Annotated in this window: 38 protein-coding genes; 19 read left to right on the top strand and 19 right to left on the bottom strand. The window is 41.5% G+C overall.

Annotated features, from left to right (window positions below; translation table 11 throughout):
* Positions 1–219 (top strand): hypothetical protein (locus VF06_RS41580; protein ID WP_371411633.1); only part of this gene is annotated, 219 nt, incomplete at its 5' end.
* A gap of 12 nt (positions 220–231) precedes the next feature.
* Here VF06_RS41580 and modB read toward each other — a convergent pair.
* Positions 232–2,037, bottom strand: a complete 1,806-nt coding sequence (modB, locus tag VF06_RS32345) for a molybdate ABC transporter permease subunit (protein ID WP_099070127.1) — start codon at positions 2,035–2,037, stop codon at positions 232–234.
* Between the two features lie 270 nt (positions 2,038–2,307).
* On the opposite strand from modB, the gene VF06_RS32340 reads away from it, so the two are divergent.
* A complete protein-coding gene (locus VF06_RS32340) occupies positions 2,308–3,405 on the top strand; it encodes a calcium-binding protein (RefSeq protein WP_099070128.1) in 1,098 nt (365 codons plus the stop codon).
* A 126-nt stretch (positions 3,406–3,531) separates the two neighbouring features.
* Here VF06_RS32340 and VF06_RS32335 read toward each other — a convergent pair whose 3' ends face one another.
* A complete protein-coding gene (locus VF06_RS32335) occupies positions 3,532–4,434 on the bottom strand; it encodes a class I SAM-dependent methyltransferase (protein WP_099070129.1) in 903 nt (300 codons plus the stop codon).
* 235 nt (positions 4,435–4,669) lie between these two features.
* On the opposite strand from VF06_RS32335, the gene VF06_RS32330 reads away from it, so the two are divergent.
* Together VF06_RS32330 and VF06_RS32325 are read left to right on the top strand one after the other, a co-directional pair.
* Positions 4,670–6,181: a hydroxysqualene dehydroxylase gene (locus tag VF06_RS32330; protein ID WP_099070130.1), complete on the top strand. Its 1,512-nt coding sequence runs from the start codon at positions 4,670–4,672 to the stop codon at positions 6,179–6,181.
* A 236-nt stretch (positions 6,182–6,417) separates the two neighbouring features.
* Complete coding sequence (locus VF06_RS32325) at positions 6,418–6,780, top strand: DUF6464 family protein (RefSeq protein WP_099070131.1); 363 nt, start codon at positions 6,418–6,420, stop codon at positions 6,778–6,780.
* Positions 6,781–6,851: 71 nt separating this feature from the next.
* Here the strand turns inward: VF06_RS32325 and fmt are convergent, their stop codons facing one another.
* On the bottom strand, positions 6,852–7,856 hold the full coding sequence (gene fmt / locus VF06_RS32320) for a methionyl-tRNA formyltransferase (RefSeq protein WP_099070132.1): 1,005 nt from the start codon (positions 7,854–7,856) through the stop codon (positions 6,852–6,854).
* Positions 7,857–8,742: 886 nt separating this feature from the next.
* Here fmt and VF06_RS32315 point away from each other — a divergent pair.
* Positions 8,743–10,074 carry a hypothetical protein gene (locus VF06_RS32315; RefSeq protein ID WP_099070133.1) on the top strand — a complete coding sequence of 444 codons (1,332 nt, stop codon included), beginning with the start codon at positions 8,743–8,745 and terminating at the stop codon, positions 10,072–10,074.
* Between the two features lie 167 nt (positions 10,075–10,241).
* Positions 10,242–10,523 carry a hypothetical protein gene (locus VF06_RS32310; RefSeq protein WP_244918211.1) on the top strand — a complete coding sequence of 94 codons (282 nt, stop codon included), beginning with the start codon at positions 10,242–10,244 and terminating at the stop codon, positions 10,521–10,523.
* A 3-nt stretch (positions 10,524–10,526) separates the two neighbouring features.
* On the opposite strand, the gene VF06_RS32305 is transcribed toward VF06_RS32310, so the two are convergent.
* From VF06_RS32305 to VF06_RS32295, 3 genes are all read right to left on the bottom strand, one after another.
* The gene (locus tag VF06_RS32305; protein WP_143861775.1) at positions 10,527–10,709 is read right to left on the bottom strand and encodes a hypothetical protein; all 183 of its coding nucleotides are present in this window, start codon (positions 10,707–10,709) and stop codon (positions 10,527–10,529) included.
* Positions 10,710–10,776: 67 nt separating this feature from the next.
* Entirely contained in the window at positions 10,777–11,853 is a 1,077-nt protein-coding gene (locus tag VF06_RS32300) for an isopenicillin N synthase family dioxygenase (protein WP_099070136.1), read from the bottom strand.
* An 80-nt stretch (positions 11,854–11,933) separates the two neighbouring features.
* Entirely contained in the window at positions 11,934–12,158 is a 225-nt protein-coding gene (locus VF06_RS32295; protein WP_099070137.1) for a nitroreductase family protein, read from the bottom strand.
* Positions 12,159–12,340: 182 nt separating this feature from the next.
* Here VF06_RS32295 and VF06_RS32290 point away from each other — a divergent pair, with 182 nt between their 5' ends.
* Both VF06_RS32290 and VF06_RS32285 read left to right on the top strand, forming a co-directional pair.
* Complete coding sequence (locus VF06_RS32290; protein WP_099070138.1) at positions 12,341–12,997, top strand: class I SAM-dependent methyltransferase family protein; 657 nt, start codon at positions 12,341–12,343, stop codon at positions 12,995–12,997.
* Between the two features lie 3 nt (positions 12,998–13,000).
* Positions 13,001–14,221 carry a glutathione S-transferase family protein gene (locus VF06_RS32285; protein ID WP_099070139.1) on the top strand — a complete coding sequence of 407 codons (1,221 nt, stop codon included), beginning with the start codon at positions 13,001–13,003 and terminating at the stop codon, positions 14,219–14,221.
* Positions 14,222–14,686: 465 nt separating this feature from the next.
* Here VF06_RS32285 and minE read toward each other — a convergent pair whose 3' ends face one another.
* The 6 genes from minE to VF06_RS32255 form a co-directional block, all read right to left on the bottom strand.
* Positions 14,687–14,977 (bottom strand): cell division topological specificity factor MinE, encoded by a 291-nt coding sequence (minE, locus tag VF06_RS32280; RefSeq protein WP_099070140.1) that lies wholly within the window; start codon positions 14,975–14,977, stop codon positions 14,687–14,689.
* A 36-nt stretch (positions 14,978–15,013) separates the two neighbouring features.
* Positions 15,014–15,820 (bottom strand): septum site-determining protein MinD, encoded by an 807-nt coding sequence (gene minD / locus VF06_RS32275; protein ID WP_096537093.1) that lies wholly within the window; start codon positions 15,818–15,820, stop codon positions 15,014–15,016.
* A 259-nt stretch (positions 15,821–16,079) separates the two neighbouring features.
* Positions 16,080–17,111: a septum site-determining protein MinC gene (minC, locus tag VF06_RS32270; protein WP_099070141.1), complete on the bottom strand. Its 1,032-nt coding sequence runs from the start codon at positions 17,109–17,111 to the stop codon at positions 16,080–16,082.
* Between the two features lie 265 nt (positions 17,112–17,376).
* Positions 17,377–18,723, bottom strand: a complete 1,347-nt coding sequence (locus tag VF06_RS32265) for a four-carbon acid sugar kinase family protein (protein ID WP_099070142.1) — start codon at positions 18,721–18,723, stop codon at positions 17,377–17,379.
* A gap of 198 nt (positions 18,724–18,921) precedes the next feature.
* Positions 18,922–19,584, bottom strand: coding sequence for a hypothetical protein (locus tag VF06_RS32260; protein WP_099070143.1), 663 nt, complete (start codon positions 19,582–19,584; stop codon positions 18,922–18,924).
* Between the two features lie 174 nt (positions 19,585–19,758).
* The gene (locus VF06_RS32255; protein WP_099070144.1) at positions 19,759–20,331 is read right to left on the bottom strand and encodes a transposase; all 573 of its coding nucleotides are present in this window, start codon (positions 20,329–20,331) and stop codon (positions 19,759–19,761) included.
* 395 nt (positions 20,332–20,726) lie between these two features.
* Here VF06_RS32255 and VF06_RS32250 point away from each other — a divergent pair, with 395 nt between their 5' ends.
* Positions 20,727–21,848 (top strand): Gfo/Idh/MocA family protein, encoded by a 1,122-nt coding sequence (locus tag VF06_RS32250; protein ID WP_099070145.1) that lies wholly within the window; start codon positions 20,727–20,729, stop codon positions 21,846–21,848.
* 62 nt (positions 21,849–21,910) lie between these two features.
* Here VF06_RS32250 and VF06_RS32245 read toward each other — a convergent pair whose 3' ends face one another.
* The 5 genes from VF06_RS32245 to VF06_RS32225 form a co-directional block, all read right to left on the bottom strand.
* Complete coding sequence (locus VF06_RS32245) at positions 21,911–22,381, bottom strand: DUF29 domain-containing protein (protein ID WP_099070146.1); 471 nt, start codon at positions 22,379–22,381, stop codon at positions 21,911–21,913.
* A gap of 190 nt (positions 22,382–22,571) precedes the next feature.
* Positions 22,572–23,861, bottom strand: a complete 1,290-nt coding sequence (locus tag VF06_RS32240; protein ID WP_099070147.1) for a Glu/Leu/Phe/Val family dehydrogenase — start codon at positions 23,859–23,861, stop codon at positions 22,572–22,574.
* 218 nt (positions 23,862–24,079) lie between these two features.
* Complete coding sequence (locus tag VF06_RS32235; RefSeq protein ID WP_099070148.1) at positions 24,080–25,345, bottom strand: beta-ketoacyl-ACP synthase; 1,266 nt, start codon at positions 25,343–25,345, stop codon at positions 24,080–24,082.
* A gap of 133 nt (positions 25,346–25,478) precedes the next feature.
* Positions 25,479–26,291, bottom strand: coding sequence for a peptidylprolyl isomerase (locus VF06_RS32230; protein WP_099070149.1), 813 nt, complete (start codon positions 26,289–26,291; stop codon positions 25,479–25,481).
* Between the two features lie 179 nt (positions 26,292–26,470).
* On the bottom strand, positions 26,471–27,040 hold the full coding sequence (locus VF06_RS32225; RefSeq protein WP_099070150.1) for a photosystem I assembly protein Ycf4: 570 nt from the start codon (positions 27,038–27,040) through the stop codon (positions 26,471–26,473).
* Positions 27,041–27,606: 566 nt separating this feature from the next.
* Here VF06_RS32225 and psbD point away from each other — a divergent pair.
* From psbD to VF06_RS32210, 3 genes are all read left to right on the top strand, one after another.
* Positions 27,607–28,665 (top strand): photosystem II D2 protein (photosystem q(a) protein), encoded by a 1,059-nt coding sequence (gene psbD / locus VF06_RS32220; RefSeq protein ID WP_099070151.1) that lies wholly within the window; start codon positions 27,607–27,609, stop codon positions 28,663–28,665.
* The gene (psbC, locus tag VF06_RS32215; RefSeq protein WP_099070152.1) at positions 28,649–30,040 is read left to right on the top strand and encodes a photosystem II reaction center protein CP43; all 1,392 of its coding nucleotides are present in this window, start codon (positions 28,649–28,651) and stop codon (positions 30,038–30,040) included. Before psbD ends, psbC begins: the two co-directional genes overlap by 17 nt.
* A gap of 111 nt (positions 30,041–30,151) precedes the next feature.
* A complete protein-coding gene (locus VF06_RS32210) occupies positions 30,152–30,337 on the top strand; it encodes a PCP reductase family protein (RefSeq protein ID WP_099070153.1) in 186 nt (61 codons plus the stop codon).
* 86 nt (positions 30,338–30,423) lie between these two features.
* On the opposite strand, the gene VF06_RS32205 is transcribed toward VF06_RS32210, so the two are convergent.
* Together VF06_RS32205 and VF06_RS32200 are read right to left on the bottom strand one after the other, a co-directional pair.
* A complete protein-coding gene (locus VF06_RS32205; protein ID WP_099070154.1) occupies positions 30,424–31,260 on the bottom strand; it encodes an SWIM zinc finger family protein in 837 nt (278 codons plus the stop codon).
* 186 nt (positions 31,261–31,446) lie between these two features.
* On the bottom strand, positions 31,447–36,138 hold the full coding sequence (locus tag VF06_RS32200; RefSeq protein WP_099070155.1) for a sll1366 family intein-prone helicase: 4,692 nt from the start codon (positions 36,136–36,138) through the stop codon (positions 31,447–31,449).
* Positions 36,139–36,293: 155 nt separating this feature from the next.
* On the opposite strand from VF06_RS32200, the gene VF06_RS32195 reads away from it, so the two are divergent.
* From VF06_RS32195 to VF06_RS32165, 7 genes are all read left to right on the top strand, one after another.
* Entirely contained in the window at positions 36,294–36,857 is a 564-nt protein-coding gene (locus VF06_RS32195) for a GNAT family N-acetyltransferase (RefSeq protein ID WP_099070156.1), read from the top strand.
* 215 nt (positions 36,858–37,072) lie between these two features.
* The gene (locus VF06_RS32190; protein WP_099070157.1) at positions 37,073–39,229 is read left to right on the top strand and encodes a polyribonucleotide nucleotidyltransferase; all 2,157 of its coding nucleotides are present in this window, start codon (positions 37,073–37,075) and stop codon (positions 39,227–39,229) included.
* A gap of 950 nt (positions 39,230–40,179) precedes the next feature.
* Complete coding sequence (gene egtD, locus VF06_RS32185; RefSeq protein ID WP_099070158.1) at positions 40,180–41,154, top strand: L-histidine N(alpha)-methyltransferase; 975 nt, start codon at positions 40,180–40,182, stop codon at positions 41,152–41,154.
* A gap of 323 nt (positions 41,155–41,477) precedes the next feature.
* On the top strand, positions 41,478–42,608 hold the full coding sequence (locus VF06_RS32180; protein ID WP_257207540.1) for a mechanosensitive ion channel family protein: 1,131 nt from the start codon (positions 41,478–41,480) through the stop codon (positions 42,606–42,608).
* Between the two features lie 76 nt (positions 42,609–42,684).
* On the top strand, positions 42,685–44,019 hold the full coding sequence (ovoA, locus tag VF06_RS32175) for a 5-histidylcysteine sulfoxide synthase (protein WP_099070160.1): 1,335 nt from the start codon (positions 42,685–42,687) through the stop codon (positions 44,017–44,019).
* Positions 44,020–44,156: 137 nt separating this feature from the next.
* Entirely contained in the window at positions 44,157–45,704 is a 1,548-nt protein-coding gene (locus VF06_RS32170; RefSeq protein ID WP_099070161.1) for a radical SAM protein, read from the top strand.
* A 357-nt stretch (positions 45,705–46,061) separates the two neighbouring features.
* Complete coding sequence (locus VF06_RS32165) at positions 46,062–46,556, top strand: DUF427 domain-containing protein (RefSeq protein ID WP_099070162.1); 495 nt, start codon at positions 46,062–46,064, stop codon at positions 46,554–46,556.
* Positions 46,557–46,615 lie beyond the last annotated feature (59 nt).

The raw sequence follows: 46,615 nt of genomic DNA, 5'->3' as shown, positions 1-46,615 counted from the left end.
ACTGATATTAAAGTTTCCCAGGCTCGGTATGAAGGGAAGAAAGAAATGGCAGAATACTACATCAATGATTTGTATTATCAAATCCATCATAAATTCTACCGAGCTTGGGATGAGATAAAGGAAATTCAATCTTTCTTACAAAAAGATGGTTTTATTGTCCGTACCAAACCGAAAGAAGTACCACCTCCACCTAAGAAAGTCAGAATTGAGGAGATTTAACTCACTGGGGATTCATTTCATCAAAATCAAACGCAAAGGATCTAAACGCACATACCAAGGAAAAGGTTGGTCTTTGACCGTCACCCATTTTTCTTTGAAGACTTCAGCTTGCAAATGATAATCTTGAGAATTATTAGCAGGAGAATGCAGCTTCAAAAATAATGTCATTCGATGGGGCGTTTCGCTCGTCCGTGCTAGCCAACAAGGAAAGGTATTTTCAGCTGATGAGTCGTTGGTTAAGACAATTTGATGGGCACGAATGCCGATGTGAGACAGTTGACTGTTGCTTGCTTCCACAACATGGAGAGTACAACCCCAATCAGTTGCTTCCACCTGTTGCGGTGAGTGAAGAATAATCTGGGAAAAGTTTTTGCATCCGGTGATTTGGGCAACGCCTACAGTGGTGGGACGCTCGAAAATATCGTATTTGCTACCGTGATGGACGGCTCGACCATGCTCTAATACCAACAGATTTGGGCAAAGCCGATAAGCTTCTTCCATATTATGGGTGACAAATAAAGTCACGCCTTGGTAGTCAGCCAGGGTTGCTGTCATTTGCTGCTCTAATTGACTACGCAGATGGGTATCGAGTGCTGAAAAAGGTTCATCTAAAAGCAATGCTTCCGGTTGACTGGCCAATGCTCTTGCTAAGGCTACCCGTTGTTGTTGACCTCCTGAAAGTTGGTGTGGATAGCGATCGCCTAATCCCTGCAACTGCATATTTAATAATAGTTCTTCTATCTGTACTCTAATACTCCCTGCCGACAATCCTTTAGGCAAACCAAAAGCGATGTTTTGCCCCACAGTCATGTTGGGGAACAAAGCATAATTCTGTACTAAAAAACCAATGCGGCGATCGCGGCTAGGTACGTTAATTCCTTTTTCGGAGTCAAACAACACTCTGCCATTTAAAACTATCCGCCCTCTTGTGGGCGTTTCTATCCCCGCAATGCATCGCAAAATCATGCTCTTACCTGCACCAGAACCTCCTAATAACCCCAAAGGTTGCTCATCGCTGTTAAAAGCCACTTTTAAATGAAAACTAGGAAGTATCTTTTCAATGTCAACAAACAATCCCCGCGACTCAAAATTAAAGTCCGGCCGATAAAAAACTGCTTCCCTTGCTTCCCCTGCTCCCCCGGCTCCCCCTGCCCTCCTCTTCTCCCTAAGTTCTTGCCAAAAGTTAACCCCAATAATTCCAGATAGAGAAATCACCATAATTGCGATCGCCCAAAACCACGCTTCGTTCATCGCTCCCGCTTCCACTGCAAAATAAATTGCCATTGGGATTGTCTGCGTTTGTCCGGGAATGTTACCAGCCAGCATTAATGTTGCGCCGAATTCTCCTAAAGCACGGGCAAAGGCCAGGGTTGTGGCAGCTAAAATACCAGGTAGTGCTAAGGGTAAACTAATACGCCAAAAAATTGTCCTTTCGGTTGCACCAAGGGTTCTGGCTACTCGTAGGAGATTGCTGTCTATTTGTTCAAAGGCTCCCAGTGCAGTTTTATACATTAACGGGAAAGAAACGACTGTAGCGGCGATCGCTGCACCATACCAAGTAAAGACAATGGTGAAGTCGAAAGTCTGCATTAATTTCCCTACAGGGCCATTTTTCCCAAAAAACAGCAACAACAAAAAACCTACAACTGTGGGCGGTAAAATCAAAGGAGCAATAAAGATACCTTCAATCAAAGATTTTCCTTTGCCACGATATCCCAACATCCAGTAGGCAGCAGCAATGCCTAAAAAGAAAGTAATAAATGTCGCGAGTAATGAAGTTTTCAGTGATATCCAAAGCGGCGATAAATCCAATGGCATAGTTGCGTAGGGAAAAATTAGCTCAACTAATCCCTAATTTACCAACTTTAGTTTCAAAAAGTTGGTAAAAGTTGGTAAATTACATCACAAACAATTAAGCAAATCGAATAAATCCGAAACAGAGAATATTTATCTTGGAGAATATGTCAGGACTAAACATATATCTTATTTTATGGCGTTTAGAGTGGAGCCTTTGCCTCCTGTCTAGACAACTAAAAAAATATGAAACTGACATCAGTCCTAAGAAAAATTCTCAGAGGACATTAATTTATGGCTATCTACGGCACTTCTGGTAATGACAACCTCAACGGCACTGAATCTGCTGACATCTCCATTTTTGGCTATGCAGGCAACGATAGAATTTATGGCAGAGGCGGAAATGACATCATTGATGCTGGAGAAGGAGATGACTATGTTTATGGCGGCGAGGGCGGCGATACCATACTAGGCCGTGGAGGCAAAGATTACCTCTTCGGAGATAACGGCAATGATGTTATCTACGGTGAAGCAGGTGATGACTTTATATGGGGTGGAGCAGGTAATGATATTTTACTTGGTGGAACAGGGAATGATACTTACATTATCTCTGCAACGGGAGATACATCTGACACCATTACTGAATATAGCAACCAAGGCACTGACATAGTTTTATCTTATACTAATTACACTCTAGGGGCTAACCTAGAAAATTTGACATTGATGTATGCCAATACTGCTTTCTATGGTGGCGGCAACAACCTTAACAATAAGATTACAGGAAATGATTACTCAAACTACCTAAGTGGTTTCGGAGGAAACGATTACATCGAGGGTAAGGGCGGGAACGATTCTATCTATGGTGATGATGGGATTGACAATCTCATTGGTGGAGCCGGTAATGACTCACTTTATGGTGGGAATGATAATGATGTACTCTTCGGTGATGAAATCACTAATGGTAGCGGTACTCCTGCGGGTAATGACCACCTGAGTGGTGGAAATGGTAATGATTTGCTTTACGGGGGACGGGGAAATGACACACTCGTTGGTGGAGCAGGCAATGATTTTCTCAGTGGCTACGGTGGTAGTAGTGGTGAAATCGATAGGTATACTGGCGGTACTGGGGCAGATACATTCAGCCTTGGTTACAATGGTTCCTTTACCAACATCGACTATTTGGGCAGTGGATATGCCATCATCACAGACTTCAAGCGGTCAGATAGCGACAAAATTAGAATCGGCGGTAGTCTCAATAGCTACACTCTGCAAAAAACCTCAAATTTCAGTGGTGGCGCAGCCTTAGATACCCTCATCTATAGAAATGGCGATTTAATTGCTGTGGTACAAGATACTACAACCGTATCTACTGCTTTAGACTTTATTGCTTAATTATTGTTGGGTTTAGTTGTTTAGCTTATAAAATTTGGCTAAGACAGTTCTAAATCATACAAATTTTAAAATAATGTAGAGACGTTGCATTGCAACGTCTCTAAAAAATCGGGGATATTGTCCCTATTAGTCCAGTTTTGTGCTGTAGGCACTAAAACCATAAGCCAAAGTTGCTTTTAAATTAGCTGGTGGTCTGAGACTTTGATTGATAGCTTTAGCAAACGGGATCTTAATTCCCTTAACAGTTTCCGGGAGAATTGCATATTCTTCGGTTGGTTCAACTATATACTCTGGGCATTTGGTTTTCATCCCTGCATTTGCCAACATTTCCTCTATTTCCGCAGTTGAATATTGCTTTAAATAAACTGGATTTCTCGCAAATGGATTCAACTTTCTGATAAAATTGTGGATGATATGAGATGGGCAAGACTTATTGTGAAATGAATGATTAAAAACAAAAATTCCACCAGATTTGAGTACACGAGATATATCTGCCAATAAATTTCTTAATTGTGCATCTGGTATATGCATAAATACACAATTAGAAATTACCAAATCTATAGAATTATCTGCTAAAGGTAATGTTTCAGCAGAATTACAAATTATATTAAACTCCGCTTCGGGGAAAAAATCGTACTCTTGTTTGACTTTAATTAAACGCCGCAATAAAGTTTCCGAAATATCAATACCATAATATTTTTTACATCTCAAATTTTTGGCTTTAGAAAGATGTAAAGGTGCGCGACCATAGCCGCAACCAATTTCCAGAACTGAATCAACAGATTTATTCAATGGGAATTTATTCCAAGTACCTCCAGGAGTACCAGTTAGCAGAGTGTAATCTTGTTTGATGGGTGATTCATCTGCCAGTGCTTCAATTTTTTGGGAGCCATAATATGTTTTACCAATTTTATCCCAGGTTTTTTTGTGTTGAGTACTGTTCAAATCTTTGTAGTCACTGGGAAAATAAATACCATCTCGTAATTCATAGTTATCCAAACTGAATTTTACATTTGCTAATTGAGTCATTAGGATTATTCCCCATAAATAATTAAATCTGTTTTCTGTTATACTCTCAACTCAGCATTAACCGCAAGGAGTTTTTACTCAATTGCTTCTCCTTATTAAATTTCCAATTTTGCGGAAACTTCGGAATTTAGGGCTGTAGCAAAATATCTGTTGCCACTCCCTACTCCTTATTCCCCAATCCTACGGAGAAGCTACGCTATCATAAATTCTTGGACTGGAAGAATCGGAGGCAATGATGGTAGAAGAGTCACAACAAAAACGGGTGGTAGTTGTTGGTGCAGGTTGGGCAGGTTTAGGAGCAACTTACCATTTGGCAAAACAAGGCTATGATGTGACACTTCTAGAAGCAGGTTCTTATCCCGGTGGACTGGTGGCAGGTTGGCAAACACCCAGAGGAAAATCTGTAGAAGCCGGTATTCATGGCTTTTGGTATCCTTACAAAAATATTTTTTCCCTCGTCAATGAATTAGGAATTAATCCTTTTACTACTTGGACTCGTTCTTCCCAATATTCCCCTGCGGGGTTAGAAGTTGAATCACCAATTTTTCAAGATTTACCACGACTCCCAGCACCTCTGGGAACTTTTCTCTACACTCAATTTAAACGGCTGCCACTCATTGACCGCCTGAGTGCTTTAGCTTTACTTTACGCTGTTGTTGATTTTGATAATTCTGATGCGGCTTGGCGGCGTTATGATTTTGTTACTGCTCGCGAATTGTTCAAAGACTTTAATGTTTCTTCTCGACTTTACCGCGACGCTTTTGAACCAATGTTATTAGTGGGTTTATTTGCCCCTGGCGAACAATGTTCAGCGGCGGCAACTTTGGGGATGCTTTACTATTTTATTTTGGCTCATCAACCTGATTTTGATGTGGTTTGGTGTCGGGGAACTGTGGGAGAAAAGATATTTCGTCCTTGGGTGGAACGTATTGAAAAAGCTGGGGCGCGAGTATTACCGAAAAAGCGAGTTACAGATTTAATTGTTGATAGTAATCAGCGAGCAAAAGCTGTGGTTTGCGGCGATGAAGTTTTTGATGCCGATGCTGTGATTTTTGCAGTTGGAATTACAGGTATAAAGAAAATTGTTTCCAGTAGTCCTAGTTTACAAAGTCGTGAAGAATTTCGGAATTTAAGCAATTTGGGAGCAATTGATGTTTTAGCAACGCGGTTATGGTTCGATCGCAAAATTGATATTCCTCGTCCTTCTAACGCTTGCTTCGGATTTGATGCAACCACAGGCTGGACATTTTTTGATTTAAATACCCTACATGACGAATATCGCCACGAACCAGGAACGGTAATCGAAGCCGATTTTTATCACGCCAATCAATTTCTGAATTTGAGCGATGAGGAGATTTTACCAATAATTCAGCGTTATTTAGCAACTTGTATCCCAGAATTTCGCAAAGCAAAGCTAATTGATAGCAGCGTAATTCGCCTACCTCAAGCAGTGACTCACTTTGCCCCCGGTAGCTACCGTCACATGTTACCAGCCAAGACCAGTTTTGATAACGTGTTTATGAGTGGAGATTGGATTGTTAACCGTCACGGTTCCTGGTCTCAAGAAAAAGCTTACGTTACTGGTTTAGAAGCAGCGAATTTAGTGGTGTCTTATTTGGGAGAAGGACAACCATCTGAGATTTTACCAGTGGAAGCAGATGAAGCGCATATCCAAGTGGCGCGATCGCTCAACCAAACACTACGCGATTTTAGCAAATCCATTTTGCCTGAATTTTGGTTGCCGTAGCTTTCAAAGATATACAAGGAACTGGGGAGATGGCTTCACCAAGGGAAAAGGGGAAAGGTTAAAGGGAAAAGGAGGCATCTTTTTTTTCTCTTTCCCCTTTGCCCTTTGCCCTTTGCCCCATGCCCAATGCCCCATTCCATGCTAATCCTGAATTATTAATTGTAATCTAAATTCGGTAAGCTAAAGAAAGTTATTGCGATAACATCCTTATAATGTAAATCAAATCACATAAGCTTATGGAGCCAGACTCTTTACAAACCGAGGTGATTCTCACGCATCCGCGTGAGTCCCTCGGTAGAGTGCAACTTGATTGGACACCCCAACCTGGAAATTATCTCGATTTTGAAGGTAAAACCTACGCGGTTCTAGAACGCCGTCATCGATATCAACTTAAAGCAGGACGCTACCGTCTGCATAATATTGCCATTTATGTCCAGTCTGCAAAACGACCATCTGAGAAAAGTTTGGTGGAAGGACGTTGGGTAATTGGCGATGCAACTTGTTGCTACAATGCTCACTCAGAAATCATTCGCTGTGCAGTCAACCCAGATGGCCCTTGCGAATCTTGCCGCTTTTATGAAAAGTTAGGAGCGATTTAATTTTAGATTTTAGATTTTAGATTTTCCTTTAATCCAAAATCCAAAATTCAAAATCTAAAATTGTCAACTTCTCAACTCCCCATCTCAAACACTTCCCCCACTGTTAATCGACTACCATTAACAAAGTCCCATCCGGACTGGGGACGTTTACCAGCTAGCTGAACTTCTCGCAACAGCAACAAACCTTCCCCAGTCTGGACAATTGCCCCAATTCCTTTGGCAATACTGACTATAATTCCTGGTTTCTCTGATATATTTGACAAATCAGGCAACTTATGGGATAATCCTTGGAATTCTGGTGGAAGCTGGCCATTGCTCTTTGTCGCTAGGGGAACAGAAGCAGTGATTTTTAGCGGTTTGTCACGAAAGATAGCTGTGCAATTGGGATAAAAGCCTCGAATTTGATTGTGTAATTCAATAGCACTTTTTGACCAATCCAAAACATAATCTTGTTTTTGAATCAAAGGCGCATAAGTAGCTTCATGATTATTTTGAGGTATTGGTTGAATTTCTTTACTTTCTAACTTCAATAAAGTTTCCACCAACAAATCCCCACCAATTGCAGCTAGCCTTTGAGCTAAATCTTGAGCATTATCAAGTAATTCAATGGGTGTGGTAGCTATTTGTAGCATTGCACCGGTATCCATACCCGCATCCATTAACATGGTGGTGATCCCAGTTTCCGTTTCACCGTTATACAAACACCATTGAATCGGCGCTGCACCACGATATTTCGGTAAAATCGAACCATGCACATTAATACAACCCAACTTTGGCATATTGAGGATTTTTGAGGACAAAATCTGTCCATAGGCCACAACAACAAACGCATCTGCATCTGATTGTTTGAGTTGATTTAATATTTCGGTGTCTTTTTTTACCCGCTCCGGTTGCCATACTGGTAAATTATGAGCTGTGGCGATCGCTTTTACAGGTGAAGGAGTCAGTTTGTTTCCACGTTCTCGACGTTTATCTGGTTGGGTAACAACTGCCAACACCTCAAATTTACAATTATTTAATAATTTTTCTAAAGTTGGGACAGCAAATTGAGGAGTACCAAAAAATACGATTTTCATCACCTATTAATCGTTAATCACTAGTTAATGGTAAGTGCGCCCCTGATAACTGACAACTTTTAAGTTACATATTTCATAATTTTGTTGTTTGGTGGTAAGATATTACCGTATTTGTTGAAACTATAGACTGTTCGATTAACTTAAATACATTAAGTTAGCAACAATAAAAGTTCATAATCAACTGCATCTCCCTCTAGTAACCCCCAAAGGTCTACGTACTTAAGAGTGTATCTAGAGAATTAACTCGGTGTATATTGCTGTTGTGCTAATGATTGTGCTTAAATTCAGTACAAGTCTATCTTTTTAATAAAGCACTGCGTTGCAAATATTTTTGTAATTTAAGTTGCAATTTCTAACTTAAAGTTGCTGGCAGCAGTATTTTCTGAGTATTATGTATTATGTGTCTGCTTTCCCAGCTTTCCACGTAACGCCTCACGTTTACCATTACCGGGGTCTGCACTGAATGTAGTGTGATAACTCTTCCTCGTTGATTGTTTCTAGCCATCGCTAGGATAAAGTTCAACAGTATAGTTTAAGCACTCTAACTTTACTCGATAAAGTTAGTCCTAAATTTAAGCTAAATAACCCCTAAAATATAGGCGCTTGTGGTGTGTTCAAGTGTGTTTACACTGCAACTTATAGATATGTAGTAACTACTGAGTTATCGGCATAGTTACTATACTCGCATATTTTCGGAAAAAAATATTCAGTAATGTAAAAAGAAAAGATGTGTATAATGAAACAAAAAAGTTGTAGATTTCCGCAAATAAAGAAATTATTTAGTAAAAGCTTTTAGTTTCTTGTTATACATATAGTTATCGCTTGCTCCATTGCTGCATAGGTATTGCTCCTCACATAAGCAACCGCCCCTCTAGAGAGTCTACAAATGCTTAAACCCCTTTTGCTGTCAGGATGGTTCCGCGCCCAACCATTTCTTAATTACGTTGTCGTTGTGATATTGATCGCACCCTTGTTAGGAGCATCCGGTCACTCGACTCCAGTAAAATCCGAAGTAGTTAAACGAACTTCAATTACTGAAGAGTCGGAACCTGTGTCAAAGGAAATAGCTTTAGTTGGGGAACCTGAGATAGCTGAAACATTAACAGTAGATGGAGTCAACTCATCAGCAGAAGAAGTTGATTCTGTGCCAACACAAAGCAGCGCTATTCAGGCACCGCAAGTATTACCAGAGTATAAAGACTATAAAATTGAGTCTTTTGCACAACTAGATAGTTCTCTTGCAAGCAGTGATTTAAATGTTCCCGATCCTCTAGCAGAAGTAGAACTTGCACCATTAACAGATGTTCCTGTTGGTCAAATTAAATTAGTACAAAAACTCAAAGCTGCCCATATCAAATCTTTGAAAGAAGAAAAAATTTATTTGCCCAGAGAAAAACGTTTTACTGAATCATTGGCGGCAACTCAAATAGCACCAACTATTAAAGATCCACAACCAACCATAACAACGGAAATACCCAATAGTGAACCAGTTGATGAGTCCCAAGCAGAACAAATAGATCCCATCGGTAGTCCTCATCCTATTCCTTGGAAATGGATTACAACTACTCAAGAAGCTATTAGTTCTAACGGTGGTTCTGGAGTGCGTCATTACCGCAGCATTCCAGTAATTTCTCCAGATGGAAAATATGCTGTTTATAGCCGAGTGCAACTAGAAGTAAAACCCGAAATGTACAACAGTCGTGTCACCAGCGTTTTGTTTGTACAAGATAGGCAAACTAAGAAAATGTGGGTGATGGCTTCAACTACTCCTGTTAGCGATCCCCTATTAAAAACTAAAGCTCTCAAGGCGGTGTCAGCAGAAGAAACTGATACCACTGGTCAAATTGGGGTGTTAGTTCCTGTTAGTTGGTCAGAAAAAGGCGATCGCTTTTTGGCACGAAAATTTGAAGGCGTATTCAACACAGGTGATTCTACAGATAGCGCTGTGATTTGGGATCGACAAAAAAATCACGCTAATGTCGTAGCTCCTGCTAATGAAGAACATGACGCAGAGAAAATCGCAGTGTTGTTAGGTTGGAGTAAAAGCCAACCCGATCATGTCCTATTTCGTGCAGGCGAACTGGGTGAGGAAAACTGGCCTTTGGTGAAAGTTGCTAACGATGGCAAGACCGTCAGCACAACCGATGACGATCAGCCTATTACCTTCGGGAAACAGGTTACAGAAATTTGGGCAGGGCCACAAGTTGCTTATAGATAGATAGGCGATAAAAAATTTGATGGACTCCCGTTGTCATCACAACTGATAACGGGAATTTTTTTCGTTTATAGCAGTTGAAAGTCCTAGAGTTTCTTAAAATTGCCAATTTTAATTGTAAACAATAATTAATTAGTTAGTTAATAATAGTTGTAGCGCATTACTAACTCATGCTTACAAGTGATATGCACCAGGAAGAAGACAGTTCGTGTTTTTATGTGCGTGTTCCTGCACGAGTTTTAGGATGCCTACTTGCTGGTGAAATTACCATTATTCTATTTCCTGGGCATGGGTTAGTGCTAACAGAAGCAATCCAAACTTATCTCATTCCTGAAGACTTGAGAATGCCCAATAGTGAGTTTTATGTGTTGTTCAAACATCCTGGGCGAGAGACGATCCGAATCTTACGGCACAACGAATTATGCCCAGAAATCGATACGAACAATGATTGAAGTTTAACTTATTTCGAGCATTGGAGAATCGAGATGTAACAACCAATCCTCATCAACAAATTCTAGATTTTCATCATAAACAAGAACTAACTCAGCAATCTTTTGAGTATGATGATTTGATGCTTGTGTGTCATCAGCACTATCACCCAGCGCCTCCAGTCGAGCCAGCACTTTTTCAAGAAGCATTGGTGATTTTATTCCTTGGAAGTCCCAAGACATAAACTGATGGTAAAACCTAGATGCTAAACGATTTTCAACCCTGTTGCCTATTGTCTATTGCCTGTTCTCTGCTATAGCTGTCAGCTGTCAAAACAAACGTCCGTCGCAACTCTGGAAAAACCTTAGACACCTTACTCAATACATAATCACCATAAGTTCCTCGAAAATCATGAACGCTAGCGCCATCCCAGCGTTGTTTTTTATCGTCATTTATTGATAATCCGTCTAATTCAATCCGCTTCACCTCAGCATTGAAATTTGGATCGAAGAAGAACGGGAACGAAAGGCGATAGCGTCCTGACAAATTCTGAACCCGATGGGGTGTAGAACGATATAAACCTCCCGTCATCCGGTCTAGCATATCGCCAATATTACAGACAAAGGAATTAGGAATCGGAGACGCAGCAACCCAGCCCGATCTTGATTTCACCTGCAATCCCCCTGAATCATCCTGCTTGAGAATAGTTAAAATACCGTAGTCTGTATGTTCGCCAACTCCCCATTTATCTTGGGAATCTGACGGTGATGAATAGGGAGGGTAGTTAAAAATACGGAATAATATTAGTGGGTCTGCTGTGTAACGGTCAGCAAAATAAGACTCTTCCAGTCCCAAACTTAGAGCAATACCAGCCATCAGCGTGTGTCCAAGCTCGGTCATTACCTCCATATATTCAAGTACTGTCTCACGGAAAAGCGGAATATTAGCTGGGAAGAGGTTAGAACCATGCATAGGAGTACCATCTTGCACTAGTGGATGTTCTTCTCCCAGTTCTGCGCCAAAGTAAATACCCTCCTTTTGGTCGGGTTTACCAGATGTCAGTTCGTCTCCCACGGGGAAATATCCCCGCCATGCTTTACCACCCAAAGCCATACGGATTTTTAATTTAGCTTCTAAATCCTGGGCGAAAAATTGTCGGCTCAGTAGTTCTAAGCGTTGCTGTAAATTCTCGTCTACACCGTGTCCAACAATATAGAAAAACCCACACTCGCAACATGCTTGTTTAATTTGAGAAGCGACTGTGTGGCGTTCATCTGTTCTAGAAACCAAGGCGCTAATATCAACGATGGGAATCTGCGAAAATCCTTCATTCACAACTGGTGAGATTTTCATGTTGTTATCCTCCTCGTTGCGTGGAGTTTTAGGTTCGTATAAACACGATTATGGCGCACACAGACATTAGTCAAACAGCCCTACAATTTATTGTTTGTCAACAAAGGTGAAGTGTTTCCCCACTGTCCGCCAAATACAAATTCCTGCAAAGGTTTGCGGGTACGGGGTGCTAATTCGCGATCGCGCAATCCATCACCAAGACTTTGTGGATCGCCAGGATAGCCCACTGCTAGGGCTGTCACAGGCTCATAGTCATCTGGAATCTGGTATTGTTTTCTGGCGCTATCGGCATCGAACCCTGCCATCTGATGCACACCCCAAAACCTTTGAATTTTGAATTTTGAATTGTTATTACCTACTTTTAATGAGACTTGATTTTAGATCGACTTCTATGGTAGCTTTGCGTTCATCAATTAACTACTAATTATATACCGATTTATCGTAGTTTTATTTTACGGTAATTTACATGAAATGGGAATCACCTCTTATGCCAAGAGACTGGTTTGAATGGCACGAACTCTACAATAGTGAGCCAAAATTGCAACAGCGTCTAGAAATCGTGCGGGAATATATTGCTTATAGTTTGAATGCATCTGCTGATGGCCCTATTCATATAGTTAGTGTTTGCGCGGGTGATGGACGAGATTTGCTAGGAACTTTAAAAAATCACCCTCGTAAGCAGGATGTTTACGCAAGACTTGTGGAAATAAATCCAAGTTTAGTTGAACGCGGACGAGCAACTATAGAATCTTTGGGTTTAGACAAGCAAATTGAATTTATCAACGGTGATGCAACCATCGCTACCAACTATGTAGGAGCAGTTCCAGCAAATATTGTGCTTGTGTGTGGTGTCTTTGGCAATCTGCCTGAAGAAACTGAACTGAATCGCTTGTTGGATAACCTGAGTTTTCTCAGTAAAGAAGGTGCTTTTGTTATCTGGACTCGCGGACATTCTAATGGTATTGCTTACTCTGACAATGTACGAAAAACTCTCCGTGTCTTTGGATTTGAAGAAGTGAACTTCAAACTCACAGCTACAGGAGACATGGGTATAGGTATTAATCGTTACCTTGGTAAAAATTTGACAGTACCCAAAGAACAACAGTTATTTGTCTTTTCTGGCGTTGCTAATAAAGCGAGATAATATATGTCTATTCAAAATACGATATCGAGTTGGGAAGATTTGTTAGAGACTGCGAGGAAAAATACTTCTGCTCGTAGGGTCAAAAGACCGGGACAATCTCCTTCCACTACACCAATTCCTAGCGGTTTAGATAAACTTTCCCCAAATACAGAACCACCAGTTCTCCTTTATCGAGATACTAATTCCTGGTGTCCTTTCTGCGAAAGAGTTTGGTTTGCTCTAGAAGAAAAGGAAATTCCCTTTACAACGGAATTCATCGATTTGAGTAATATACCCCAGTGGTATAGAGATTTAGTTCCCACATCCCTTGTCCCTGGTGCAAAAATTGAAGGCAAGTTAGTCTATGAATCTAAAGATATTCTCCTGGCTTTAGAAGAACGCTTTAGTAATCCTCCCCTACTTCCTGAAGATCCACAGGAAAATGCCATTGCCAGACAATGGGTTGAAGATGCTGAAACCAATGGATTTAGAGAGATTGCCTATAAATTTTTAAGACAAACTCCTACAGATGCCGATGAATTAGCAAATTTCCAGGCAGCATTTGAAGCTAAATTAGATGAGCTTGAGCAAGCTTTGGGTAAATATCCTGGCCCTTACTTTGTTTCAAGTTTTAGCTTGGTAGACATTATGTATAGCCCTCATTTAGATAGATTGGCGGCTAATTTGCCTGTATACCGTGGCTATCACATCAAAGGAAACCCCCGCTTCCCCAGAATTAATGGTTGGTTGGAGGCACTTAATCAGCGTCCTGCATATCACAGGGTGAAGTCTGATAACACCACAAATAATTTACTGCTGCGCCGTAGATGGGGTGCAACACCGGTGGGAAATCCATTGCCATTGGATGCAACAGCTAGCCAGGAAATTCGATATCGAGCAGAAGCAGCTGAGCGACTGAGTGATAACCGGGAAGTTGCAATCAAAGATATTTTGAAAAACTCTGGAGTGCAAGCTTTAGCAGCCAATGGTGATATTTCAGCGATCGCCGAAGCAGTTGATTTTCACCTGAGATTGCTGGCAGACTATCTAATTAATGGAAATAATCTGCCATTGCCTTGGGGTAGAATTGGTGGAAAAGAAACCGTCGATCCAATCCCAGCTGCTGTTGGTGCCATTACTCTAGCCTACGTGAGAAATCGCATCTGTGCGCCACGAGATATGAGTGCTGGCGCAGCGACAGCATTTCGCGCAGCAGCAGATAAAGTCTTGGCATCTATCTATTAATTTAAGAAAGCATATATTTTCGTGTTGGCTGTTGACCGTTGACGGTTGACAGTTAACAGTCAAGAGTCAACAACACAAACCTGAATAATTTATTTTTTGGAGTTCCCTTAGCTTAAAACAGGATTCAAATCTGGCTACTAACTCAAAAACCATGCCCACAAAGGACATGGTTTTTTATTATTCAAGGAAAGCTTTGAATATTAAAGCTCGTAGCAAAACCAACAAACACAGATTATGGGTTTCCAAGTAAAAAAATATTCGATAGAAGACTGTTAATTGTTAACTGTTCACCGTTGATGGTTGACAGTCAGCATTCAGCAGTCAACGACCCCAAGCGCAATAGTTTATTTTTTGGAGTTTCTTAGTGAAAGCAACTGATGTGCTTAAAACTAAGGCAATGGGAATTTATCTGCTGAAACTATAACGTGATTTTAATTTTACAAATACTTAAGATTAAAATTATGGCTACTTATCACCTCTTTCCCATTCAGGTATACCACCTTTGACTCGGCGGATGGGCAAATTTGCAATTAAAGCTGTGGTTCGTTGGTTGCTTTCTAAAGAGAACTCTAAGCCTTCTGTTTCAACTTCGACATAGCGACAGACGACATCTAGGATTTCTTGCCGCATTTTTTCCAACGTTTGGGGGTCGATGTCAGCGCGATCGTGAGCAATCACTAATTGCAGGCGACGTTTCACTTGAGTTCGACTGCTATCAGGGCCACGAGAAAAAAGTTTTTCTAGAAGTTCAATCATTACGAATAGGTCTGGCGCAGAGACTCGAAAATTAAGTTAAACAATCTTGGTCGAGAACAACTTTCTAAGACGCACGAAGAAGTTGTCTTGGGACGAGTCGATATCCAGAAATTCGACGTTTTCCCCTTCCAATCTCCGAGCAATGTTTTCAAAGGCTGTGCCAGCTAGAGAGTGAGTTTCTCCTAATACCAAAGGTTCGCCGCGATTGGTAGATACAATAACACGCTCGTCGTCAGGGATTACCCCGATCAAGGGGATGGCGAGAAGTTCCTGAACATCTTGCACTGACATCATATCATTTGCCTGCACCATTGCGGGTCTGATGCGGTTAATTATTAAATGAACACGCTTAACCCCTTGTGCTTCTAGTAATCCAACTACTCTATCAGCATCACGAACAGAGGAAATTTCTGGTGTACTCACGACTAGCGCTTCTTTGGCTGGGCCAATGGCATTTTTAAATCCATTTTCAATACCGGCGGGGCTATCAATAATTACATATTGATATTTTTGGGCTAATGCATTCACCAATAACTTCATTTGTTCTGGTGTGACTGCATCTTTAGAACGATTTTGGGCTGCTGGCAAAAGTACGAGATTAGGTTGTCGCTTATCTTTAACTAAGGCTTGTTCTAAACGACACTCTCTTGCTAGGACTTCCACCGCAGTATAGACGATGCGGTTTTCCAGCCCTAAGAGCAAATCTAAATTTCTCAGACCAAAATCCGCATCAACCAAGGCAACTTGACGGCCCATTTTAGCTAAAGCCATGCCTAGATTTGCTGAAACGGTGGTTTTACCCACTCCTCCTTTGCCGGAGGTAATCACAATAATGCGAGTCATGATAGAAATGCGGTCAATGAGGGTTCAGGAAATATAAAACTGTAAATGCAGTATAAAGTATGAAGTATCGTATCAAGTATGAAGAAATATCTGAATCTCTAAGGCGAGAATCAGGTACGAGTGCTTTTTTATAGCGTTTTTCAGTTATATACAATACACTTTGCCAGGGGGAAAGGGCTATGGATTAAAGTAGTGTATTCTATCTACATAAAAATCGCTATGTTTTACCCTGGATATCCTTAATGTTTTAAGTAAATATTCAGGGTTGCTTGTCGGTCTTGATCGATTGATTTCTGGAAAAATCAGTAGCCCTGGCGATGCGAATTCCTTGGGGTGTAATATGTGCCACCTCTGGAGAAAATTGCATCGGCGATTTTTCTGGCGCTCTAGCTACAGCATCTGCGATCCGCAATTGGGTTGGTTCCATTTGCAAGGCCATAATCAGACACGAAAGATTACCTCCAGCACCAGCATGAGCGATTCCACGTAGACGACCCCAGATGATAATATCCCCATCTGCAACTACAATACCACCTGGATTCACATCCCCCAAGATAATTACTGTACCAGGATGACGGATTTCTACTCCAGAGCGTACAGTCATTTCTAAATAAAGTGCATCTGCCTGGGGTATGGCTGTAGCTTTTGGCTCTGTATTCAGGGAGTTTACGGGTTGTAATTGCTCTACTGAGTAACCAGATGTGACAGCAGCGATCGCAGTTTGCCGACGACTAGTGGAGACTGATACTAATCGCAGTTGGACTTCACTCAAAGCTTCGGCAAGTTCTTGCAGTTGTCTGGCATCTACTAGACGGTCTTGTGCCATTAGATGCACTGGTGTATTAGGTATGCGGAAGCGATCGCCAGCGTTCAAGCGCTGTCTGGTTTGCTGCCAAATATCAGACCAACTAACTTCAGATGCAGGTAATTGAGACTCCTGGGGTAAAATTAATAACAGTCTTCCCCCTTCACTTTTGAGTTGGACTTGAATATTCTGATTTGGCCGCTGTCTTAATAATGGTGAGTCACCACTATCTAAATCAGTCCAAATAGAGTTGGCGGAATTTAACTCTATGTCCGGCTTGGCAGGAGTTGGTTCTACATCCGCAAGCTCAGTATTTGATTTTAAATACAACAGTACCGAATTTAACTCAGCATCCGGGAGGATAGAATCTGATTCTAAATCCGAAACAGCGGGATTTTTCTCTACCTGGGAATTAATAGAGTTTGGGTCTGCATTAGGAGGTGCAGAATTTGACTTGAGATTGGGTAATGCGGAATCAGAAGTCATGCAGTACTAACCAAAAGACAGGGGATACACCGAATAATTACCAATATTAGATCGTTTGCAAAATACGACAACATCCTTATAACATTTTGGATTTGAGATTTACGATGGTGTAGCACTATGTTGAAGCAAGCCTAGCCTAGCATCTGGGTCAAAAACCTTGATTAAATCGGATTTTCGGCCCTTTCTATGTTGCAATCATTCTTCTAATTAGTGAATTAATTGTGTGCGATCGCTAGTTTAAAAAAACTTGAGTAGTTGCAAGCAACTATTCTCTCGCAATATCACTGAAAGCTGTTTTAGTCAACCGTTGATAAATTGTGCCTAAAGCATCAGTATCACCAACATTACCCGGAAACAGCACCACAGGTAAATCGGGAAATTGGGGATGATTGGATGGTGTCAGCACCATTGAACAGCCAGGTAAAATTTGACCGAGTAAGCGTGCAGAAGTTAAAGCTAGACCAGCACTCAAAACATCGTTTGAGGTAATGCCACCCTTGCTAATTAAGAATCCGATATCAGATGGTAAACTGCGGACAATATCCATCAATAAGGCTGAAACCTTGACCCCAAAGTCCAATCGTGTCTTGACATCCTGAAAATTCAGTTCTTGACGGCTAGTATAAACCACGGGTGTTTTCCCAGCCTCATGTATTAACCGCGTACTTTCATGAATTTCCTGTAGGAGTACAGCCGATTGATTTGTCTGATTATCTAGTAGTCGCGCTACATCAACTTCAATTCCCACAGTTCCCTCTACTTGCAATAATGCCTCTAATTGCTGAGTAGTTTTTTTCACATGGGAGCCAACAATCACCACACCTGGTTTTTTTTGGCGGACATATTGTGCCATGTTTTCAGCAGCGATTGGTTGGGGAGGTAAAGCAGCTAAAGCAGTTAAAATGCTGGCAGCACTGCGAAATAAAAAGCGTTTACCACGACTTACTGCTGTTAATACATCTAGTGCAAAGCCATTGAGGTCGGCTTGAGTTTCACCATCGACAACAGCACACTGATTATTACTCAGTTTTAGCAAGCGTTCTAGACTACCAGAGCGAATATCAGCTAAGAGAAACCGTTGTACTGCTTCGGCCTGAATTTGTCCTTTAGTCTTTTCTTCGACATACTTGGGTAAGTAACTATGATGGTAGCTGAAAACCGAATCACGGGCAAATTCTGTTTCATGGACTGGAGTGGGTACGCCGCCAACAATTAAATAATGTACGCTGTCACGGGTAATGCGTCCACCCTCAAAAAATCCAGGTACGAGAAAATGGGCATCAAAAGGGCCGAGTTCTTGAGCGATCGCATCTGTTTCAATGGGATAATGTCCGCGCAAGGTAGAATCAGAACGGCTGACAATCAAAAAATCATCAATTCCTTCAGCCTGCAAAGCAATTTTCAAATTTTGGCAAACTTCTCTAGTCACAGATGCAGCTGACTCTGCGGTTAAGGATCTTGTGTTAGTCAACACGAAGAAAATCGGTGAATCATCCTGTAATCCTATGCGTAGAGTATCCACATCCCAGCGCATTAGCAGCAAGCAACTGTGGACTGTTTGAGAACCTGTAGGATCGTCGTCTAAGACAATTATTTTAGGTTTATTGCTCATTTAGAAGATTTTAGATTTTAGATTTTGGATTGATTTCACAGAGCGAACGAGGGCTGTTATCATCAATAAATTATCAATCAGGCGATCGTTTTTTTAGAAAAAATAGCAATTGAAGCATAGTTTAAGACATCAATTATGATGGTCAAATCCCAGCTTCAAGAGACTTTCTTTGCCCATTGCCCATTACCTGCCATCAACTCAACTTTTGTGCAATTTTCTAATTTCTGCTTGCACATCAATGGCAATCTGCAATGATTGATTTAAAAGTTGAGCGTATTCGCCTGCTTGAGTGCTAACTTGTAAAGCTTGGAGACTAGCTAAATTATTGACAAATAACTCTTGATTATTAGCAAGCAAATTTTTATTATCTCGCAAAATTCGTTCCGTTTTCAGAGCGCGGACTAAATCTTCTCGAATCAGTTGCAAGGCGGCGGTGACTCGATCTCTGTCTTGGACACTGCTTTCTAGATTTCCTGATGCTGCCAATTGGTCATTAATATCGATGGCTTTAATCAGGTCATGATATTTATCAACTTCATCTAAAAGTATTGTCAGTCCTTCTGGAAAACTCAACTGTCGCCAGAGCGCTCGCCCCACCAATATCGGGATTGGCACTAGAATTAGTAAAAGAATTCCAAATTTAATTGAAGACCCAATTGTTGGCAAAATAACAAAGGCATAAATAAAGCCAACGATAATTGGCGTTAGCGCCAATGTCACCAGTATTTCATTGATCAAAAACCCCAATCGCTTCTTGCGATCTCGCAAAACAGAGGGACGAAAAACGTCTTCTGGGTCGAACCCAGTCAAGCGTCTCAGTTCCCCTTTACTAATTTCCAAGCCTATTAAGTCCGGCTGCACGGCTGGATAACTCCTATGGAAACCCAAGTTGCGTATTTATTTTAATCGGGTTTGGTAGAGAAGCAACGGGTGATGGCGTTTTTCCTGTGCAGTAAGGCAAATAAATCCAGGGCGAATAAATTCAGGGCAAATAAATCCAGGGCGAATAAATTCAGGGCGAACAGCCGTTCGGCCCTACCATTTTGATTGGATATTGGGATGTAATTGGTCTTTGTTCCACGATTGTGGGTTGTTTTGGATATATTGACGAATTTTTTCTAATGAAAATTGATTTTGAATGATGTGTTCGTAATAATTTCTTTGCCATACAGGTGTACCAGCTGCGTTGCGGATTGTATTAATACGAGTGGTAGTAGCACATTTGAATCCAGCGATGGCAGATGAAAGCGATCGCGGTTTCATAGGTGGGATTATTCTTTGGGAATTATCATTGGTTTGAGGGGAATTGTTGGAGGTATCGGGCAAACAACCAGGTGGTTGGTGAATGGCAATTATTGTGTGAAAATGATTAGGCATGACTATCCATTCGTCTAATTCAATTTCTTGACGAATTTCTGAAGATTCGATCCATTCTTTGGCAACAATTTTTCCGTATTCATTCAAGACCATTTCTTCATTAACGATTTCACCAAATAAACATTGTCTCTTGTAGGTGCAAATCGTCACAAAATAAAATCCCGCAGAAGAATAATCGTATCCCCTCAGGCGGGTAGAATTGCGATCGTGTATTTGTGGATTATATTTCATCAAATTTATCGAAAAATTTCACCACATTTATTTTTCCCAATCCCCCAACCCAACAAACTGTACGGGCGAACGGTTGTTCGCCCTAACCCTTATCCCCCTAATTCTTATCCCCCCTAACCCTTATCCACCCTGTCTTATTGTGCTTCATACTGAGGTTATGACTTTACCTCACACTGCAATGCCATAAATATTCCTTAAGTCTAAACGAAAGCTTACTAGAAGAATGATGTTTTAATTTATCAAATTATTGAAAATGTATGAAAACCCATAGCTAGACCTCTAAATTTTCAGCTTAATTGCTATTGATATTATTTATTTTTGATAAATAGCCAGTCCCAAACAAAGCATAATCATCGCTGAAAATTCGTAAATTTCGTTCATTAAAAGGTACAAAAATGACTGCTACAAATGGTAAGCGTAAAATTCGTTATGCTATTGTTGGTTTAGGTTGGTTTGCCCAACAAGCTGCTTTACCTTCCTTTGCCCACACGGAAAACTCTGAATTAGTTGCACTGGTTTCCGATGACCCCACAAAAAGAGAAGAACTGAGCAAAAAGTACGGCATAAAGCAGACTTATTCCTACGAGGAGTATGAAAACTGTTTGACAAGTGGTGAGGTTGATGCAGTTTATATTGCCTTGCCCAATCACTTGCATCGTGAATACACTGTACGGGCTGCTAATCAGGCAATTCATGTGTTGTGTGAAAAGCCAATGGCGATGACAGAACAAGAATGCGAGGAAATGATTAAAGCTGCCAATGATAACGGTGTAAAATTGATGATTGCCTACCGCTTACATTTGGAAGAAGCAAATTTACAAGCGGTGGAAATTGTTCGCTCAAAACAAATAGGCGAACCACGAATTTTCAATTCTGTTTTTACTCAACAAGTAGAAGAAGGCAATATTCGTTTACGAAATGTAACAGGTGGCGGAACCCTGGACGATATCGGCATTTACTGTATTAATGCTGCACGTTATCTATTTCAAGATGAACCAATAGAAGTATTTGCTGTTGCTGCTAATAAGGGAGAACAACGCTTCAGCGAAGTGGAAGAAATGACTAGTGTCATTTTACGTTTCCCCAATGAACGGTTGGCAACATTTACCTGTAGCTTTGGGGCGGCTAATGTTGGAACTTATCAGATTGTAGGTACTAAAGGAGATTTGCGAGTAGAACCTGCCTATCCTTGGCAGGGAGAAATCAAACATTACCTAACAATTGATGGTAAAACCCAAGAGCGTACCTTTGACGATCGCGACCAATTAGCTGCTGAGTTTACTTACTTCTCTAATTGTATTCTTGAAGATAAAGACCCAGAACCATCTGGGATTGAAGGGCTGATTGATGTTAGTATCATTCAGGCGCTTTACGAGTCAATTAAGATTGGTAAACCCGTACAGATACAAACTCGCTATCGCCATCAACGTCCCACAGTAACTCAAAGCATTAAGCGTCCTCCTCTCAAAGAGACTCCTGACTTAATTCATGCTGCTGCACCTTCAAGTGAATCATAAATCAGGGACTTTCAAGTAAAAATATATTCCATAGAACACTGTTAACCGTTGACTCTGAAGCGTCAACGGTCAACAGGAAACCAGTTTTCATCTAAAATTTGTTCTAAAGAGCCAATGGGTATCAAGGGGAATATGTCAATGCCAAGTTGAGAGCGATCGCTTGCTTCTGTTCTTGCATCTTGATAACATTCATCAAATATTTCTAAAATGTAAGGCTTTAAACTCGGACTATCTTTAAGAGCTTTTTTAATCTCTCTGCGAAAAGTCCTAATTTCTCCTTTCCAATGTCCTTGATTACGTTCTCGCTCTTCGTCCCAACACTTGAGCTTTAATAGATGTTCGAGAAGCTTAATTAATAAACTTTCAATTGCTCGCTTCTCTCTTCGACCCATAGTTTCTAATTCTTCTAACAAATTATCTAAATCCACAGCAGAAAACTGTCCAGCGCGAAGTTGATTGATAGTTGTCCTCAACCAAAGGTAATAATCTTGGTCGTATAAAGTCTCAATTGTTGGTTCTATTTGTACCACCATACCCTTGTTCAACTCCTATTATTTGTGATGTCAAAGGCAATTCTGAATTGAAAATATTATCATTACAAATAAAATCAAAAAATTATCTATCTATAGTACACATCATTACACCGTTATCAGGCACAATATAATATATTGTGCCCCTACCATTTTGTCTATTTGATTGAAAACAGCCGTATATCCCTAAATATTAAGGATAAAGACCCCTGTCAGTCAGTGCTTGAGCTACTCTACCTACTCCTAGTGTATAAGCTGCCAACCTCAAAGAAACTTGCCGTTTCTTCGACTGCTGAATTACTTGGTGGTAAGCTTGCACCATCAAATGTTCCATTTCGCGGTTGACGCGTTCCTCATCCCAAAATAGGTAAGAAAGACCTTGCACCCACTCTAAATAACTCACCACCACACCGCCAGCATTGGCCAAAATATCTGGTAGTACTGTCACACCCCGCGCTTCTAAGGATAAGCTAGCCTCTAGAGTCACCGGCCCGTTAGCTGCTTCCGCAACAATTTGCGCTTGCACCTGATTCGCATTTTCTTCAGTGATTTGGTTCTCCAAAGCTGCTGGTATCAGAACATCGCAAGGCAAAGTTAATAAATCTGCATTGCTAATTGCTACTGCTTGGGGATAACCGACGATACTCTTGCGATTTTCGGCGGCGTAGGCTTTTAACTTGGGAATATCAAGACCATCTTGGGAAAATACTCCCCCTGCACTGTTAGAAACAGCGATAATTTTTGCTCCTGCTTCGTATAGTAATTCAGCAGCAGCACTGCCAACATTACCAAAACCTTGAATGGCTACTCGCACTCCCGCCAAAGATTTACCTTGGTCTGCTAGCGCCTCGCGTACAATAATCATCGCCCCGCGCCCAGTTGCCATTTCTCGTCCCCTGGAACCGCCCACAGAAAGCGGCTTCCCAGTGACAACCCCCGGTACAGCATGACCGACATTCACTGAGTAAGTATCCATCATCCAAGCCATTTCACGGGCAGAAGTACCCATGTCTGGTGCAGGAATATCCACGGAAGGCCCAATATCTTTAATCAACTCGCTGATATAACGACGGCTGATCCGTTCTAATTCTCCGACACTATAACGTTTTGGATCGATCGCAATACCACCCTTGGCACCACCGTAAGGAATACCCAATAGGGCACATTTCCATGTCATTAGCATTGCTAAAGCTGAAACTTCCCGCAATGTCACAGCCGGATGATAACGTATTCCGCCTTTGTAGGGGCCTAAAACATCAGAGTGCTGCACCCGATGTCCGGCGACAACTTGTATTTCCCCACTATCTAGTTTCACAGGAACCGAAACTGTTACCACTTTGCGTGGATGGCTGAGAATTTCTATTATTCCTCGATCTAACCTTAATTCCTTAGCCGCAGCTTCCAGGTAACTACAGGCTTGATCGAATGGACAAATATATGCCGGAGAAGCAGCTTCCAACGGCAACACAGATGCTAAACTCATAAAATTTTCTCCCAATCGCGGTCTTTGCGCGAACCGGATATTCTTTATATATTGCCTAGCTTATCCTTTTTTTTATAAAAATAGAGATTTTGTAGTTTTTGTTACAGTTTTATTCAAATTGGTGTGTATTGGGAATCGGGCATGGGGAGATGGGGAGATGGGGAGATGGGGACAGGCGAGAATAATAACTTCCCAGTCAACAGTCAACAGTCAACACTCTAATGCCCTATACCTATCGCTGCATTCTGTCCACCAAAGCCAAAACTCAAACATAATACATGGCTAATATTACTGAGGCGGGCTGCTGTAACTATGTCTAAATCAAACTCTGGTTGCTGCAATCCCACACAAGGCGGTAAAATTTGATGCTTTAACGCCATCAAAGAAAAAGCCACACCTAAGGCTCCAGATGCTCCTAGTGTATGACCTGAGCTTCCCTTGGTGGAACTAACTGCTACGCCTTGGGGAAACAAATGCTGGATTACCATACTCTCCATTTGGTCATTTAGCTGGGTAGCTGTGCCATGAGCATGAATGTAATCAATATCAGCTGGTGATAAACAATTACGTTGTAGACATTGTTTGATAGCAGCGATCGCACTTTTTCCATGAGGTTCTGGAGAATTAGTATGATATGCGTCGTTGGTGAAGCCGAAACCGAGAATTTCACCATATATCTTTGCTTGACGCTGCTTTGCCAATTCTGCTGATTCCAAGATAAATACAGCTGCGCCTTCCCCTAAAACTAAGCCTTCTCGATGCACATCAAAAGGATAAGCGCCAGTTTTTGCCAAAGCACCCATCTGCTGAAATCCTGCTAAAGTCAAAGGTGTAATTGGTGCTTCCACTGCGCCTGCGATCGCTCTTTGACATTGCCCAGTTTGGATGAGTAAAGCTGCTTGGGCAATAGATAAAATGCCAGTAGCACAAGCTACCATTGGTGCCAACACTATCCCAGATGCACCAATTTGTCGTGCAGTGGCGATGGCGTTCATGTGAGGTAATGTATCAAGCCAATTTTTTAAACTGAACGCAGGGATAGAGGGACGTGGGGATGCGGGGATGCGGTGAGGAAGTTGGAGTCTTGGCGGTTCCCGTCGAGTCCAAACTTCCGAACCCGAAGGGGGACGCGGGGATGAGGAGAAATTCTGTGCGTCTTTTTCAGTGGCTGTGTCCTCATACATTTGCCGCGCCAAGATTTCCCAAGATGCTTGATGAGAGCGACTTGAGCCAATAACTACAGCACAATCGGCTAAAGGTGGAACTAAGCCAGCATCTTGCAAAGCAGAAGCAACAACCAACTGAGTTAGCATTGTCAAATCAGCTGGCTGTTGACCTATTAAAGCCATAGGAAATGGTCTTATTTCTGGAAATGGTTGAAGTAACCTAATTCCAGATTTACCTGCTAGTAAATTTTGCCAACTTTCCTCTAAGCTGCCACCCAAAGCAGAAACTAAACCAATACCAGTAACAACTACTTTCACAAATTTTGATTTTGAGGATGAGGGAGATGATTGGGACAAGGGGGACAAGGAAGACAAGGAAGAATTTTTTCTTCCTCTCCCTTGTCTTCCTCATCTCCCCCTCTCCCTCATCTTTTTCTACTTCCTCATTCTTCTACTGTCCTGGTGTTTTCAAATTTTCAGCACCTTGGGTTACTTTAGCAGAGTCGATGCGATCGCCTTGCTGAATTTTGTTGACTACATCGAAGCCTTGGGTAACATAGCCAAACACAGCGTATCTACCATCCAAAAATCCTATATCTGCTAGAGCAAAATAAAACTGTGAAGAAGCGGAGTTTGGCGGTTCCGATCGCGCCATTGCCACTGCACCTTGTTTGTGGGGCAATATAACGGGTTGAGCAGTAGCATCAAATGTTTGATTGTAAATCGGTGTATTTGAGCCTTTTTGCTTAATTTCTAAAGGTATATAGCGAGGATTTCCTGTTTTTGGGTCAACATAACTACCTGTTCCCAATTGATCTACAGGAAAATTTGGGTCTTTGCTTTGGGGATCGCCGCCTTGAACCACAAACGGCTGGGGTTGTTGGGGAGTTCCGCGTTCAACTCTATGGAAAGCTAAGCCATTGTAGACGCCCTTTTGCACTAAATCTACAAAATTGCCAGCTGTAATTGGAGCGTTAGTACCGTCTACTTCGATAGTAATCGGTGAGCCTTTAACTGTAAGTACCACAGTAGCCTTACCATCTAGCCTTGGTAAATTGGCGAATCCAGCAACACTGTCATTCGTATTTTGAGATACAGGCGTTGCTTCAGTAGTTGTCTTAGTACTTGCCTCATTTGAGTTTGAGGTGGCTACTGATGTCGGAGAAGAATTATTAGAAGCGACTTGCTGTGTTGAACATGCTCCTAACATCAAAGCACTGACAAGCGCAACAGAAAGCAAAAATTGTGAAATTTTCAACCGCATTGCTAGTTACTGATTCAACTTAAGTATCTTATCGTTTTAAAGGGCATTGGGCATTGGGCAGGGAAAAGGTTAAAGGGAAAAGGGAAAAGGAATAAATTTAATCTTTCGCCTTTTCCCCTTACCCCTCTTCCTATGCCCCATTCGCCATGCCCCATGCCCCATGCCCTATGCCCAATCCCTCAAAGCCCTTCTAAGGATACTTCCAAAAAACGGGCTAGCTTTGCGCCTTCTGTTTCTAACTCTGTTAAAGATAACGGTTGTCCGACTCTTGTTAAGGGTATATCTCGCCGTCCCTTAACGCGGAGATAAAGGGCGCGAAGGGGATTAATGCCTTCTTTGACAGCTATCCGCACAGACTGTACCTCTTCTATGCGACCATCAATTTCAATGCGGCGGTTTTTGCCAGGAAATCCCCAACGAAATATTTTGAATGTGCTGGTTTCCCGATCGAATTCGTTGTAACCGCCTCCCACATCCCATAAAATCACTAACCATAGGTACGTGGCTAGTAGTAAGCCAGCAGAGCCATATAATCCCATTACCAATCCTTGAGGTACGAATACCAGTTGAGTTGGATCGGTAACTATGAGTAAATTAATTTTTAGATAACTGGATATGCCAGCCAGTAGAAAGCCTGTTGCTCCCAAGGTAACGATAGTTGCCCACCAGTAGTTACTAAACCGACGAGAACCGAGAACGTTTTGATGCAGCAGGCGATCGCCCTTGTTAATCGTTGTTGATGCCGTCATTGAACTACCTTGGCTTGTGAGATACTCTCTTTAAAAGTCTGCCATTGAATCGGGATATCTTGCAACTGGATTAGGGCATGGGGCATGGGGCATAGGGAGATGGGGAGATGGGGAGAGAAGAGGACAAGGGGAATAATTCTTAACTTTTAACTCTTAACTCCTCACTCAACACTCAGCACTCCCAATTCCCAACCCCAATTGTTTAGATTTCTGAGAAAAGTTGTGTCAAATTGTAAAAATTCTGATATTCATATATAAATATACGTTCGTGTTAAATACCCGATCCGCTTGCGTGTGTCTGGCCAAAAACGAACTAATATGATAAGTTAAGAATCATTAAGTTACCACAAGCTAAGTTACTAGCCAGTGGTACGTGTAATGGCATAGGTCTGAGAAATGCTGACTTCACTAGACAGCAAGCTCTCAGAAATTCAGTAGCTTTTTAGGCTGTTGAAATTGTCAAAAAAACGTTAATTCCTCACAGCAGTCGCTAAGAAAGCAAAGCTTTAAGGTGGCGCTGGTTCAAAAACGTTGCAATTTTAGTAAAAGAAGAGGATTTTAGTCCGATGACCATCGCAGTTGGACGCGCCCCAAGTACAAGAGGGTGGTTTGACGTAGTAGATGACTGGCTCAAGCGCGATCGCTTTGTATTCGTAGGTTGGTCAGGGTTACTACTGTTCCCCTGTGCGTACCTAGCACTAGGCGGTTGGCTAACAGGCACAACCTTCGTCACCTCTTGGTACACCCACGGTTTAGCCTCGTCGTACTTGGAAGGCTGTAACTTCTTGACAGTGGCAGTATCCACCCCAGCAGACAGCTTAGGACATTCGCTATTGCTGTTGTGGGGCCCAGAAGCCCAAGGCGACCTTACCCGTTGGTTCCAATTGGGTGGGTTGTGGCCATTYGTAGCGTTGCACGGAGCTTTTGGTTTGATTGGCTTCATGTTGCGCCAATTTGAAATTGCTCGGCTAGTAGGAATTCGTCCCTACAACGCCTTAGCATTTTCAGCTCCCATCGCGGTATTCGTCAGTGTATTTTTGATGTACCCCTTGGGACAATCATCTTGGTTCTTTGCTCCCAGCTTTGGTGTAGCCGGAATTTTCCGTTTCATTTTGTTCGTGCAAGGTTTCCATAACTTCACCCTCAACCCATTCCACATGATGGGTGTAGCAGGGGTGTTGGGAGGTGCGCTGTTGTGTGCGATTCACGGAGCCACTGTAGAAAACACCTTGTTTGAAGACGGCGAAGGAGCAAACACCTTCCGAGCATTCAATCCYACCCAATCAGAAGAAACCTATTCAATGGTGACCGCAAACCGTTTCTGGTCACAGATATTCGGTATTGCTTTCTCTAACAAACGCTGGCTGCACTTCTTTATGTTGTTTGTGCCAGTMACAGGTTTGTGGATGGCAGCGGTTGGTATTGTTGGTTTGGCACTCAACCTGCGGGCTTACGATTTCGTTTCCCAAGAGTTACGGGCAGCGGAAGACCCAGAGTTTGAAACTTTCTATACCAAAAACATTTTGCTCAACGAGGGTATCCGCGCTTGGATGGCTCCTCAAGATCAGATCCACGAACAATTTGTATTCCCTGAGGAGGTATTACCACGTGGTAACGCTCTCTAATAGACCAAATATTTTAGGCGGCGCTGGACGCGACCAAGAATCTACCGGGTTTGCCTGGTGGTCTGGTAACGCTCGTTTAATCAATCTTTCTGGCAAACTACTGGGCGCTCACGTTGCTCACGCTGGTTTGATTGTATTCTGGGCTGGAGCAATGACTTTGTTTGAAGTCGCTCACTTCATTCCTGAAAAGCCCATGTATGAGCAGGGGTTGATCCTGCTGCCTCACCTTGCCACTTTGGGCTGGGGTGTTGGTGCTGGCGGTGAAGTTATTGATACCTTCCCCTACTTTGTTGTTGGTGTACTCCACCTAATTTCCTCCGCAGTTCTTGGCTTTGGCGGTATCTATCACGCCGTTCGTGGCCCAGAAACCTTAGAAGAATACTCTTCATTCTTTGGTTACGACTGGAAAGACAAGAACAAGATGACCAACATCATCGGATTCCACCTGATTATTTTGGGAACCGGTGCCCTGTTGTTGGTGCTGAAAGCAATGTTCTTTGGTGGTATCTATGATACCTGGGCACCAGGTGGTGGTGATGTTCGGATCATTACTAACCCAACACTCAATCCAGCAGTTATCTTTGGTTATCTGATTAAGTCTCCTTTCGGTGGCGAAGGCTGGATTGTCAGCGTAGATAACTTGGAAGATGTTATCGGCGGTCATATTTGGATTGCCTTTATCTGTATTGCTGGCGGTATTTACCACATTCTCACCAAGCCTTTTGGTTGGGCGCGTCGTGCCTTCATCTGGTCTGGTGAAGCATACCTATCCTACAGCTTGGGTGCCCTCTCTTTGATGGGCTTCATTGCCTCCATCATGGTTTGGTACAACAACACTGTTTACCCCAGCGAATTCTTTGGCCCTACCGGCCCTGAAGCTTCTCAAGCTCAAGCTCTTACTTTCTTGATTCGCGACCAACGCTTAGGTGCTAACGTTGGTTCTGCCCAAGGCCCCACAGGTTTGGGTAAATACTTGATGCGCTCTCCTACTGGTGAAATCATCTTCGGTGGTGAAACCATGCGCTTCTGGGATTTCCGTGGCCCTTGGTTAGAGCCTCTACGCGGCCCCAACGGTCTTGACCTAGAAAAAATCAAGAACGATATTCAGCCTTGGCAAGCTCGTCGTGCTGCTGAATACATGACCCATGCTCCTCTGGGTTCTCTGAACTCTGTAGGTGGTGTGGCTACCGAAATCAACTCCTTCAACTACGTGTCTCCTCGCGCTTGGTTGGCATGTTCTCACTTCGTATTAGGATTCTTCTTCCTAATCGGCCACTTATGGCACGCTGGTCGCGCTCGTGCAGCTGCTGGTGGTTTTGAAAAAGGTATTGACCGTGAAAATGAACCAGTAATGTCGATGGATTACCTCGACTAGGTTACAAAGTTTCTTTCATCACTGACAATCAATTAGTTTACAGACTCTTGCTTCAAAGCAAGAGTTTTTTTTATAGAAAATAGTAGAAGTCAGAATTATCTAACAGGACTTATGAGTGAATCAGATTTTATCGATACCTTACGCTGGACAGCGGAAGCTAAGGAAAAGCTGCAAAATATTCCCTTTTTTGTTCGTCCTCAAGCGAAAGCTCGAATTGAAGCGTTGGCTCGTCAAGCTCAGCAAGAGGTTGTGACTGGTGATTTGGTAGAACAGGCTAGGCTTGAATTTGGACAATAAACAATAAAAGATTTTTCGATTTTGGATTTTGGGTTTTAGATTGACTTCATAAATTTATAACTTCAAATCCAAAATTTAAACTTGAGTCAACTTCCTCCTACATTCATTGCTGCTAAAACAGCTTTCTGGCTAACATTTGTGTAAACAGTATTCAAATACTTCATGACTACATCTGTGGAAGTTAAACTGACTACATTTTCCTCTTCTTTGGCTAAAGGAATTGCTTCTAATACATCTAATATTGTCTCGCTTGCTGAAGGTACAATTACTACCAAAGATGACTCTAGTGGTTCATTGTATTGCCAGAAAGAGTCTATTTTTACTGAATATTTGTTGTCAGGAATTGATTGTTGAACATCAGGTGTTTCTGGAATTACAGCTTCTATCTTGCCACTACGTAGCTGTCGTAAATCGCTGAGAATTTGCTCTTTAGTGCGTCCGCGTAATTGAAAGAGTACAAAAGGGTCTTCACTAAAGCGATCGCCTAATTGATAGTATACTGCACCAATATGCTTACAGGGATTTGCTTTATCAGGGCAAGAACATTTACTGCGGACATCGCCAAGGGTAAAAGGAAATAACGAAAGACCATTAGCTGTGAAAACTTCTGCTATGTTTTGCGGCATTTCCCCCGCCAATAATTTGGCAGCGAAAATTGCTTTTTGGGACATAGTTTCAATGACATAACCCCATTGTTCGTCGCTAAAAGGTTCAAGGTAAAGGGAAACTTTATAAGGTTCCACTTCACTACCTTGTACCCTGGCTAATACTTTTGCCCCTTGAAACTCAATACTTAAAACATTTCCTTGACGTGCATAGTTTCTAGCACGTTCCAAACGCTTTTTAAAACGATAAGAATCTAGTAAATCTAGCCATTGCTGCGACCACCATTCTCGACTAGCTTGCAGAGTATAATTAGTCATTGTTATACCATTTCGGATTTTAGATTTTGCGAAAAGTTAGAGCGTCGGCTTCCGCCGTAGACCTGAAGGGGCTTGCCGCAGGCATCTAAACTTTTCAAGACGGATTTTGGATTGGGAATTGCGTTTTGTTTCTCGCTTGTGGGAATCCAATTGCAGATTAATTAAAAAAGTGCAATGATTACAAATTTATTCTGCATCTTCGTCAATTACTGCATTGCGGTCAAGAATTAGTAAGTCCCGAAGTTGGTCTGTATCTAGTTCGGTCAACCATTCTTCACCTGCACCGACAACTTGTTCGGCTAGTTGTTTTTTGCTTTCAATCATGTCGTGAATTTTTTCTTCTAGAGTGCCAGTACAAACAAATTTATGTACTTGTACATTGCGGGTTTGACCAATGCGAAATACTCGGTCTGTAGCTTGATTTTCTACGGCTGGATTCCACCATCTATCAAAATGAAACACGTGATTTGCTCGTGTTAAATTCAATCCTACGCCACCTGCTTTGAGAGACAAAATCATAATCGGTGGCCCTTGGGGATCGTGTTGGAAACGGTCTATCATTTCCTCGCGTTGTTTTTTATTCGTACTACCATACAAAAATAATATTTCTCGTCCCAACTGTTTTTCTAAATGGGGTTTGAGCAATTTACCCCACTCAGCAAATTGAGTAAAAATTAAAGCGCGTTCTCCACCAGCAGCACCATAGGCATCCCCTTCTGCTAAAAGTTCTTCCAACATTTCTTCTAGGCGCAACAGTTTCGCTGAATGATGTTTTTCTAATGTGGTTTGTTTCAAATATTGCGCTGGGTGATTGCAGATTTGTTTAAGTTTGATCAGTAAAGCCAAAATCATCCCCCGACGTTGCAATCCTTCGGCAGATTCAATTTCTGCTAAAGATGCTTCTACTACTTGTTGATAAAGTGCGGCTTGGTCGGCAGTTAAACCACAAAATACTGTCATTTCTTGCTTCTCTGGCAAGTCTTGAATAATTTCGCGATCGCTTTTTAATCGTCGCAGGATGAATGGTTGAACTAACGAACGTAATTGACTCAAAGAAGCGGTATCTCCATACTTTTCAATTGGCATGGCAAACCGTCGCTGGAAAAATTGCTTATTACCTAAATATCCTGGATTGAGAAAATCCAAAATCGACCACAATTCTTGCAGTCTATTTTCCACTGGTGTCCCTGTCATCGCAATCCGAAAATTTGCTGCTAATTGCCGCACTGCCTTTGATTGCTTGGCCTCGGAATTTTTCACATTTTGGGCTTCATCTAAAACAATTATCTGCCAAGGGACGCTTTCTAATAATTTAATATCACGATGAATCAGTGAATAACTAGTGATGACTAAATCATGTTTTTTGGCTACTTCTAAAAACGTCTTTCCTTTAGGACGTTTATCACCGTGATATTGCAAAATTTTTATACTTGGAGCAAATTTCTTGACTTCTCTTTCCCAGTTGCCTAAAACTGAGGTTGGACAAACCAATAGAGTTGGATTTTCTAGGGCATCTCGTTCTTTGAGATGAAGAAGAAAAGCGATAAATTGGATAGTATTATGGCAGATAATATTGTTAGCTACAAAATTGTGATGTTCGCTAACTTCAAAGTCATAAACCCATCCATTATAATCTATCTCCTCTATAGATTTAATTCGGCAATAAAATACTTCTTGTTCGAGTAGATTTTGTAAAGACTGGCTAGTTAAACTTAACTGTTTTATGTCCAGTTGAGCATAAGCTGTTAGGGTTTTATTTGTCCATTTTGAAGGTTTTAGTAGTTGATACTCCTGTTGAGCTTCTCCATTAATAATGCGGTTTATGCCAGTAATGACTCGCTGTAAACTATCTTGGGAAAATTGCTGTGAGCCATTAATATAAACAGTGTTATACATTCCCAAATGCCGCAACGGTAACTTTGTTGTTGTAACTGTTTGAGCAACAATATCTCCAGCAGGAATTACTTCAATATTAGTGTTACTTAGAGCTTGACAAATTTGTTTTAATTTGTGCTGTTTTTGGGAATTACTAAAACCAATAGCTTGGAAAAACCTGCGTACAGAATTTCCACCAATTACACCAATATAATAGGTGCGTAAAGTCCGAGTTCCATTCGTAGCACACTTCTTTTTAGCCGATATTCGTAACCAAATGCCAAAACGCCGCAATAGTGCAGAAAGTTGCTGAATTAGTAAAGGTGAAGCTGTGGCAATCTCAATGCTCCGTATACTAAAAATAACGGCAGACTCAGCATCAAAATAGTTTTGTAAAAATATCCGCACGCTATCCAAGTCTGCCTGCATAATGAAGGGCGGAATAGATTTTTCTGCGGATAATTTACCCCAAACATAACCTTTAGTTTCTAAGAATCGGCGATAGGCTTGGCTGCTAACTCTAAGAAAAGGAACTCGATTAGGAAAACTAGAGATATTAGGGCTGTTAATTTTCAGGTTATAGCGTTTTCCTATCCACTGAAAAGTCTGGAGTAGATTTTCCAACGGCAGAGTATCTTTTTGCGATATTGTCAATTGTCCGGCATCGGGTATTTCATGCCCTTCGGCAATCTGCCAAGCAAGAAACTTCACTAAGTCTGGGTCTTGTGGTTGTCCATTCCAAAGCGTTTTACCTGGTACACAGACGTAATCACCTACTTGTAAATTATTTGTCCAACCTTTATTTGTCAGCAGCTTATGACGATGAGTGATGCTAACACTGCTACCGTCTTCTAGAGTGACTTTTCGTAATTTCTCACAGACTTGCTGGCGATACAACTTTCTGACATTAGCCTGGACAATTTTGCCAGTTTTCTCATTTATCGAATTAACTACTAACTGTTCAGTGGGATTAGCCCAAAATCCTTCGCCGTCAAACTCTGTTTCTCCAGCATGAGTTGTCCAAATTGTCTCGGCTGTGCGTAACAGTCCATTGACATCAATTAATGTATCAGGTGCTACGCATTTACCCAATCCCATATCGTCCGCCAGACATGCGCCCAAGCCCCAACGTTCCAAGAAGGATAGCCAACCTGCACCGCGTTGTTGATAAGGTCGCAACTGTCCTTGAAAGCTGGCTGGTGTGGACAGAGGTTCAATGGCTTGATTATTGGTTAGCGCCCCTATCAATTCTTGCAATGCCCCAGAGGCTTCAAAGCTAACCACTGGTAACTTTTCAATTACCTGGGTATCCCCTGTACTCAGACGCAGAGCATCTTCCAAAGACAGCGCCATTTGGTCTTTGCGGGAAGCGAAAAAGGCTTGGGCTGTCTTGATGTCTTGGGGTCGCAATTCCACCCACTCGCCATTAATTTCTACCAAGGGGCTATTTAAAGCCACAAGTTTATCAAACTCGGCTTTGGAAATATTCTGTCCGCCAATTGCCAATTGCCATTGGAAGTTCAATAGACTCTGCAACCCTAAACGTCCCTGCTTTGTTTTTGGAGTTTCGGCGGTAATCTTCAAACCTAAACGATTCGCCCATCCTTCACGGTTGGTCAAACTCGGAGGTAAAATCACCCCCAAACCGCTATCTTCAAACCTCCAAGCCACAGACTTGATAAACTCGTATGCTTGGATGGGGTTGAGACGGCAAGATTGGGGATATTCTGTTTCTAAATTCGCTGCAAGAACTGGATACAATCTCGAAGCTAACCCCAAACCCCGCAAAAATGTTTCTTGGGGTTGGTCAATTGTGCGATTTTCATATACCAATCGTTCAACTGGATTGTGCCAAATTGTTGCTGCATTCACCAAAAATTCTGGATTGTCAGCTGCTTGCAGAAAATACGCCAATGTCCAATCTTTTTCTCCAAATTCCGGAGAACGCAGTTGAAAACAAGTGCGAAAAAGTGTCTTCAGAGTTAATTGATATTGTAGCGGCATAGTCCAAGCCTTAAGTGCCGCCTCTAGTCGTTCCACTTCAATTGGATCTGCATTAACTTTACCAGATGCATCAGTTAAAGCTGGTAACCACTCTCGCACCGCAGCTGGTAAAGAAGCCATCGTCTTGCTTTCCATCTGCGACTGGAAACCAAGCATTTCTCGGATTTGGGCATCTATCGTACTGTTGAGAAATCCCAGCAACAATTCTTGAGGTTCTGTGGGGAAGTTTACATATATTGGGCATAGGTCATTCTCCGCGTCCCCCCCATCTCCCCATCTCCCCAATCCCTCCTGATATGTGCGACAAACCAAGGGCATGTTTGCAGAAAATTTTTCTAGGCGAGTGCCATCTACAGCACTGTCTAAGAGTACTTGCCACTTAGCAAGTGTAGAACCATCGAATTGGCGTTTAATAGTTGGTAAAAACTTACACCGAGAAATTAAATCAAGACTCCAACGGGCAACCTGCGACCAAAAGCGTAAATCTCCGCCCAATAAGGCATCTTCCCCTTTAGTTGCATTTAGAGGTACAGCAGCCAGAAATTTTACTGCTTGGGCGGGATTAAGACAAAAACCTTCTACTCGCCAGGGTTGTAAGTATTGTGGTGAATCTGTTTCTAGCCCGAAACTAGCAGAATGGACTGGGAAAATTGCTGGTTTTTCTCGATCGCTCTTTTCTGATATATCTGATATATAAGTTGGTAGGGCAATTATCTCCAAGTGAGTCGGCAAAGTCATCTCGCTGGTAGTAGCTGCTTTGCGCGTCCGCCCAGTGGTGGCCACAGCAACTTGGGGTTGCTGGATAAAGTTGGCAATTGGCATATTTTGGGAACCCAACCACTCGCTTAACTCAAGCAAAGTCATCGCCAATGGATGTAATGGTATTTCTAGAGGATCGTTTGACGCCAAATTTACTCGTGGCGATCGCCAAGTTTCTCCCCAAATAAATAAACAACCATTTTGATTTTTTAGTAACCAATTACCGTGTAAAATTGCCATTTTTAATTACTCAAATTCTTGTCAAATTCAATAATTTCAATTTTTAAGATTTCACTTTCTACATTTTAGCTAGGTTTATTGATTATTTAATATATTGTATTATTTTACAACTATTATATAGTGGTAATTTCTGGCTAAATTGAGACGTTATAATAATGGATTTCCCAATTGTTAAAAATCTAAAATCTGGAATAAAATACGAAGTAGATTATATGCATCCTCAAGAAGAGGAAGCAGTAAGAGCATTATTAAATAGTGTAATTGTTGAAGGTAAAACTTATCCTCAAAAGCAATCTCTATCTCAAGCAGAATTTTCAAGTTACTGGTTAAGCAAGGATGCCTTTGTTGTTAGGGCATCAGCTGTAGATAGTACACAAAAACCAAAAGATATATTAGGAGCATTTTATTTAAAGCCAAACTTTCCCGGTCGGTGTAGCCATATTTGCAATGCTGGTTTTATTGTACAAGCTAGATTGCGGGGTCAGGGTATAGGGCGGTTCATGGGAGAGTCAATGCTCAAGATTGCAGCAAGCCTGGGCTACGAAGCAGTAATGTTCAATTTGGTCTTTGAAACTAATATAGCTTCAATTAGACTTTGGCAGTCGTTAGGATTTGAGATTATTGGGCGAATTCCCGGTGCTGCCAAGCTAGAAAATCAGCAAGTGGTAGACGCACTGATGTTGTATCGTAGTTTAGGTTTGTTGACGGTTGACGGTTGACGGTCATCAGTCAACAGTCAACAGTCAAGTGGTAGACGCACTGATGTTGTATCGTAGTTTAGATTTGTTGACGGTTGACGGTTAACAGTCATCTGTCATCTGTCATCTGTCAACAGTCATCAGTTAACTTTGTACACACCAGAAGTCAGCCCTAGTGCATAAATGTTAGGATTGCCACAGAAAGAGAATAGCGAAAGAGAAGGAAAAAAAACTGAATGGCTGAAGTTGATAAGTCAATATCCTTCGATGGACGGGATATTCGACTGAAAGTAGGCCTACTAGCTCCCCAGGCTGGTGGGTCGGTTTTGATAGAATCAGGGGATACAGCTGTTTTAGTGACGGCTACGCGATCGCAAGCCAGAGAAGGCATTGATTTTCTTCCCCTGACAGTAGATTACGAAGAAAGACTGTATGCTGCTGGTAGAATTCCCGGTGGAATTATGCGACGGGAAGGTCGCCCACCAGAAAAAACTATTCTGACCAGTCGTTTAATAGACCGTCCTCTGCGTCCTTTGTTTCCTTCCTGGTTACGGGATGACTTGCAAATTGTGGCCCTAACACTGTCGATGGACGAGTTAGTTCCACCCGATGTGTTAGCAGTTACAGGTGCTTCAATTGCCACTTTGATTGCTCAGATTCCTTTTAACGGCCCAATGGCAGCGGTGCGGGTTGGCTTAGTGGGTGATGATTTTATCATTAATCCTACTTATGCAGAAATTGAAGCTGGAGATTTGGATCTGATAGTAGCAGGTTCGCCCCACGGCGTGATTATGGTTGAGGCGGGAGCCAATCAATTGCCAGAACGAGATATTATCGAAGCAATTGACTTTGGTTATGAAGCGGTGCGGGACTTAATCAAAGCCCAGCAAGATTTAGTTGCAGAACTTGGTTTACAACTAGTCCAAGAAGCACCACCAGAAGTAGACGCGACGCTGGAAAACTATATCCGCGATCGCGCCAATGACGAAATTAAAAAAATCCTGTCGCAATTTGATTTGGGTAAAACCGAACGTGATGCCGCTTTAGATGTCGTCAAGGAAAAAATTGAAACTGCGATCGCCGAACTGCCAGAAGAAGACCCAATTCGAGTGGCTGCAACTACAAACTCCAAGGCACTTGGTAACACATTTAAAGACATTACCAAATACTTCATGCGGCGGCAAATCATCGAAGATAACGTCCGCGTTGATGGTCGTAAACTCGATGAAGTCCGTCCGGTTTCTTGTCAAGTAGACTTGTTACCAAAGCGAGTCCACGGTAGTGGTTTATTTAATCGGGGTTTAACCCAGGTCTTATCTGCCTGCACTCTGGGTACACCGGGAGATGCCCAAAGTCTCAGTGACGATTTGCAAACCGACCAATCCAAACGTTACATCCACCATTACAACTTCCCCCCCTTCTCAGTGGGAGAAACCAAACCCTTACGTGCGCCTGGAAGAAGAGAAATCGGTCACGGAGCCTTAGCAGAGCGATCGCTGTTGCCTGTGCTACCATCAAAAGAACAATTTCCTTATGTCATCCGCGTTGTATCGGAAGTACTTTCTTCCAACGGTTCCACCTCGATGGGTTCTGTGTGCGGTTCCACCCTCGCTTTGATGGATGCTGGCGTACCACTTCTCAAACCCGTTAGTGGTGCAGCAATGGGTTTGATCAAGGAAGGAGATGAAGTGCGTGTCTTGACTGACATTCAAGGCATTGAAGACTTTTTGGGCGACATGGACTTTAAAGTTGCTGGGACGGATACTGGCATTACCGCCTTGCAAATGGACATGAAAATCTCCGGTCTGTCTTTAGACGTTATTGCCCAAGCCGTCCACCAAGCCAAATCAGCCCGATTGCACATTTTGGAAAAAATGCTCGCTTGCATTAGCGAACCGCGCACCGAAACTTCTCCTTATGCCCCACGTCTGCTAACAATCAAAATTGATTCAGACATGATTGGTCTGGTCATAGGCCCTGGAGGCAAGACAATTAAGGGAATCACAGAGGAGACTGGTGCAAAAATTGACATCGAAGACGATGGCACCGTGACAATTTCCGCTGTGGATGAAAGCAAAGCGAAGAAAGCACGTAGTATTATTCAAGGCATGACCCGCAAACTCCACGAAGGGGATGTCTATGTAGGGCGCGTAACTCGGATTATACCAATAGGTGCATTTGTTGAATTCCTGCCAGGAAAAGAGGGCATGATTCACATTTCTCAACTAGCTGATTACCGCGTTGGCAAAGTTGAGGATGAAGTCGCAGTGGGCGATGAAGTGATTATCAAAGTGCGCGAAATTGATAATAAAGGTCGGATTAATCTCACACGCTTGGGTATCCACCCAGATCAAGCAGCAGCAGCAAGGGAAGCTGCGGCGCTAAATCGTTAAATCGATTTGGGATTTTAGATTCGAGCAATCTAAAATCCGCGATGCCTACTGTAGAGGCATCGCCGTATGCTTCTCTCAATTAATTACACAGAATTGATTGCAGACACTAAGTAGCTAAGCATAAATAAATTAAAACTTTGTATTCCAAGCAAATAGGGAACTGTTAACGGGCAACAGTTAATACCATTTCATATCGTGTTTGATTAAAGACTTATCATTTACGCCGCAGGGAAGCAGAGGGAAAGAGACTTTTGGGGTTTTAGTAAAAGATGGGTTAAAAATAAGCGATTAACCAAACACGATCTCAGGGAATTTGTCCAAAAAATTTTTGTATTTTAATACTACTTATAATTCAAAAGCAAAGAAGCAGTTTTGGTTTGGGCATCGCCACTTGACGTACAATTTTTTTGATGAATGGAACTGTAACCGAAACAGCACGAATAAACGTAACTTCTGAAAATTATCATTTGTAATTTACTATCTTTCATAAATTTAGTTTGGAAAAAGACTAAGTTTGAATAATATAGTTTTGTTTATTCTTACCCATTTACTATTTTTTTTTAATTTATCTGGATAAATAAAAATTGTTGTTGTGTCTGGCTTTCTGAATGGGTGAATTTTGCAGAAAGTTTAGTAGCTAGCTTTTGGAATCTGTGTTGGCCAAGTAGTATCCGCCACAGACGCCTTCAGAGCGGCTTTTCTCAGCTTTCCATAACCTCTTGTATTTAAAACTAACACTTGCGAAGGATGAATTTATTCTCTAATGTACAGCGATGAAAGAGGATTATTAGTTAATGGCTAAATTATTCAAATGAGAGAAATACCACAGTATTCCGATTGATTTTTAGTAGATAAAATAAATTATTAATTTATTTCAAAATCATGCTTGCTATTCAATTTTAAATCTGTAATATTGAAGAATTAAATCAAGAAATCAACACATTCAGATAATGCTAACAAAATCTCTAAAAATTTTGAATGACCATTATCAAGCTCTGTCTAACGAGGGACTAGATGTCATTCAAGGATTAACTCAAACCCCGAAAAGCATACCCCCCAAATATTTTTACGACGATCGCGGTTCAGAATTATTTGAACAAATATGTGAATTACCAGAATATTACCCAACACGAACAGAAGCATGGATTTTGCAGCAATATGCCAATGAAATCGCTCAAATAACAGGTGCTTGTGAACTTGTAGAATTAGGCAGTGGTAGTTCTACAAAAACTCTATTTTTATTAGATGCTTACCAAAAACTTGCCGATTACTGTAGATATATACCCATTGATGTTAGTCGGGGAATTCTTCAGTCTAGCGTCCTAAATTTAAAACAAAAATATCCAGCTTTTTTTATTGAAGGATTAATAGGAACCTACGAACAAGCCTTAGCAAAACTCAAGTCAACTTTTGTCGCATCACGGATGATTTTTTTCTTGGGTAGTTCTCTAGGTAATTTTAATCCCCAAGAATGCGATCGTTTTTTAAGACAAATTTCTCAAACTTTACAACCAGGGGATTACTTTCTGTTGGGGATTGATTTACAAAAACCCAAGGAAATTTTAGAGCCAGCTTATAACGATAGTCAGGGAGTAACGGCTGCTTTTAATTTGAATATGCTGTCTCATTTAAATTGGCGTTTTCAAGGCAATTTTGACATCAATTTGTTCGCTCATGAAGCTATTTATAATCAAGTTGATAGCCAAATTGAGATGTATCTCCATTGCCAAAAGAGTCATCAGGTATCTCTAAAAGCACTAGATTTAGAAGTCTCGTTTACAAATGGAGAAAGTATTCTTACAGAAATTTCGCGCAAATTTGATTTAGCAAATATGCAAAAACAATTGGAGAGACACGGACTCAAAACCTTGAAAACTTGGACAGATCCCAAGGAGTGGTTTGGATTAATTCTTTGTCAAGCTTAAATTTTGGATTTTCAAAGTTTAATTTCAACACAGACTTCGGAAACTGGCTCCCCTGAAAAAGCAGTCGTATAATATGCAGTTAAAAACCCATAATTAGGACTGACGCTTTGAAACGAGGATACGGAGAGGTTTTGATTATGGGTAAATTAGCCAGACATGATATCAGAACTGAAAATTGGTAAATACTCTACCAATAAAGCTAAAGGTGACGACTTGGTGGTTCCTACTGTAGACGCCAGAAGGACAGCTTCTCGGCAGTCTTGACTCGAACTTCTGTGTTGAATTGTTCTTTATTAAATACTCAACCAGCTTTTAGTTAATCTATGGGTCAATCTATGGAAGCAGTTTTGAACGCGCTGAAAAATATTAATTATTCTGGCATACCCGTCAGTAAGATTGTAGCTGTGATTGTTGTATTAACGCTGACACAGGTATTGAGAAGGTTATTTATTGCTGTCGTCATTAAAAGTATTGAGCGTTTTACTAGCAAAACTAAAAGTACACTTGATGATGAATTAGTTGTAGTTCTCAAACCTTCCTTAGGCTGGCTAATTTTTATTGGCGGAATCTGGTTATCAAAAATTATCTTGGCAGATAACTTGGAACCTCAGTTAAATGAAGCAATAGGCAAGACCCTTAACTTCAGTGTAGTGTTTATTATTGCCTATGTTGTATACCGGGGTTCTTCCATCTTTGGGCAGATAATTGCTAATTTTCTCCTACATACGGAGACTGAGCTTGATGAGTTACTCCGACCCTTAATGCCGAAGATTTTTCAATCAGCAGCAATTATTGTTCTCACAATTAAACTCAGTGAAATATTTTTAGGACAATCAGCAGCGGCGTTGGTTGGGTTATTAGGTGGTGCTGGTATCACTTTAGGTTTGCTCCTTAAAGATATTGTTTATGACTGGTTTTGTACATTGATTATCTACTCAGATAAAATTTATCGAGAAGGCGACTGGGTGGGAGTATCAGGAGTAGATGGCTTTGTGCAGATATTAAATATTGGATTTAGAACCACAACCCTACATGTAGTTAAGTGGGGTTCTATTATGAAAATGCCCAATTCTAGAATGATCACTGGAATTGTGGAAAATTGGTCGCAAAATCCTGGCAAAGAATTAAAGTGGGGGATTAATTTAATTCTGAAAATTGATGGAATTTCAGCCAAGCAAACAGCTAGAATTTGTGCTGCAATTCAGGAAATGCCAAAATCTATTTCCGGTTTTTCTCCATCATGTACAGTGCGTTTTAAACAAATTCAAGAAAATGCCCGTGTCATTGAGATTATGGCATTTGTAAATGATGAGAATCTCTACTTTGACGCTGAGAAAAACTTAAATCTAGCAATATTAGAATTACTGGAACAAGAAGGAATTGACTTCCTCTATGTGAGATTAGAAACGAATCCAGAAAAGTTAAAAAATAATTTACAAGGCACGAATAATTGAAAAAATTTTTAATAGGATAGAGCAAGCGGGTTTATCCGTAGATTCCCAAGTAGCAAATCTAAAATTTTGTAAGCGCATGAATAGTCTGCAATCTGCTAAACCTTTAAAACTTGATAGTTGTAATTCTCAAGACATTCTCGATTACTTTGAGAATGGTTGGCAATTAGAAGATACTCTCATGCAAAGTCTGGTTGGGGAAGATACATTTTATATCAATCCCGACCCTTTGAGAAATCCTCTGATTTTTTATTTGGGACATTCGGCTGTTTTCTATATCAATAAATTAATTCGTGTAGGGCTATTAGAAAAACGCCTGAATCCCGAATATGAAATTTTGTTTGAAATTGGAGTCGATCCAGAAAAACCAGAGGAATTGAATGCAGCGATCGCTCATTTGAATTGGCCGTCAGTCGCCCAAACTTGGGAGTATCGAAACCAAGCATATTCTATCATTTCCCAAGTAATTAAAACAACCCCAATTACTTTACCAATTCATCCAAATCATCGCCTTTGGGCGTTAATGATGGCAATTGAACACCAGCGGATTCACATTGAAACTTCTTCGATGTTAATTCGCCAGCTAGCAATTGAAAAAGTGAAACGTCCTGCAAACTGGAAATACGCTCCTTTTAATGGTTACACTCCTGAAAATGAAACAATCGAAGTTCCTGGAGGGGTAGTAAAAATTGGCAAAGCCTTTGACGATGACACTTATGGATGGGATATTGATTATGGCGATCGCACTGTTGAAGTTGAATCATTTTTCGCCAGTAAATATCTGATTACCAACGCCGAATTTCTTTATTTTATCAAGGCTGGCGGTTACGAAAACCCAGAATATTGGGATAAAGAATCTTGGGATTGGAAAACTCAAAATAACATTAAACATCCGAAATTTTGGTTACCTGAAAAAGGCAATTACAAATATCGAGCCATGTTTGATGTCATGGAATTACCTTTAGATTGGCCAGTGGAGGTCAATCACTATGAAGCAATGGCTTATTGTCGTTGGCAAGGTGAGAATACTCGCTTAATGAGCGAAGCAGAATATCATTTAGCAACTTATGGCAATAATTTACCAGAAGATACAGACAATTACAATCTCAATTTAAAATTTGGTTCGCCTAGTCCCGTTGGCATGTTAGAAAAAGGCAAAAGTCATGGATTATACGATTTGCGAGGCAATGTTTGGGAATGGTTGAGCGATAATTTAAATCCGCTTCCAGGATATAAACCTCATTATCTCTATGAAGATAATTCCGCTATCTTCTTTGACACCAAACATTATATGATGTTAGGAGGATGTTGGATAACTAACGGTACAGAAGCTTTAAAATATTATCGCAATTGGTTTCGCCCCAATTTTTATCAACACGCAGGTTTTAGGACTGTTAAAAATATCAAAAATTAACAGCAACATGATGTTTTACACAAATAATTTGTGCAGAATATTCATGGTTCAGGCATCGCAGTTTTTACATCTTCCATTTCCCCTTGTAATGCTCAAACTCAATGTTTAACAATGTCAAATCTTAACAGGAGATACTTATGACATTAGTAGCAAAAAAAGTTTCGACAATTGGACTTGTAGAAGTGCCTGCTTTGGGATTATATGACCCAGAGGGAAACAATTGGACTGCCTTATACAGACGCAACACTTTACTCAGCAAGCAGGTTTTAATATCCGATCTGCAAGCGGGCGGTTTTGATGCTCAATTGGTCAACCTCAAAGCTGGCGATTGTCGAGAACCCTTTGGAGAAATCACATGGAAAGGCATGAATCTCACCAAAGCTTATGTTGGGCAGAGGATTTCTGATATTGACCCTGAAGCTTATGATGCTTGGGGGGTAACAGTAAACTACACCCAAGAACGGCAAGTAACTTGTATGACCATCGCTCATCTTGCCAGTAAAGGTAAACCAGTGGTGGTTGGTGGTTCCGATGCTATTGCTGAACCCCGCCATTACCTCGACGCAGGTGCAACAGCCATAGTCATAGATAAATCTGGTGCAGCCAATTGGCCGATTTTTGATTACGTACTCGGCAAAACTCCACGAGAAAAGCTCACCGGCGTTATCTTGGCTGATGGTAGTTATCATCCAACCCGCACTAAAGCTATGAGTCCAGATGAGTGGGCATTACCATCAGTGGAAGTAGCCAAGCAATGTTTAGGTACAGAATATTCAGAAGAACCTTTTATACAAGAACTCGTACCTATAGGCTCTGTATATCCTGACATTGGATGCGATCGCAAATGTGATTTTTGCCAGACTCCAACTTACACATCAGGCTATCGGCGGATGTCACCCCAAACTACCCTCAATTGGATTGCTCGTCAGAAGGAAGCAGGGGCAAGTTGTACAGTCATGGGTTCCGATCAATTTCTCGGTCGGGTTTTGTTTCCAGGCGGGCGAGAAGAGGTTTTGGAAATTACCAAAGGCGCAAGAGAGATGGGAATGCCGCTTTTGTGGCCTAATGGTTTGGAACTGAGGAAAGCAACCTTGGGAAGGGGACGCAACTACGACCATACAGACCTCACACCCGACGAAGAACTCATAGAAGCACTTTGGGGATGGGATGGCAAAGTTGGCGGCTTTTTGGGTTATATTCCCGCCGAACGTCCGGTTTTTGGTACACAATCCTATAGCAAGCTGCTTCCTTGGCAACAACATTGTGAGATGATGCGAGCGATCGTCAGAGTAGGTCTTCCCGTGATTGTCTATGGTCTAATCATTGGCTTTCCCGATGACACCCACGAAAGTTTACTCCGCCTCGAAGAAGCAGTCTCAGAACTGCATCGACAACTAAGAGAAATTAATCCCGATTTGGAATTTCAAGTCGCCTCCTATGCCATTTCTCCCATACCAGGAACGCCCCAAGGGGAAAACATCCGCAAATCAGGACTATTGCGCTTTGACGATCCCTCCATTGTTGGCGGGTTATGGACACCGAGTTGTGACACCCACCACCTCAGCTACGAAGATATTTCTGATTGGCAGTTTCGTTTAACTAGAATTGGTAAAGCTGAGTCTAAATTGATTAACTATCATGGAGGACTTACAAAGATGTCTGCTGATAGTAAATCCAGTAATTAGAATTAACAGGGAACGGGGAACAGGGAACAGGGAACGGGGAACAGGGAACAGGGAACAGGGACTATCTATGATGGGAGATTTAAGCTACCGTCAAGACTTACCACCTATAGGTGGGGGACTTAAGCCCATCGAAACCGACTTCCCTGTTGCCCGTTGCCCGTTAAGAGTCTCCACGACTAGTGGTCTATCGCATTAATTTTGTAGGGAAAAAATGTTCGTAGTAAGAACTTTAGTCCTTGATTTTTAAGCACTAAAGTGCTTACTACGAACCTTTCAGAACTAATGCGATGAACCATTAGTTCTCAGAATCAAACCGGATTCCTATATCATTTTGATTAAAAATAGTAAAAACCAATGATGAAACCAACTCCTATTCCTCCACAACCCGGTCAAGAATCAGTTTGGGATTATCCGCGTCCGGCTGTTTTAGAAGACACTAATAAACATTTGCGGGTAATTTGTAATGGGATTGTTTTGGCGGAAACTAACAAAGGTAAAAGAGTTTTAGAAACCAGCCATCCTCCTACCTATTACTTTCCCCCCGAAGACATTAAACTAGAACATTTAATTGAAACACCGAAAAAAGGCTTGTGTGAATGGAAAGGTCGCTATGAATATTATGATGTCAAAGTTGGCGATAAGTATTTAAAATATGCTGCTTGGCGATATTTTGACCCCACCCCTGATTTTGTTTCCATTGCAAAATACTATGGTTTTATTGCCAATTTAATGGATGCTTGCTATGTCAATGATGAGCTTGTAACGCCTCAACCAGGTGATTTTTACGGGGGATGGATTACTGCTGATATTGTCGGCCCATTTAAAGGTAGTCCCGGAACAATGTGGTGGTAATCGCAATACAAGCTTTAAAAATAACGTGAGTTCGACGGATAGAAAAGGGGGAAAGGGGA

It is taken from the genome of Nostoc linckia z4 (assembly GCF_002608075.1).
Lineage (GTDB): Bacteria > Cyanobacteriota > Cyanobacteriia > Cyanobacteriales > Nostocaceae > Nostoc > Nostoc linckia.
The sequence above is the reverse complement of the archived record's forward strand: the minus strand, read 5'-3'. Positions and strand labels throughout refer to the sequence as shown.

Coding starts and splice junctions, on each gene's coding strand:
- VF06_RS32210 (WP_099070153.1), top strand. CDS start 30,152: ATGAGTGAATCAGATTTTATCGATACCTTACGCTGGACAGCGGAAGCT.
- ovoA (WP_099070160.1), top strand. CDS start 42,685: ATGAATAGTCTGCAATCTGCTAAACCTTTAAAACTTGATAGTTGTAAT.
- minD (WP_096537093.1), bottom strand. CDS start 15,820: ATGACTCGCATTATTGTGATTACCTCCGGCAAAGGAGGAGTGGGTAAA.
- VF06_RS32245 (WP_099070146.1), bottom strand. CDS start 22,381: ATGGTGGTACAAATAGAACCAACAATTGAGACTTTATACGACCAAGAT.
- VF06_RS32250 (WP_099070145.1), top strand. CDS start 20,727: ATGACTGCTACAAATGGTAAGCGTAAAATTCGTTATGCTATTGTTGGT.
- VF06_RS32195 (WP_099070156.1), top strand. CDS start 36,294: ATGGATTTCCCAATTGTTAAAAATCTAAAATCTGGAATAAAATACGAA.
- minC (WP_099070141.1), bottom strand. CDS start 17,111: ATGACTTCTGATTCCGCATTACCCAATCTCAAGTCAAATTCTGCACCT.
- VF06_RS32295 (WP_099070137.1), bottom strand. CDS start 12,158: ATGGCAGGGTTCGATGCCGATAGCGCCAGAAAACAATACCAGATTCCA.
- minE (WP_099070140.1), bottom strand. CDS start 14,977: ATGATTGAACTTCTAGAAAAACTTTTTTCTCGTGGCCCTGATAGCAGT.
- egtD (WP_099070158.1), top strand. CDS start 40,180: ATGCTAACAAAATCTCTAAAAATTTTGAATGACCATTATCAAGCTCTG.
- VF06_RS32340 (WP_099070128.1), top strand. CDS start 2,308: ATGGCTATCTACGGCACTTCTGGTAATGACAACCTCAACGGCACTGAA.
- VF06_RS32265 (WP_099070142.1), bottom strand. CDS start 18,723: ATGAGCAATAAACCTAAAATAATTGTCTTAGACGACGATCCTACAGGT.
- VF06_RS32290 (WP_099070138.1), top strand. CDS start 12,341: ATGCCAAGAGACTGGTTTGAATGGCACGAACTCTACAATAGTGAGCCA.
- VF06_RS32305 (WP_143861775.1), bottom strand. CDS start 10,709: ATGCTTCTTGAAAAAGTGCTGGCTCGACTGGAGGCGCTGGGTGATAGT.
- VF06_RS32230 (WP_099070149.1), bottom strand. CDS start 26,291: ATGCGGTTGAAAATTTCACAATTTTTGCTTTCTGTTGCGCTTGTCAGT.
- VF06_RS32315 (WP_099070133.1), top strand. CDS start 8,743: ATGCTTAAACCCCTTTTGCTGTCAGGATGGTTCCGCGCCCAACCATTT.
- VF06_RS32330 (WP_099070130.1), top strand. CDS start 4,670: ATGGTAGAAGAGTCACAACAAAAACGGGTGGTAGTTGTTGGTGCAGGT.
- VF06_RS32310 (WP_244918211.1), top strand. CDS start 10,242: ATGCTTACAAGTGATATGCACCAGGAAGAAGACAGTTCGTGTTTTTAT.
- fmt (WP_099070132.1), bottom strand. CDS start 7,856: ATGAAAATCGTATTTTTTGGTACTCCTCAATTTGCTGTCCCAACTTTA.
- VF06_RS32225 (WP_099070150.1), bottom strand. CDS start 27,040: ATGACGGCATCAACAACGATTAACAAGGGCGATCGCCTGCTGCATCAA.
- VF06_RS32200 (WP_099070155.1), bottom strand. CDS start 36,138: ATGGCAATTTTACACGGTAATTGGTTACTAAAAAATCAAAATGGTTGT.
- VF06_RS32165 (WP_099070162.1), top strand. CDS start 46,062: ATGAAACCAACTCCTATTCCTCCACAACCCGGTCAAGAATCAGTTTGG.
- VF06_RS32180 (WP_257207540.1), top strand. CDS start 41,478: ATGGGTCAATCTATGGAAGCAGTTTTGAACGCGCTGAAAAATATTAAT.
- VF06_RS32240 (WP_099070147.1), bottom strand. CDS start 23,861: ATGAGTTTAGCATCTGTGTTGCCGTTGGAAGCTGCTTCTCCGGCATAT.
- VF06_RS32190 (WP_099070157.1), top strand. CDS start 37,073: ATGGCTGAAGTTGATAAGTCAATATCCTTCGATGGACGGGATATTCGA.
- modB (WP_099070127.1), bottom strand. CDS start 2,037: ATGCCATTGGATTTATCGCCGCTTTGGATATCACTGAAAACTTCATTA.
- VF06_RS32205 (WP_099070154.1), bottom strand. CDS start 31,260: ATGACTAATTATACTCTGCAAGCTAGTCGAGAATGGTGGTCGCAGCAA.
- VF06_RS32335 (WP_099070129.1), bottom strand. CDS start 4,434: ATGACTCAATTAGCAAATGTAAAATTCAGTTTGGATAACTATGAATTA.
- VF06_RS32325 (WP_099070131.1), top strand. CDS start 6,418: ATGGAGCCAGACTCTTTACAAACCGAGGTGATTCTCACGCATCCGCGT.
- VF06_RS32255 (WP_099070144.1), bottom strand. CDS start 20,331: ATGAAATATAATCCACAAATACACGATCGCAATTCTACCCGCCTGAGG.
- VF06_RS32285 (WP_099070139.1), top strand. CDS start 13,001: ATGTCTATTCAAAATACGATATCGAGTTGGGAAGATTTGTTAGAGACT.
- VF06_RS32170 (WP_099070161.1), top strand. CDS start 44,157: ATGACATTAGTAGCAAAAAAAGTTTCGACAATTGGACTTGTAGAAGTG.
- VF06_RS32300 (WP_099070136.1), bottom strand. CDS start 11,853: ATGAAAATCTCACCAGTTGTGAATGAAGGATTTTCGCAGATTCCCATC.